Source organism: Bifidobacterium scaligerum, from assembly GCF_002802865.1.
Lineage (GTDB): Bacteria > Actinomycetota > Actinomycetes > Actinomycetales > Bifidobacteriaceae > Bifidobacterium > Bifidobacterium scaligerum.
Genome location: NZ_PGLQ01000001.1, coordinates 1 through 57,671 on the forward strand (window position 1 = coordinate 1; position 57,671 = coordinate 57,671).

A 57,671-nucleotide genomic window follows, 5' to 3' on the forward strand; every position below is an offset into this window, starting at 1 on the left:
CTCGATAGGGTGTGGGAGAGTAGCACGCCGCCGCATTATTCTTGTGAGGGGGAGCCTGTACAGGCTCCCCCTCTTTTCATATTCCGCACGCTCCTATGCGCGGGTCTTGGCCCGGCAGAGGGGACGGACACTGCCAAAGACCTACCGACTCCATGTAGAGAAAACCAATGAACCGTTCATCCAATTAATTGCAACTGATTGATAGCAGGCCAATTAATTGGATGAACGGTTCTAGCTTATTGTGCAAGCCTTATCAGAAATCGAAGTTGTCCGGGTCGGCACCATTGCGCTTGCCGGTGTTCAGCGCGGTGACCGCAGCCATATCCTCAGGCGTCAAGTTGAAGTCGAACACATCAAAGTTCTGCTTGATACGTTCGGCGTGCATGGACTTCGGCAGCACGACGATGCCGCGCTGGACATGCCAACGAATCACCACCTGAGCGGCGGACTTGCCGTATTTCGCGCCGATCTCAGCAAGCACCGGCTCGCCCAACAGGTTGCCGCCGGTGCCACCCAGCGGACTCCATGCCTCAGTATGAATGCCCTTGCCGGCAAGGAAATCAATCAGCTCCTGATTGGTGAACTGCGGGGAGGACTCAATCTGATCGACCGCAGGCACCACATCGCTGTTCTTCAGCAGCTCCTCAATATGGTGCTGCTGGAAGTTGCTCACACCAATCGCCTTGGCGCGGCCGGACTGGTAAATCTCCTGCAGATCATCCCAAGCCTGCTGCCAACCGTCCGTCGGCCAATGAATCAGATACAGATCCACATAATCCAGCCCCAAACGATCCAAGCTTTCCTGGAATGCATCCAAGCCACGGTGAGCGCGAATGTCATCATTCCAAAGCTTGGTAGTCAGGAAGAAATCTTCACGCGGCACGCCGGCACGGCGAATGCCTTCGCCTACGGAAGCCTCGTTGCGGTAGATCATCGCCGTATCGATGTGACGGTAGCCGTTCTCCAGTGCCGTCTGCACTGCATTGATGGTGGTTTCGCCATCAGGAGTCTGGAATACACCCAAACCAACCTGAGGAATCACCGTGCCATTGTTGAGGGTAATCGTCGATTGAATCGCCATAATGCCTCGCTTAACTCAATGTCAATACGTTCCTGAGCTATTCTACGAAGCAGAACAGCTGAACAAAGCAACATCAGCAGATAGCTGATGAAATGGTTGTGACGCGTCATTGTCTCATTGCCAGTGCGACTACTCCTCAGTCCGCTTTGCTCGGACAGCTCCCCTGACAGGGGGGAGCCGAGGAGATGTGACGTTTACGTGGCACAGTGATGCGGGCATACAGGAAGAGGTTGGCTTATGCGATATGTTGCAGCATTTGATTCGGGAACCACAGCACTGAAAGGTGCGCTGGTGGCTGAAGACGGACAGATCGTTGCCAGTGCCAGCAGTGATTTGACACTGATTATCAATCGTGATTTCCGCGAGCAGGATCCACATGAATGGTGGCAGGCATTCTGCAAGGTATCCCAAGCGATGCTGGCGCAAGCACAGGAATATGATCCCGGGTTCAGTGCCATGCAGATTGCCGGCATCATCTTCAGCGGACAGATGCAGGATGTCATCGCGTTGGATGCCAAGTTCCAGCCGGTATGTAATGCGATCCTATATTCAGATGGTCGTGCTGATGCTGAAGCCGAGCAGCTCGGCAATGCGTATCAAGGTGGTGCGGCACGATTCTTGGAGACCGTGGGCAATCGGCTGGAAGGATGCCTGCCATTGCCGAAGCTCATGTGGTTGCGCGATCATGAGCCTGACCTGTTCGCACGTGTGCACCATGTGCTGATCAGTTCGAAGGATTATCTCATCGCACAGCTGACCGGTACGTGCATTGGTGATGTGGCGGCATGCTCAACAGCCGGCGCCATGAACATTCGCGAAGGGCAATGGAATACGGAACTGTGTGAAGCCGCAGGCATCGATATCGCGGTACTGCCTGAGCTGCATAAGCCACAGGACCGCATCGGCGCTGTGACTGCAGCGGCTGCGGCACTTACTGGATTTGCCACCGGCACTGCGGTATATGTCGGCATTGGCGACGCCGGTGCCACCACATTTGCCAGCGGTGTTGCCCAGCCCGGACAATACAACATCAATATCGGCACATCCGGTTGGATTGCCACCGTATCGCCCGATCCGTTCGCCAATAAGCCTGGCGCTGCGAACCTGAAGTTCGGCGTGGCATCAGGATTCGTGAACGCGGTGCCGTTCCTCAATGCCGGTGACGTACACAAATGGGTGACCGGCGTATTCGCCGGCGGCGATTATGCCGAGGCACATCAGTTGATTGCCTCGTCGACGCCCGGCGCCAACGGCGTGCTCTGCCTGCCGTACTTGGTGGGGGAGCGGTTCCCGGTGATGAACGCGACAATTCGCGGTGCCTACGTTGGCATCACGCCGGACACCACGCAAGCGGATATGGCACGAGCGGCACTGGAAGGCGTGGCGTTCTCGATTCGGCAAGGCATGGAAAGCTTTGCCGCCGCGCCGGTCTCCATATCCCTGATCGGCGGCGGCGCTCGCGAAAGCGCATGGTGTCAAATCCTTGCCGACGTGCTGGCCCATCCCATCGACGTATATGCCAACGCCGATATTCTGCCGGCAGTGGCGCTCGCTTCGCTGGTATTCAGGCATCCCGATTTGGTCGAGAATATCGCCGAAACCACAACCTACGTGCCAAGCCCAGCAGCCGTACGTGCATACGACGAATGTTATGTGAGGTTCCTCAAGCTATATCCGACTTTGCGGAATATGCGTTAACGACAAATATGGGCAGTATTAATGAGCATGGTGCATAAACGTATTATCGTCACAGGATTGGTTCAAGGCGTCGGTTTCCGGTATTTCGCGGTAATGCAGGCTCGCAAACTCGGCGTTGCCGGATGGGTGTGTAATCGTCGAGACGGTTCCGTCGAGGCTGATGTGCAGGGAAGCCGTGAATCCGTGGAAGACTTTGTGTTGGCAATGCGGCAAGGGCCTCGGTGGGCTGAAGTGGAACAGGTAAAGATAACCGATATGGCAGTAGATAATGGTATGCCAAGTAGTTTTTCTGTTCATGCTGACTGACGAAACAGCGTGATATCTCACGATACGGGTGAAAGTGAGCGTTTCAAGGCGCTTCGTGGCTTTACGTTGCTACGATGAGGCGTTATGAGCGAGAACATCATGCGAATTATCGACCTTCGTGGTCAAAAACTGTCCCGCGCCGAACTGCTGGCCGCGATGCCGCGTGCCGCAATGGGCACTTCCGAAGCCACTGATCTGGTGCGTCCGATTCTTGAGGATGTCAAGGAGCGCGGTGCCGCCGCCCTGCGTGACTTCGAGGAGAAATTCGATCACGTGCGCCCTGAGCACCTGCGTGTGCCGGCTGAAGCCATTGCCGATGCGCTGACCACGCTCGACCCCGAAGTTCGCGCCGCCATCGAGGAATCCGTGCGTCGCGCCCGTGCCGTGGCCGCCAATCAGGTGCCGAAGGACTTCCACACGGATCTGGCTCCCGGCGCTCGCGTTGCCGAACGTTGGATTCCGATTCAGCGTGTTGGCCTGTACGTGCCCGGTGGCAAAGCTGTCTACCCGTCTTCCGTGATCATGAACGCCGTGCCGGCGCAGGCTGCCGGCGTCGAATCCCTGGCCATCGCTACCCCGCCTGCCCGCGATAATGACAAGGGTCTGCCGAATAAGACCATCCTCGCCACCTGCGCCATCCTCGGCGTTGACGAGGTGTACGCGGTCGGCGGTGCACAGGCCATCGCCATGTTCGCTTACGGTGCCAAGGGCAGCGAACCGCAGGACGGCGACGTGTTGTGCGATCCGGTTGACAAGATCACCGGCCCGGGCAATATTTTCGTCGCCACCGCAAAATCCTTGGTCTCCGCATTCGTGGGCATTGATGCCGTGGCCGGCCCCACCGAAATCGGCATCATCGCAGACAAGACCGCGAATCCGAGCCTGCTTGCCGCCGATCTGATCGGTCAGGCCGAGCATGACGAGCTCGCCGGTTCCGTGCTCTTCACCGATTCCCCTGAGCTCGCTGAGAAGGTTCAGGAGAACCTCAACTACCGTGTGCCGAAGACCGAGCATGCCGAGCGCGTACACACGTCCTTGTCCGGCACCCAGTCCGCCATCGTGCTGACCGATGGTCTTGATCAGTCCATCGATGCCGCCAACGCGTATGCCGCCGAACACTTGGAAATCCAGACCGAAGACGCGGATGCTGTAGTCAAGCGCATCAAGAACGCGGGTGCCATCTTCCGCGGCCCCTATTCTCCAGTGCCGCTGGGCGATTACATGTCCGGCTCCAACCATGTGCTGCCCACCGGCGGCACTGCTCGTTTCGCTGCAGGCCTCGGTGTGCACACGTTCATGAAACCGGTCGAAGTTATCGAATACGACGAAGAAGGCCTGAAGGCTCTTGCCGCACGTATCAACGCCTTCGCCGTTTCGGAGGATCTGCCCGCTCATGGCGAGTGTGTGCTGAGTCGTTTCGTGAAGGATCCGTACGACAAGGCCACTCTGCGCGAGCAGGAGATTGAAGCCGGCCTGCGCTGAACCGACTTGAGACAGTTATATCTTGGCTCCTCTTACTGGAACACCGTCATCAGGCAAGCAATGAGATTGTGATGATGATGCACCACAAGAGGAGTCAGGAATATGAAAGGTAATGGGAAGAGCAATGACTGAAGCAACGAACGCGATTCCGGCAAATCTGCCGCTGCGCAACGATCTGATCGGCGAGGAACCCTACGGCGCGCCGCAGCTCGACGTACCGGTGTGCCTGAACGTCAACGAGAATCCGTATGCGCCAGATCCGGCGGTATGTGAGACCATCGCCAAGCGTGTGCTGGAGATTGCGCCGACGCTCAACCGTTACCCCGACCGTGAGCATATCGCCTTGCGACAGGCATTCAGCGACTATTTGGCCCGCGAATCCGGCACCCGTCTGGATGTGGATGAGCTGTGGGGTGCCAATGGTTCCAACGAGATTATGCTTCAGCTGTTCCAGGCATTCGGCGGCCCGGGCCGTACCGCCTTGGGTGCCGACCCCACCTATTCCATGTATCCGGAATATGCGCGCGACACATTCACCGGTTGGAAATTGGCGCATCGCAACGCTGACTTCACGCTGAACGTGGACAAGACCATCGAGGCCATTCACGAGGTCAAGCCCTCCATGGTGCTGCTCACCAGTCCGAACAATCCGACTGGTACCCCGTTGCCGATGGAAGACATTGAACGTATTCTTGCCGCTTGCGAAACTGCGGAAGTGGCTGGAGCGCCCGAAGGCGTACATCCGATTCTGGTAATCGATGAAGCGTATGTCGAGTTCCGCAAGCCCGGTACGCCAAGCGCGGTTTCCCTGATCAAGGACCATCCGAATCTTGCTGTCAGTCGAACCATGAGCAAAGCGTTCGCTTTTGCCGGCGCGCGCGTAGGCTACCTGGCTGCGTCCAAAGGCATCATCGACTGCGTGCGTATCGTGCGTATGCCGTATCACCTGTCCGCCGTAACCCAAGCCGCTGCTTTGGCTGCTTTTGAACATACCGACGAACAGCTGAGCCGCGTGGAACACTTGCGTGAAACACGCGAAGCCACGGCCGAATGGCTCAAGGCACAAACGTATAAAGGACAGTCGCTCGAAGTGGCCGAATCCGGATCAAATTTCCTGCTGTTCGGTGGTCACTTCGACGATCGCGACGCTATCTTCGACGAACTGCTCAAACGTGGCGTGCTCATCCGTGTGGTGGGGCCCGATGGCTGGCTACGCGTCTGCATGGGCACCGACGAGGAGATGGAACAGTTCCGCAACGCGCTTGCTGAAACGTTGCGTATCGTCGAGGCCAAGTGACTCAAGCCTGCTCGGGTCCAGGCGGAAAGCCATGGCACCCAAGTTGCAGGAGACCAACGGCCTGATGGACTGCGGCAGGCGTTTGATGGGTGGGTTCTTCAGCATGCATTGTCCGCTGCCTTTCCGCTGCCGCTACATATCGAATGATCTTTACAAGAAGGAGGGATGACATGGCGCGCACCGCACATATCGTCCGTGAAACCAGCGAATCGCATATTGATCTCGAACTGAATCTCGACGGTACCGGGCAGACCGACATCGACACCTCGGTGCCGTTCTATAACCATATGATGACCGCGCTCGGTAAGCATTCGCTGATTGATCTGAAGATCCACGCTCATGGCGACACCGATATCGACGTGCATCACACCGTGGAAGACACGGCCATCGTATTCGGCGAGGCACTCAAGCAGGCTTTGGGAGACAAGCGCGGCATTCGTCGCTTTGCCGATGCCACCGTGCCTTTGGATGAAGCGCTCGCCAAGGCTGTGGTGGACATCTCCGGCCGCCCCTACTGCGTGTGCAGCGGCGAGCCGGAAGGTTATGAATACTGCATGATGGGCGGTCATTTCACTGGCTCATTGGTGCGTCATGTCATGGAGTCCATTGCGTTCCATGCCGGTATCTGTCTGCACATGCAGGTGCTTGCCGGCCGTGACCCGCATCATATCGCCGAAGCTGAATTCAAAGCCTTGGCGCGCGCATTGCGTTTCGCCATTGAGCCCGATCCCCGTATTGAGGGACTGATTCCCAGCACCAAGGGGGCTTTGTGATGTCCGCAAACGACGATGATATCAACAGCAGTGGTGTCGGCAGCGGCTCTGATTCGGAATTCAATGCAGACGATGAGTCGCATTTCTCCGACGAGGAGCTGGAGGCGGCTTTGGCTGGTTTCGAGCAGGAATTCGCTGATCAGTCGGCATCAGAACAACCGTCGACACAAGCCGATTCCCAAACTGGGGATGCCGCATCTGATACGACCGATGCTAGCGCGGATGACCTCGATGCCGCGTCAGTGGCAGACGCTGTCAACGAGGCCATGGCCGATGTGGTGGACCCCTCGGATGGTTTTGAAAACGAGTTGGCCGGATTGCTCGGCAACCGGGCAAAAACCGCATTGCTGGTTACACGTGTAGCTTCCGCAGATCTGCTGGCCGCGTTCTGCCAGCTGTCGGATATCGCCGCATCCTGCATCGGTTCCAATCAGGGGGCCGTCGCGGTGTTGAAGAATCTTGATGGTGACGGCCCTGAGGCCGCAGCCAAGGATTTGACCACTGTCGTTTCCGGTATGGCGGTTATTTTGGCAGTCAATCGTGCCGACAAACTTGAAGTGACCATGTATGTGCAGGGTGAAGCTGGGCAAAGCTTTGCGCCGCCGGTGCTGTTTACCTCCACTCCTCGGTTCGTGGAGGATCTGATGTTGGGCATAGTGACATTGCCTCAGCTGAGGACCCAAGGATTCGAAGTAGTGGATTCCGCAAGCCTGAGTCATGATCAAGCTATGCAGATTCTGGCTGACCATACCAAACGTGGTCGTGGCGGACGGGGCAGCCGTATCGAGTAGTGCTGCATCGATTCCGTAAGCTTTGCAGACTCTATGGATGGTAAGAATTCTACGGATCTTGCATATTCACGCTGACCAATCAATCGGATAATTATTCTGCTGCGTTGTCGAACATACGTTGACGATTACAGCAGACTACGAACACGAAGAGAAAGGCACCAAGACAATGACCACGGCTGTTGTCTTCGATTACGGTTTCGGCAACGTGCGTTCCATGGTGCGTGCGCTATCCAACTTGGGAGTGGACACCACACTCACCTCTGACTACCGTCAGGCACTTGAAGCCGACGGACTGGTGGTGCCCGGAGTCGGCGCGTTCGCGGCCTGCATGGATGGCCTGAAACAAGTGGATGGAGATCGGGTGATCTACGATCGCATCCGTGCCGGCCGACCGGTACTCGGTGTGTGCGTGGGTGAACAGATCATGTTCGAACATGGTCATGAACATGGTGCCGATGCCGAAGGCGTAGGCCTGATCGGTGGCTCAGTCGATTTGCTGGATGCCGATGTGGTGCCGCATATGGGCTGGGATACCGTTGACGCGGCCCCCGGCTCCGTTCTGCTCAAGGGCGTGGAACAGGAGCGATTCTACTTCGTGCACTCATATGCCGCGATGGCAGTGAGTGCCGCGGATACCGCTCGATTCGAGATCGATTTCGCAGACGCGACGGAGCATGTGAGCTGGTGCGAATATGGACGTTCGCGTTTTGTCGCCGCCTATGAGCATGGGCCGTTGTCCGCCACGCAGTTCCATCCGGAAAAATCCGGAGATGCCGGCGCTCAACTGCTGAAGAATTGGATCGCTACGTTCTGATCGATCCAGCTGCTGTGTTTGCCGAAAACCGTGCGGTGGCGCTTGAGTCAATGCAGCGGTGATATGTGATTGTTCGTGATTGTTACAGAAGTACAGAAAGGTTGTTCTCATGTCTTTGACGCTGCTCCCCGCCGTTGACGTTCGCGATGGCAAGGCCGTGCGCCTTCGTCAGGGCGAATCTGGCTCCGAAACCGATTACGGTTCACCGTTCGAGGCGGCTCGTACGTGGGTTGAGGCCGGTGCCGAGTGGATTCATCTGGTTGATCTGGACGCTGCTTTCGGTACAGGCAACAACCGTGACCAGCTGCGTGAGATCGTGCATGAACTGGGTGACAAGGTCAACATCGAACTGTCCGGTGGCGTGCGTGACGATGATTCGCTGGAAGCTGCTCTGGAGGCGGGTGCCGCTCGCGTGAACATCGGCACGGCCGCATTGGAGAATCCGGATTGGACCGCGTCGGTGATCAAGAAGTATGGTGATCGCGTGGCTGTCGGCCTCGATGTGCGTGGACATACGTTGGCCGCACGCGGCTGGACCCGTGAAGGCGGAGATCTGTTCGAAACCATGAAGTTCCTTGACTCCGTGGGCTGCTCGCGCTATGTGGTGACCGACGTGGCCAAGGACGGCATGATGTCCGGTCCGAACATCGAACTGCTGCGCGAAGTGGCTGAACGTACCGACGCCAAGGTGACGGCATCCGGCGGCATCTCAAAGCTTGATGATCTTCAAGCCATTAAGACACTGGCCGATTTGGGCGTGGACGCAGCGATTCTCGGTAAATCCTTGTACGCTCGTGCCTTCACGCTGCAGGAAGCACTGGAAGTGGCGAAGTAAAACTACAGTGCCGATACATTCCCTCAATTTGTCGGCGTTTGAAGCCTCCTGAAGTTATTGGCGCGGTAAATTCTCGAAATGGTCCCTATGTTCGAGAATTTACCGCGTTGAACGGCCGTTAGCGCAATAAATTCTCGCGCAGTGGGCTGTTTCCGAGAATAAGTTGCGCTGAGCAACCGTCAGTGCGGTAAATTCTCGAAAGGACCTTTTCCTCTCGGGAAACCATGTGTCAGGACTCCCAACTACCACTATTTGGCGCACGGCAGCTCGCCGGATTTGATGAGCTTCTTGAATACTGCGTAATCCTCGTCATTCTGCTCGGCGTAGCTCACCGCAAACGAGGCGATGGCTTGGTCGAACTCATCGGTGCCGCCCATGTAATTGGCGATGGCGATGGAATCGCCGGTGCGGGCATGCGCATGAGCCAGCGACCAAGCGCACATGCGCGACAAATCACTTAACCCCGAAGCGTTGAGATTGTCGATGTTGATCGATCCCTTGCCGTTCCACAGCTGACGCACGTAATAATCGCGTTTACGGCCATCCTCGGCGATGAAGCTCGACCATCCGAGCAGTACATCGGCGGTATTCTGAATCAGTTTTTGCCCCTGCACCACACGCTCGCCATGTGTGGCGTAACGGGAAGCACCGCAGTAATGTTCAAGCACGGAATATGTGGCTTCCTTCATCTGCAACATCATCGGATCGTTGATATCGCGGGCGATCCATACCGACGTCCATGCGCGCTGACCAACCGAGCCGACGCCCACCACCTTGCGGGCGGAGTCCTGATACCGCAGATGGTCGAACACCATTCGGCGGTCGTCGTACAGGGAATGCTTATAGCTTTCGAGCAGAGTGCTGATACGTGCCTGCAGCGCCTCGGGATCGGCATACTCCTGCAGCTCGTTGATCGGCACCAACTCCGGAGGATTGGACTTGAACCGTAGCTTGCCGCCCTCATACCGGCATAGCTTGGCGGCCGCCGCATCGTTATCCTTCAGCAATGCCTTCATCGCGGCTTCTCGCAATACGGGGCTGCGTTTGGAACCACTGGTTTCGAACCGATCCAATGTTTCCTCAACATCCAGATGCTCATACCAGGCATCCAGATAGTCCATTTCGGAGAACCATTTCATGCGCTCGCGGTATGTGCGTACGCATTGCAACACCGCGGCACGGCGATCTTTGGTCTTCAACTTATTGGCCCGCCCGCAAATCTCCACGGAAACAGCCAAGCGTTTCAAATCCCATTCCCACGGTCCGATGGCGGTTTCGTCGAAATCATTGATGTCGAACACCAGACGGGCGGAAGGAGAACGGAAGATGCCGAAGTTGCCGATATGCGCATCGCCCACGCACTGCACAGGAATGCCGGTAACCGGCGTGGAAGCCAGATCGTTGGTCATGATAAGCACCGTGCCGCGGTAGAACGTGAACGGGCTTACGCTCATGCGCTTATAGCGCAATGGAACCAATTCCGGTACACGAATTGCGGACTGTTCCTCCAGCAAGCTGATGGCTTCACGCCGGCCTTCGCGCACCTGCCAGATGGCATGTGATTCCAGCGGTGCCGAGTTACGCGCCGCAATGCCGGCTCGCGAACGGTCGCGAGGATTAACAGCCTGCTTCCAGCTGGTCACATCAATGGGTGGGTTTGCGGACGGGGCCAGATGATCTTCGCTCATAATCTATAACTGTAACGCCGAACAGTTGTGATAAGACACTGGAGCCTCTGATGCCGAGAATTCGGTGTACAGTACACGCCTTGATACGGCAACAGAAGACGCTTGCATGAAAGGTTGAGCGAAAGAGAGCACAGGACAAGCGTGAGATGTTAACGCTGAACGTAACACGACTATGGAACCATAGGCAGTTATGGATAAACAGCAGGAGTTTGCGCTGCGCACGGTCGAAGAACGCGACGTGCGCTTCATTCGTCTTTGGTTCACGGATGTGTTGGGAACATTGAAGTCCGTGGCCATCGCGCCAGCTGAACTGGAGGCCGCATTCGAAGAGGGGCTTGGTTTCGACGGTTCCGCCATCGAAGGCATGACCAGAATCTCCGAAGACGATATGATCGTTCAGCCCGATCCCTCCACGTTCCAGATTTTGCCTTGGCGTGGCGGTCCGCAAGGTACCGCGCGCATGTTCTGCGATATTCTGACCCCGGACGGCGAGCCTTCGCTCGGCGATCCTCGTCACGTGCTGAAGCGTGCGCTCGCCAAAGCCAAGGAAAAGGGGTTCACGTTCTACGTGCACCCGGAAATCGAGTTCTATCTGTTCGAAAGTCAGGACGACTGGTCCAAGGCTCCCACGCCGATTGATGAGGGCGGCTACTTCGATCATGTGCCGCGCAGCCCAGGCATGGATTTCCGTCGTGCCACCGTGAACATGCTCGAACAGATGGGCATCTCGGTGGAGTACTCGCACCATGAGGCGGGCCCCGGCCAGAACGAGATCGATCTGCGGTATGCAGACGCGCTCACCACGGCCGACAACATCATGACTTTCCGTACGGTGGTCAAGGAGATCTCGCTGGAGCGCGGCATCCATGCCAGCTTCATGCCCAAGCCTTTGGCCGACGCTCCCGGCTCCGGCATGCACACGCATCTGAGCTTGTTCGAGGGGGATTCCAATGCCTTCTATGAGGCCGGTCAGGAATTCAACATGTCCCTGACGGCCCGTCAGTTTGCGGCCGGCATCCTCTACCATGCTGCGGAAATCTGCGCCGTCACCGATCAGTACGTCAACTCGTACAAGCGTCTGTGGGGCGGCAACGAGGCACCGAGCTACATTTGCTGGGGCCATAACAATCGTTCCGCTTTGCTGCGCATCCCGCAGTACAAGCCGGGCAAGGGCAACTCCGCGCGCATGGAGTTCCGTGCGCTCGATCCGGTGGCCAACCCGTATCTGGCGTACTCGGTGCTGCTGGCCGCCGGCCTTGATGGCATCGACAAGCAGATGCAGCTGGGCGAGCCCACCAGCGATGATGTCTGGGAGCTCACCGACGGCGAACGTCAAGCCATGGGCATCCAGCCGTTGCCGCGTTCGCTGGACGAGGCGTTGAAGGTTATGGAGAAGTCCGATTTCGTGGCGGAAGTACTCGGTGAGCATGCCTTTGGCTACTTCCTGGACAACAAGCATCAGGAGTGGGAGGAATACAACCAGCAGGTCACGCCGTTTGAGTTGAAGAAGTATCTGCCTAGGTTGTGACCGGCCTGCCCTTTGGCCAAACCGATATTTGGTCAAACCGATACCATGCGATGTGAAGTGGCTCTCCTCGGATACTGAGGAGAGCCACTTCACATATAGGCCGCGGACCCATGCTGCGGACTCGTTTTCATCTACGGGAGGGGCTGTTGGAGGGGGCGGGGCTATCAGCGTGTCTCCGGCGCAGCGTTTGTAGACGTTGGCGCATACCATGCAACTCGGTAAACACGAGCACTGAAGGAGCCTCTACCATGGCCAATACGCAGACGCCCGCATCCGAGGCACCGCATGGCGACGTGCGCGAGGATCGATTCTTCACACTGCCGGTCAACATTTTGATCTTCGCTAGCTTCATGCTCGGCATGAGTGAGTTTGTGGTTGTCGGCATTTTGCCGGATATTGCGGCGGGACTTCAGGTTTCCGAGGTGACGGTCGGCAATCTAGTGGCCATTTTCGCATTCGTATACGCGCCGTGTACGCCGCTCGGATCGGCATTAAGCGCTCGATTCCCTCGGTTCGTTACCTATCTGACACTGATGAGCGTATTCCTTCTCGGCAATGTGCTGTGCGCGTTCGCTCCGAACTATCCGGTGTTGCTGATCGCCCGACTGATCATCGCATCCGTTTCCGGCACGTTGGTGGCCATCGCCATGACATTCGCACCGGATGTGACGCATGAGCGCTACCGCACCAAATTCATCGCATGGGTGTTCTCGGGATTCTCCATCGCCTCCGTAGTGGGCGTGCCGATCGGCACGGCCGTGGCCAATGCGTTCGGGTGGCGCTGGACCTTCCATATCATCAATCTGCTGACCGTGGTGTTGCTGATCGCGATGTTCACCGTCCTGCCGCGCAACAGCCATATCGTACAGGTGGGATTCCTTTCCCAGTTCCGCTTGTTCTTCGATCGACGTATTCATCTGGGCGTGCTGGCCGTAGTGTTCGGTGCCGCGGCCAGCTACGTGTTCTATACGTATCTGACGCCGATTATGCGCGACGAAGTACATCTGCCCGAGCAGTATGTCAGCCTTGGCCTGGTGATCTATGGCGTGGCTTGTCTGTGCAGTAACCTGACCGCCGGAAGACTCGCCGAGCATGGCAGGGGAGTGGAGCCATTGTTCCACTTGCGCTGGGTGTATCTGATCCATGCGGTATTGCTGTGCTCGCTGGCGCTGGTCCATTGGATTCCACTGTATGGCGCGGCCCTGCTGGTGGTTCTGGGTCTGCTGATGTACCACTTCAACGCTTCGTCTCAGGTGCTGTACATGGATGTGGCCGCACAGTCCCACCCTGGTTCGATGAATCTCGCCTCGTCACTCAATTCAATGTCCTTCAACATCGGCATCGCCGTCGGTTCGGCTGTGGGCGGTCTGGCGAACGACCATCTGGGATTGACTTGGCTGGGGCCGGTGGGCGCTGTATTCGCGTTGCTGGGTATGGTCGTCACCATGGCGATGCGTCCTTATGTGGGGCATCATCTGGAACGTTGACGCGAGTCGTGCAGGTGAGTCAACGCATATGCCGGTAAAGTAGCGGGCATAAACAGCGTTGTTATGCAGGTGAAAGGCGTTCCCCATGGTCAATATATCGGATGTGGCCCGGGCAGCGGGAGTTTCGAAGGCGACCGTATCGTACGTATTGTCGAACGACCCGAGAATCACCGAACAGACGGCGAATAAGGTTCGCAAAGCGGTCAAGGAACTGGGGTATACGGTCAATCATGCGGCACGTGCGTTGTCCGCGAACGAAACCAAAACGTTCGGCATTGTCTCTCCGGCCTACCACAGCAATTATCTTTCGGGGCTGTTCGGTCTGCATGTGTATTTGATGTCGGAATGCGCGGCACAATATGGTTACGATACGTTGTTCATCGGCAACGATGATGGTGCCGAGGCGATGCTCAAGGCATGGAATTCCCGCAAGGTGGATGGATTCATTCTGATGGATGTGCGCGATGACGATCCTCGTATGCGCATCGCCGCGAAAATGAACATGCCGACCGTGGTGTTCGGCTCTCCAAAGGATTCTTTTGGCCTTGATGTCGTTGATTCCGATTTCGTCAAAGAATCGGAAAATATCATCGATTTTCTGGAGTCGGAAAACCATGCCGAAATCACGTTGGTGCTGTGGTCGAAGCAGATTTTCAAACGTCGCCTGGGCTTTGCGTTGCGCTTTTATGATTCGATAATGGCCATAGCCGATCGTCACGGGCTTGTCGTGCATGCAGTCAGCCCGGATGATGACAACGCCGATCCGACGCAGATCATCGAACAGGCTCTGGATGCATACCCGCAATCCACGGCGATGGTGATTTACAACGAGCCCGCCACCATAGTCGGCCCACGTACATTCGCGCAATTGGATATCAGAGTGCCCGATGATTTACGCGTGGTCACCGTGTTCCCCAAGCAGCTGGTCACTACGATGAAAATACCGTTTGCCGCGGTGCAGACCGACGTCGGGCAGCTGGCGAAGGCATCGATGCAACTGCTGATGTCACGGGTCGCCAATCGCGACGCGCCGAAGGCTGAGGTGTTGTTTGATTTTCCTCTAGTGATTGAGCCATAACGGGTTTAGCGCTAACAGTCGCCGGCGGCAATGGTTAATTCGTTACACTAATTTGCGTTTGGATGATTCGTGGTGTATATTTAGTAACTGTTGAACCGGTTAAACGAAATCAGGACAAGCGTTCGAGCTCTATGCGATTGTTCTGGAAATATTGTTGCACGCAGTGTTGCGTGGCGATGAAAGGAATCAAGAGATGACCAATTCAACTTCCCGTCGTGCCCTTGCTTTCGTGGTCGCGGCCGCCGCCGTGATGAGCTTGGCCGCCTGCGGCGGTTCCTCGTCTGCCAAGGATGACAAAACCATCGAATTCTGGGATCCGTACCCGCAGAAGACGGCCGACAGCTCCTGGCAAGCCTTCGTGGAGAAGTGTGCTCCCGACGGATACACCGTCAAGCGTGTCGGCTACGCGCAGTCCGATCTGCTGAACAACCTCACCACTGCCGTGAAGGCGAACAACGCCCCTGAAATCGCGCTCATCGATAACCCGAAGATGCCGACTGCCGTCGATGCCGGTCTGGTCACGGATATCAAGGCCGCCGGCGTGGACGTTTCCGGATACGACGAAAACATCGAAGGCCCGGGCATCGTGGACGGCGTGCAGTACGGCGTCTCCTATGGTTCCAATGCCCTCGGCCTGTACTACAACCCGACCGTGTTGCAGAAGGCGGGTGTGGACCCGGCCTCCATTACCGATTGGGATTCCCTCAACGCCGCAATCGAGAAGGTCGTGAACGCCGGATTCAAGGGCATCACCTTCGCCGGCATCTCCGGCGAGGAAGGTACCTTCCAGTTCCTGCCCTGGTTCTGGGGTGCGGGCGGCAAGCTGGCGGACGCTTCCGGTTCCACCGCCGAGCAGGATGCACTTGATCTGGTCTCCGGCTGGGTGCAGAAGGGCTGGGCTCCGAAGTCCGTGGCTACCGACAACCAGTCCGCTGCATGGGATCTCTTCCTCACCGGCGAGTACGGCTTCTCCGAGAACGGCTCTTGGCAGGCTGAATCCGCAGCCCAGGAAGGCTACGAGATGATCCCGATTCCCGGCAAGGATGGCGGCGTCGCCCCGGTGCCGACCGGTGGTGAGTTCATCACCATCCCCACCCAGAAGAACATGAGCGACGAGAAGCTGGCCGCAACGGTCAAGGTCATCGAATGCCTCGTGGACGGCGACAACCTCAAGTCCCTGAACGACGAAATGGTCTACTTGGCCGCCAAGAGCGATGTGCGCGCCGAGCAGGTCAAGGAGAACGAGGTGTGGAAGCCGTGGGTCAAGATCGTGGAAAGCGCCTCTGGCCGCACCACTGACGTTGGCCTCAAGTACGAGGACATCTCCGCTCAGCTCTCCGAGGATCTGCAGGCCGCTCTGAACAAGGCCTGATCCTCAAAGGCCGGAGCAATCCGGCCGGTCCACCATCTTTCTCTCTTCCTTTCTCCTTCCTCCTCCGGGTGCCCGGCTCCGAGCCGCTTCCTCTAGCCGGTGCCGGGCACCTTCCTTGTTCACGTCACTGACGACGTTCTCTTGTTCGGATTCTTTTCCGTTTTTCGATTTTTGTTTCACGATAGGCGGCATAATGTCAACCACACAAACGCATGCGCCCAAGCCGGCCAAGCGCATCAAACCAACCACTTGGGCGGCCATCGGATTCGCCGCTCCGCTCATCATCTACATGCTGGTGTTCTATGTCTCCCCGTTGGTCCAGAACATCTCGATGAGCTTGCACCGTTACACCCGTCGTACCTTCGTCACCGGAGAAGCTCCTTGGACCGGACTTGACGTCTACAAAGAGGTCGTGTCCACCCCTGAATTCTGGACCACGCTGCGCCAGACCCTGATCTTCGTGGTGCTTTCCATCGTGTTCCAATACTCGATCGGTTTGGCTTTGGCCGTATTCTTCAACCAGAACTTCAAACTGTCCGCCGGTTTGCGCGGTGCGTTCCTCGTGCCGTGGCTGTTGCCGCCGATGATCTCTGGCACCATCTGGCAGTGGATGATGGACGCGGACAGTGGTCTGGTCAACAACCTGCTCGGTGTATTCGGATTGGATCCGGTCTGGTGGCTGCAGGCCGACAAATCCCTATGGGCCGTGATCATCGCCAACATCTGGCTGGGCATTCCGTTCAATCTCGTGATCCTCTACTCCGGTTTGCAGAACATCAACGGCGATCTGTACGAGGCGGCTTCGTTGGATGGCTGCAACGCATGGCAGCGTTTCTGGAAGATCACCTTCCCGCTGCTCAAGCCGGTTACGATGATCACCCTCCTGCTCGGCTTCGTCTACACGCTACGCACCGTGGACATCATCTGGATCATGACCAAGGGCACCGGCACCTCCCGCACGCTGGCCACCTGGGCCTATGAGATGGCCTTCGGCAAGGGCACTTCCGCAACCATCAAGTATTCCGAAGCCTCCGTGGTCGGCACGATCCTGATTCTGGTGGCGCTCGCCTTCGCCCTGATCTATCTGTGGGCGCAGGGCAAAGAGGAAGAGAGGTAATCGACATGCAGCATCGTTCAACTTGGTGGAAAACCGCAATCGGCATCGTGCTGACGCTGATCATGCTCTTCCCTGTCTACTGGATGATCAATATCTCCTTCACCCAGCGTCGCTCCATCCGCTCCGGCGACCTTGTCCCGATGGACTTCACGCTGGACAACTACACCGCCGCGTTCAACTCGCAGCTGCCATACCTCGGTACGTCACTGATCATCGCGCTCGGCTGTGTGATCGTGACCCTGCTTATCGCCCTTCCTTCCTCGTATGCACTGGCCATCCTGCATATCAAGGGGCGTAAGACCCTCAACTTCCTGCTGATCGTAGCCCAGATGATTCCCGCCGTGGTCATGGCGCTCGGCTTCTACCAGATCTTCAGCGATCTGAATCTGCTGGACACCCTGCCCGGCCTGATCGTCGCCGACTCCACCATCGCGGTGCCGTTCGCGGTGATGCTGCTGACAGGATTCATGACCGGCATGCCGCGCTCGCTGATCGAAGCCGCGCAGATCGACGGCGCATCCCAGTGGACCGTATTCACTCGAATTGTGATTCCGCTGAGCCGCAACACCATCGTCACCACTTCGCTGTTCAGTTTCCTGTGGGCATGGAGCGACTTCATGTTTGCTTCCACACTTGATTCCGGCGGCGGCAAGATGCGCCCGATCACGATGGGTATCTACGACTTCATCGGATCGCAGAATCAGGAATGGGGCCCGATGATGGCCACGGCCGTGCTGGCTTCGGTGCCTACCGCACTGCTGCTCATCGTGGCTCAGAAATATGTGGCTGCCGGTGTGACCGCCGGTGCCATCAAGGATTGATAACATGGGATGCGAGCTGAATTTGAGGCTCGCATCCATATAGACAAACACGACAACGTCATCATATCGATAACGTCAAAGGAGACTTACATGACACTGCTTACCTTCCACACCGACGGCCATGCCCTGACTTGGACCGGCGACGGCGAATACCTGCGCATCGAACCGTGGGGCGACGATTCGATCCGTGTTCGCTCGGCGCAAATGCACGAGGTGGAGAATCCCGAATGGGCGCTGCTGGATAACCCGAAGCAGGATCCCGATGCCGTATCGGTGCATATCGATGAGGAACATTCCACCGCCGAGCTGCGCAATGGCGGTATCGTGGTCAAGGCTGAGGCCTCTTACGATGTTTACGGTGGTGCGGGCTATGAGGAACCTCGTTGCGAGCTGAGCTTCTTCAAGGCGGATGGCACGCCGCTGTTCCGCGAATCGGCGCGCGGTGGTTCGCTGGACTTGCATGCCCGCCGGTTCAAGCCGATTATCGGCGGCGATCACGCCGTGACGGTGTCGTTCGAGGCACCGACAGATGAGCGACTGTACGGTATGGGTGAATACCAGCAGAACGTTATGGATCTGAAGGGATGCACGCTGGAACTCGCCCATCGCAATTCCCAGGCATCCGTGCCGTTTGTCGTCTCTTCAGCTGGCTACGGCTTCCTGTGGAACAATCCGGCTGTCGGCTCGGTGACCTTCGGCAAGAACCGCACCGAATGGAAGGCTGACGCCACCAGACAGATCGACTACTGGATCACCGTGGGCTCTACGCCGGCCGTGATCATGGAACACTATGCGGACGCCACCGGTCATGCGCCTGTGATGCCCGAATGGGGCTTGGGCTTCTGGCAGTGCAAGCTGCGCTACTGGAATCAGGAGCAGCTGCTTGAAGTGGCACGCGGCTTCAAGAAGCGCAACATTCCGCTGGACCTCATCGTCATTGACTTCTTCCACTGGCCGTACATGGGCGACTTCCGCTTCGAGAAGGAATTCTGGCCCGATCCGAAGGCCATGTGCGACGAACTGCACGAGATGGGCGTCAAGGTCATGGCCTCCGTGTGGCCGCAGGTCGCCATTGCTTCGGAGAACTACGCCGAGATGAAGGCGAACAATCTGCTGGTACGCGCCGACCGAGGACAGGACATCGGCATGATGTTCGAAGGCCCCAGCCAGTTCTTCGATGCCACCAACCCGGCAGCCCGCGACTATGTGTGGAACAAGTGCCGAGCCAACTACGCTGACCTGGGCATTGACGCATTCTGGCTGGACGAGGCTGAACCTGAATACGGCACCTACGATTTCGAGAATTATCGTTACTATGCCGGCCCCAACCAGCAGGTGGCGAATGTCTATCCTCGTGAATACAACCGCGGCTTCTATGAAGGGCAGGCGGCATACGGACGTACGGACGAGATCGTCAACCTGACCCGTTGCGCCTGGGCCGGTTCCCAGCGCTACGGCGCTCTGGTCTGGAGCGGCGACGTCGGCTCCACTTTCGCCGATTTGAAGGCGCAGATCACCTGCGGCATCCACATGGGCATGGCCGGCATCCCGTGGTTCACCACCGATATGGGCGGCTTCCACGACGGCGACATCAACAGCGATTCGTTCAAGGAACTGCTGGCCCGCTGGTGCCAGTTCTCCTGCTTCTCCCCGGTGATGCGCAACCACGGCGATCGCTCGGCACTCCAGCCGGACGGCACGATGAAGGAGACCATCACGAACGCCGCCGGTGAGCATCGTTCTCCCTCCGGCGCGGACAACGAGCCGTGGAGCTATGGTGAGGACATCGAACGCATCATGGTCAAGTTCATCAACGTGCGTGAACGTCTGCGTGACTACATGCGTGAGCTGTTCGCCGAAGCCCACGAGAGCGGGCATCCTCTGATTCGTGGCCTGTTCTTCGAATTCCCGAACGATGCCGCCGCCGCGGATATCGCCGACGAATACATGCTCGGAGCGGATCTGCTGGTCGCTCCCGTGGTCGAGGAAGGCGCACGCTCCCGCGAAGTGTACCTGCCCGGCGACGGCGAGACAAGCTGGACTGACCTGCGTGACGGCGCCGTGTACGCCGCCGGCCAGACGATCACGGCGAATGCGCCGCTCGACTCGGTGCCGGTGTTCGCACGCAACGGCCATGATCATGGACTTGCAGGAGCACTGTAAACCACCTTCAGATCGCTGTGTCCAACGCACGATCTGACCGATAACACCTGACCGTACCGGTTCGTCCCTGCCGGTACGGTCTTGTCATATGTGGCGCAGTGTGATGTATTGGCACGCTGACGCGTGTTCAACTGCTCGACGAGCGAGCTGTACCGAACCAGCTGGTGTAGATCAGCGAGAAATTGCGGTTGCCGTAGCTGGAACAGGAATCACCCTCGCCGTTGCCGGCGGCCAGCGCCGCAGTATTCGGCTGGTAGGGCGTATAGATGTACAGCAATGCGGTGGCTTTGTTCTCGATGTACACCTCGGTGCCGCCGCAAGCCGCATTCGGATGATACTGCACGTAATTCAACGTCTTTGCTTGGTATCCGTACTGGCTTTCGTGGGCCACATAATATTGATACCGTTGCGCGGCTCCGTACACTTGGCGGAAGAAGCCGGCGTATTTCGGATCACAGTTGGCGCTATCCGGACAGCTTAGCCCCATCGCCGCCTGATATTGAAAATCGGTGACGTTGGTGGCTGTGACCAGATGCTGCTCCTTCTGCATTACGGTGAGCAACACCTTGGGACTGATCCCGCATGCTCTGGCCGATTTGACGATGATGGCCGCCGCCCTCTCACCCTTCTTGCCCTCATAGGCATTGCAGTATGCATCGGCCGGCTGATCAGTGGTGTCAAAGGTTTTTGATTTCAGGCAACTCGCGTCAGTGCATGCCGCCCCCTGTTCGTCAAGGAACGATTGCACTTCCGATTCGCTCATCGCGTTGCCGTTGAAGAACTGGCCGTCGGAGATGATGTTGCCCGGGTTGAAACCATAGTCCTGCGCAAGCTGCAACTGGCGAGCCTCGGCCGCCTGTACCGAATGCCGCCATTCGACAAACCATATGGTTCCCGTTACCAGCGCCACAGTGCAGACCAGTGCCACCACTGTAATCAGCACGATTTTGATGCGTTGCCATAATGATGCACGACGCCACCGTTTTGCCAACGACTGATGACGTGTGGCTGTACGTGAGGATTGACGTGATTTTCTCCGCTGTGTTTTCTGCGGTGTTTTACGTGGTGCCTTCCGTTGCGTTTTCCGCTGTTTCGTCTGTGCCATGGAGAGATTGCTTATGTTGTGTATCAGCGGAAACCCTATGCCAGAACCTTTTTGATGCGGTTTAAGGATGCCGGCCCCTTGGTGCCGAGTTCCTGCGCCCACAGACTCACGTAAAACTCCTCAAGCATCCATCGGCCTTGTTCGGCCTGCTGCATCAGCGCTTCATGCTTGGGGCCGGCAGGTTCGGCCTTGGCGTGTGCCATGGCCTTATCCACCAGCTGTTTCGCTTCATCGGCCTGCCAAGCCCACTTGACGTCACGGTTCTTGTCGGTTTTCGCCTTGTTCAGTCGGCTCAAATCAGCCTTGAGGTATCGGCTGATCGAGGTAAGCGCATCCGGGGGAGTGCGGCCCACGAATCCGGGGTAGACCAGTGTGGCGATGTGATCGCGAATCGACTGGAGTACGGAAAGCATCGGCAGATCAGCTTTGCCGGACGTGGCTTTGTCTACTTCGGCATACGACTTGAGGATGGCGATAACGTCACGGGCCACCTTATAAACGGTGTCCTCATACACTTCCTGTACATCAAGTACGGCGTTCGCCAAGGCTTCGTCATTCGCAAGGGTGTCCACTCTCGGCAGCAGACGTTTGACGGCGGCCAGCTGCAGGTCTTCGACCAAGTCGGCAGTGGACTTGTACGGTGCCGAGGCCAACATCAGCGCCTCGGCACCCAACCAACGCGAAGAGACACGTTCGGATGGCAGACGCAACGCATCCAGTGCGCCACGCCACAACATGACGGCACGTGACTCGGTAGTGGCACCAGCCTTATGCAGCAGGTTGGCCCGCTGCACCAGTTTGCCTTGTTCGCCGGCTTGTTCGGCCTGCTTCTTGACCATCTGACGTGCGGAAGCCTCCGCTTGCTCGGCGAATGTACGCTGTAGGGCCTTCAGATCCTTGGATGTACCCAATACCTTGACCGGGCCACGTGCACGCCTACGACCTCGCTGGTTGCGATTGGGCGGCAGTTGCTGCTCCACCGCAAACGTGACCCTGAGATAGGGGGAGAGCCGTTCGACCAGTTCCGGTCCCAACACCTCAGGATGAATCTGCGCGCCCACGGTGGCGATGGCCGCCCGTGTGAACACATGCGCCAGATCAGGCCAGAGCGCGGTATCTGCGCCCTCCTGCTCAACTGGCGGCAGATTCGGCTTCTGCTGAGAGCCGGAACCGGGAAGATCGGGATACTGTTCGTCAATCCAGTTGCGAATCTTCTTGGCGGCATCCGGGGCCGGCACGAATTGCACACGCAACTGTTTGGGCAACGCTTTGATCATCGACAGAATCAGCTCATCCAGCAGACCCGGCACATTCCAGGTAAACTGTTCCGGGCTGATACGTGAAAGGGCTTTCAACGGCACATGCACCGTGACGCCGTCGGCCGGATCGGCCGGATCGTAGACGTAGCTCAATCGCAGATCGATAGGCTGACCGTCCGATCCGAGCGTATGCCAGTGATCGGGATAGTCATCCAAGCTTACCGACTCGCTGGACGCCAGGCGCTCCACTTTGGCGGGGTCGAAGGTGAGCAGATCCGGATGTTCGTCATGCTCGTGCTTCCACCATTTGGCCAGATCGGCGACGGACGTCACATCTGCGGGGATGATCGCGTTATAGAAGTCGAACAGATCCTCGTCAGATACGGTGTCAGCCAGCTGACGTGTGCGGCTGGCGTCATCAGCGGCATCTTCGAGAATATCGCGGTTGCCGTTGACAAACTCGTCGTAACTGAACCGCTGCTGGATATCGCCGTCTACCAGACCCTGACGAATCAGGAAATCACGCGCCTCAGGTGGATTGATGCGTCCCCATTGCACCGCGCGATCCTGCACGATCGGCAAACCATACAGCAGTACGCGGGCCGTGGCCACCGCAGAGCCACGGGAAGCGGACCAATGAGGCTCCGCATACGTGGTGCGCGTCAACTGGCCGGCCAAAGGCTCGGCCCACGCCGGATCAATGGCTGCCGAATAACGGGCCCACAGTCGCGAAGTCTCCACCAATTCCGTGCTCATCACCCAAGCGGGTGTCTTCTTGGCCACTGCCGAGGCCGGGAACAGTGCGAAACGAGTGCCTCGGGCACCCTGATACTCGTTTTTCGACTGTTTCTGCGCGCGTTTCATCGCGCGAGCGCGAGCAGCCCCGGTAAGACCGGCGAAATCGGAGGCTTTCGGTTCGCGAATCACCTGCATGCCCATCATCGACAGCAGGCCGGCAAGCATTGATTTGTGGATACCGTCCGCATCCCACGAACAGCATAACGAATGAGCGGCCTGTTGATTCAACGGAAGCTGACGGATCTGCAAACCGGGGCGGGAGGACGGCAACGGCTCTCCGACCTTGAACTTCAGCTCATGGCACATCTGCGTCAGCTGAGAGACCAGATCCTTCCACTGACGCATACGCAGCCAACTGAAATATTCGGTCTTGCAGATACGGCGCAATGCGTTGTTGCTGGGATTGCCGTCCGCTTGGAACACTCGATCCCAGATGTTCAGAGCCGTGAGAAAATCACTGGTCTCATCCGCGTATCGGTTATGGATGCGGTCCGCGTCCTCGCGCTTGTCATCCGGACGCTCCCGCGGATCCTGAAGGCTCAAGAAGGAGACGATGACCAGCACGGCGGCCAACGTATTCGGCGAACCGATGCGGGCCGCTTCGATAACCATGCGACCGAGACGCACATCGATGGGAATGCGCGCCAGCTGGCGACCGATATGCGTTAGCGTCACCTCGCCATGCTTGCGTCCGATGGCCTTGAGTTCGGTGAGCTCATTGAAACCATCCGATACGGCTTTCATATCCGGCGGATCGATGAAGCCGAAACTGGTGACGTCCTCGGCGGTGCGAGCCACACCCACCGAAAGCATATGCAGCACCACCGCGCCCAGCGAGGTACGCAGAATCTCCGGTTCGGTGAAGCGCGGACGGGTCTCGTAATCCTCGCGCGAATACAAGCGGATCGCAATACCGTCCGCCACACGGCCGCATCGGCCGCTTCGCTGATCGGCGCTGGCCTGACTGATCGGTTCGATAGGAAGCCGCTGCACCTTGGCGGTCTTCGAATATCGGGAGATACGGGCGGTACCCGGATCGACCACGTAGCGGATGCCGGGCACGGTCAGCGAGGTTTCAGCCACGTTCGTGGCGATGACGATGCGCTGATGCGTATGAGGCTCAAACACCTTGTGCTGGTCGGACGCCGAAAGTCTGGCGAACAACGGCATGATCTCGATGGCATCCGGGCGGCGCATATCCTCCACGCGCGGACCGTAATGGTGTCGCAATGCCGCCTCGAATTCGTGGATGTCGCGCTCGCCGGAAGCGAAGACCAGAATGTCACGGGCTCCACGTTCGTGCGAGGAATGAATCACCAGTTCGGCGCATGCACGAGCCACGGCGGTGGGCATATCCGTAATGCCGTCTTCGGCATATCCGGCGTTGCTGCGTCCATTGCCTGAATGCGGGCGGTCTTCGGACTGCGCGACCGCGGACGCCAACTCATCGTAATCGGCGTCACCGGGGCGCGCTCCCACAGCGAAGCCGGGCACCTCGCGCATCAGCGCCGGAGCGGTCCCCAGCGGCTCATACACCACCTGCACCGGGAATGTGCGGCCGGAGACCTCGATAACTGGCACCTTCTCGTGCAGCGCATGCTCGAAATGTTCTTGGAATTTCACCGAGTCGATGGTCGCGGAGGTAATTACCAGTTTCAGATCGCGTCTGCGGGGCAGCAGCGCGGTGAGATATCCGAGCAGGAAGTCGATGTTCAGGCTGCGCTCGTGCGCCTCATCGATGATGATCGTATCGTATTGGCTCAGATTCGGATCGCGTTGAATCTGAGCCAGAAGAATACCGTCGGTAACTACGCGCAGACGAGTGTTGGGGGAGCTCTCGTCGGTGAATCGCACCTGATAGCCCACTTCTGCGCCGAGCGGCACGTCCATTTCAGCGGCGATGCGTTCGGCCACGGTACGCGCGGCGATGCGACGCGGCTGGGTATGCACGATCTGCCGGCCGTGCGTACCACGCCCCAGCTCCAACAGGATCTTCGGCAACTGGGTGGTCTTACCGGAACCGGTCTGGCCGGAAACAATAACGACTTGGGAATGCCGGACCGCGTTCGCTATCTCATCGCGTGCGGCGGAAACCGGAAGTTCAACGGGATACTCATATTTCATGACGGACTTCAATAATACGGAAGCCCTTGGAGCTGGCGTATTTGCTTACCGCGAATCCATCGCCCAGCGCCTCGTCCAGCCAGGGAATCAGCGAATCAGAGCCCAGATTCCTCTGCACCACCAAATAGGCGGCACCCTCATTGTTGAGACGTGGCAGCCAAGTCATCAGCAAAGTGTGCAGCGCCTCCTTGCCGATGCGAATCGGTGGGTTCGACCAGATGACATCGAACGTCGTGTCGGCAGGCACGGCGGCGGCAAACGACGGCTGCTGCGCTGCGGGCAGACAGGCACCCGTTTCATCGGTCTGCGAGACATGGATATTCGGACAGTTGTTGGACTGTGCGTTGCCATGCGTCAGCTCCAAGGCTCGTTCGTTGACATCCACCGCCCATACGTTCGCTTCGGGACTCTCCGCAGCCAAGGTCAAGGCAATCGGACCCCAGCCACAGCCCAAATCGAGAAAATCGCCGGCCAGCGGCGGCTCCGGCGCATGCTTGAGCAATACGGAAGTGCCCAAATCCAGTCGTGAACCGGAGAAGACGCCGTTGGACACCTGAACCTGCGCGTCACGGCCACGCAGCGAAACGTGCAGCGTACGCCTGACGTCCTTGGACGAAGGATCCGCGGAGAAATACTGCTCTGCCATCATCAACTCCATTTCCGCGGGGCGTTTCCGCACTCGCCGCAACCGTTTCGTTACTGTTCTGTGTATTGGTTCCGTGTACTGGTTCCGTGTATTAGTTCTGTGTATTGCGCCCATATCGGGCATGTCACCTCATTTGATGATAATAAGAAGCCATACAAGAATCGGGAACCATTGATTTGAAGAGGCGTCTTTGACTGACAACAACCAGTACACCGACATCGACCACGGCAGCTCCGGCATTACCGCTCAGGGAGTGCTTTCCTCACAGTCGGATGTGTTGCTTGACGATAATCAACGTCCTTCGGGATGGCATGAAGACACCAATCAGGAGTGGGAAGAACGCGAGGCTCGCAACGAGCTCAAGCATGTGGCCGGGCTCGGCGAACTCGAAGATGTCACCGAAGTCGAATACCGCAAGGTTCGTCTGGAACGTGTGGTGCTTGTCGGCGTGTGGTCTTCGCGCGAGACCACACAGGCCAAGGCGGAGGAGTCATTGAGGGAGCTTGCCGCGCTCGCCGAAACCGCTGGCGCGGTGGTGTGCGACGGGCTGTTGCAGCATCGTCTGCGCCCGGACGCCGCCACGTATGTCGGTTCCGGAAAAGCGCGGGAGATCGCGGATATCGTGGCGAGGGAAGAGGCCGATACCATCATCGTGGACGATGATCTGCCACCTTCGCAACGTCGAGCGTTGGAAGACACGGCCAAAGTCAAAGTGGTCGATCGTACGGCTGTGATTCTGGATATTTTCGCCCAACACGCCACCTCTCGTGAAGGTAAGGCACAGGTGGAGCTCGCCCAGCTCGAATACATGCTGCCTCGACTGCGCGGATGGGGTGGTTCCCTGTCCCGTCAGGCCGGTGGTCGAGCGGCCGGTGCCGATGCGGGCATTGGCTCACGTGGACCTGGCGAGACGAAAATCGAGATGGACCGCCGCGTGATTCGCACGCGCATTGCCCGTCTGAAGCGGCAGATTCGCGAGATGGCACCCGCACGTGAGGTCAAACGTGGGTCCAGACGACGTTTCGGATTGCCTACAGTGGCTGTGGTGGGGTACACGAACGCCGGCAAATCGTCGTTGACCAATCGGCTGACCGGCTCGGCCGAATTGGTGGAGAATGCGCTGTTCGCCACGCTGGATACGGCGGTCAGGCGGGCAAAAACCCGTGACGGACGTGCCTATGCCTATGTGGATACGGTGGGTTTCGTGCGCCGGCTGCCCACTCAGCTAGTCGAGGCGTTCAAGTCAACACTGGAGGAAGTGGCCGAGGCGGACATCATCGTGCATGTGGTGGATGGCTCGCATCCGGATCCGTTCTCGCAGATCGAAGCGGTGAACGATGTATTGGCTGACATCGAAGGGACTGCATCCATACCGCGCGTGCTGGCGTTCAACAAGGCGGATCAGATCGATGATGCGACTCGTGAACGATTGGCGGCTCTGGAACCGCAGGCTCATATCGTCTCCGCATTCAGTGGAGAGGGGCTCGACTCGTTGCGTGCTGCGGTGGAGGATCTGCTGCCGGTGCCTCATGTACATGTGGATGCGCTGCTGCCCTACACTGCGGGCTCGTTGTTGTCTCAGGTGCGTGAATACGGCTTGGTGGAACGGGTGGAATATCGCGATGACGGTGTCAAGCTGGAGGCGAATGTGGATTCGCATCTGGCGGCGCGTGTGATCGATCAGGCCATCGGCTGAGCGGGTGACGAATATCACAGTGTGAATCGAGTTTGCCCACGTTGGACGCGAAAATTCCGTGAGCGCTAACAGCCGTTGGGAAATATATGGTTTTGTGATGCTTGTACGGCGGTTCGCTGTGTGGAACGTCGCACTGGGCTTATACAGTAAAGTCGTAAGTGATTAGGCCTGCCCAAAGTCGCAGACCGCCTTTGAAGAGAGGTTAACCTATCATGGCGGAAACTACCGTTAAGCCCACGAAGCTTGCTGTTATTGGTGCCGGTGCTGTTGGCTCCACCCTTGCTTTCGCTGCTGCACAGCGCGGCGTTGCCCGTGAGATCGTGCTTGAGGATATCGCCAAGGAGCGTGTGGAGGCCGAGGTGCTCGACATGCAGCACGGCTCCAGCTTCTACCCGACCGTGTCCATCGACGGCTCCGATGATCCGGAGATCTGCCGTGACGCCGACATGGTCGTCATCACCGCAGGTCCGCGCCAGAAGCCGGGCCAGTCTCGTCTGGAGCTCGTCGGTGCCACCATCAAGATTCTTCAGGCCATTATGCCGAATCTTGTCAAGGTCGCCCCGAATGCCATCTACATGCTGATCACCAACCCGGTGGATATTGCCACCCATGTTGCCCAGAAGATCTCCGGACTGCCCGAGAACCAGATCTTCGGTTCCGGCACCAACCTGGATTCCGCTCGTCTGCGCTTCCTGATCGCTCAGCAGACCGGTGTCAACGTCAAGAACGTGCACGCCTACATTGCTGGTGAGCATGGTGACTCCGAAGTCCCGCTGTGGGCTTCCGCCACCATCGGTGGCGTCCCGATGTGCGACTGGACCCCGCTGCCGGGTCACGAGCCGCTCGATGCCGTCAAGCGTGAAGAGATCCATCAGGAAGTCAAGAACGCTGCCTACAAGATCATCAACGGTAAGGGCGCTACCAACTACGCCATCGGCATGTCCGGCGTGGACATCATCGAGGCCGTGCTGCGCGACACCAACCGCATCCTGCCGGTGAGCTCCATGCTCAAGGACTTCCACGGCATTTCCGACATCTGCATGTCTGTGCCGACCCTGCTCAACCGTTCCGGCGTCAACACCGCCATCAACACCCCGGTTTCCGATAAGGAGCTCGCTGCTCTGAAGCGCTCTGCGGAGACGCTGAAGGAAACCGCCGCTCAGTTCGGCTTCTGATCAATAATCGCTCTGCGGAGCGGCTTCGTCGTTGCGGCAGGCTTGGCGTTTGGCGTACTTTTGTACGTCTGCGTCTGCCGCAACTAGAGACCGCACGCGTGGAACGATTGGTTATAACGATGAAATCGCTATGTGCATTGCGCATATAGCGATTTTTTATATGCCGAGCTGCTCGTTCGTGGTATTGCGCTTGTACGCTTTGCGGCCGGATGACTGCTTACGTCGATTGACTATGTCTTGATGCATTGATTGATATGAGTAGGCGCTTCGCGGATTTGATGTCCGAGCAGCGCCTACTCATACTGTCCTGATACTGTTTTCCGGTTATTCGTGAAGATTGCCAGCTGAGGGCGTGGTATAGCCTTCCGGTTCGAGCTGGAATGTGGTGTGGGGGACTGAAACCGGGAAATGCTCGCGCAGGCAGTCTTGCAGTTGGGTGAGGATCTGCGCCGCCTGATCCATGGTGAGCCCTCGTTCCACTACGACATGTGCCATGAGAATCGGCATGCCGGTGGATACCGTACTGGCATGTAAATCATGAACAGCCACCACATGCGGCACACTTTCCAGATGCGTGCGCACTGCATCCAAATCCAACCCTTCAGGAGTTTCCTCCAACAACACCTTCACTGCGTTCGACAACAGTTTGATGGCTCGTGGAATCATCAGCAGCGCAATGATTCCACCGGCAACGGCATCGAAACCGCTCCATCCAGTAGATAGCATCACGAGAGCGGATGTCACTACCGCTACAGAGCCAAGCGCATCATTCATGACCTCTAGGAATGCGGCCTTCATGTTCATATTGTCTTCGCGTTGTGAAGCGAGGATGAATATGGAGATAATATTCGCCGTCAGACCGAGCAATCCCACGAAGAGCAACAGATGTATGTCTTCGATACCGTCCGGTGTGCCGCCGAACAATCGCATGCCCGCTTCCACCAAGGCGTATATTCCGACGATCAGAAGCACTAGCGCGCCTGCAGCTGCTGTCAGGACCTCAAGACGGGCCCAACCCCATGTTCTCGTATTACTCGGCTTGCGTTGCATCAGAATAGCGGTGACGGTCGAAGCTATCAGCACCGACATGTCGGTGAGCATATGTCCTGCATCTACCAGCAGCGCCAAGGAGCCGGTCAATATTGACGCTACAACTTCAATAAGGAACACGGAGCTGGTCACGCATAGTGTAGCGATGAGGCGGCGTCTGTGTGCCTTCGTCCCCTCGGCTGTAGAGGGTGATATCCGTGTGTGGGAATGATCGTGAGTCATAGAATCCTTTCATGCCGCGAATGCATTGATCGGCAGTGAAATCGCTTCTCAATACCATTCCCGTTATGGTTCATATACAACAAGACCCCGGTGTTTGGCCGGGGTTCTGCTATGCTGTGCGACACTGTAGCACACAGCGCTGGGCTTGTTGCTCTGACGATTGTTGTGGCGTTTCTGCCGGTACTACAGATGAAGTCCGTAAACACTTGTCTCCGAATTACAGTTTGCGTAGCACCGTCACGACTCTGCCCATAATGGTGGCATGGGTGCCATCGATGGGAGAGTATGCAGGATTGTGCGGCATAAGCCAAATATGGCCATTTTCCTTGCGGAATGTTTTGACGGTTGCCTCGTCGTCAAGCAACGCGGCAACGATATCTCCATTGACTGCGGTGTTCTGCTCTCTGACCACAACGAAATCACCATCGCAGATGGCGGCATCCACCATCGAATCGCCGTGAACCTCCAACATGAATAAGGTTCCTCCGCTGCCGGTGAGGCGCTCAGGTAGCCGCATGACATCTTCTACGTGTTGCTCAGCCGTAATGGGAATGCCAGCGGCGATGCGACCTACCAGTGGAACATCGCGGGAGTCGTCAATCGGTTCGGTGGGGAATTGGAATATTTGTGCGGTGGCATTCGGGCGAGAGGATTTGTTCTCGCCGTCCAAGGGGGAGTTTGCATCGCTGGCAATGACTTCGATGGCGCGGCCTTTGTTGGCATTCACGCGAATGAAGCCCTTTTCTTCCAGTGTTTTGAGCTGATGTTTGACCGAGGAGGGGCTTTTGAGACCGGCCGCTTCACCGATTTCCCTGAACGAGGGGGCGAAACCCTGTTCGTCAATGTGCTTGCGTATGGCATCCAGCACTCGGTGCTGACGGTCGGTCAATGCTGACTCGTCTGGCTTGCTCTGTTCGGGGAAGGCCAAGGTGTTCACGTCCGGGCTCCTTTCGGTAATAGCACTAGCATAACGGAATTATTCGTAATATCAAACATCTGTTCGAGTGTCGGTTTGACAGTGTCGAACATCTGTGCCATGATAAGAACACTTGTTCGATAGAACACATGTTCGAGAGGTGATGGCGATGACGTTTTCTCATGCGTTAATGGTGCGTGGCGGCAGGCGCGAAGTGGGTCTGTCAAATCGTGTGATGCGTGGCGTGGCTGGTCGAAGCAGATCAAAGCATGCCGGTGTGTGTATTGTGATGTTGCTCGTAGCGCTTTATGGTATGGGGTTGGGAATGATGCTCGGGCAGCAACAGGATGATCATGCTGGTGCTGCTCAGGTGACCAGTCATATTGTGCAACCGGGGGAGACGTTGTGGGGGTACGCCACACGTATTACTCCTGCCGGGCAGGATGTATCTGAGACAGTGGACGAATTAATAGCGTTGAACGATTTGGATTCCGGGAATCTGCGAGTCGGCCAGCACATTGTTGTGCCGGTTGAACGGTGATGGACTGCGTTGCGATGAACCGATGGGCCGTGTGGTGACGGTCCGTGTGGTGATGGAGTGCTAATGGACTGTATGGCTGACGCGGTGAGGGTTGGCGAGGTGATGATTCTCATATGCGGTGTCTTATCAGGCAGCTTATAAGACAATGGACGGCGAGGCGATGACGCGGCAACGTGGTGTTCGATATAGCGAAACCCCGAAGGAACATGGGTTTTCCCACCATGCACGTTATTCTTGTGGCATGCATTGTCCTTTTTGCCAGAACCCAGATACCAAAGTCATCGACACCCGCATCAGTGATGACGGCCATTCCATCCGTCGTCGCCGTGTCTGTCCGAAATGCAATAAGCGGTTCACTACGGTGGAGACCAGTATGCTGCTGGTCACCAAGCGGTCGGGGGGCGTAGAACCGTTTAGCCGGGACAAGGTGATCACTGGCGTACGGAAGGCATGTCAGGGGCGGCCCGTCAAAGAAGACGCGTTGAAAATGCTCGGGCAGAAGGTCGAGGAGGATTTGCGCTCTCGTGGATTGGCGGAGGTTACATCCGACGAGGTGGGTAAAGCCATATTGAAGCCTTTGAAGGATTTGGATGTTGTGGCGTATCTGCGTTTTGCCAGCGTATATCAGAATTTTTCCAATTTGGAGGATTTCCAGAACGCCATCGATCAGTTGCGCGACTAGTGTAATGTGGCGACTGCTGATGTGTCGATCTACGGCGTGATGAATTAATGCGTGACGCCACAATGAGTGTTGTGACTGTAGCGTCGTGAGTGTTGCATTGCGGCTGCGTGGATGGCCCTGTGCGACGACTGCTCTGTGCGACGACTGCCCTGTGCGATGGCGTCCTTGCACCGATCCGCGCGCAGGATCTTCTGATACGGCTCATTGCCGCACGGGCTCAACTTGAGACTGGTAGTAGTAATGGCTTATGCGCTGCTTACCCCCATTGCTGGGGCCGGTAGCGCATAAGCCATTTTATCGATATATGGTGCAGTGGTCAGCTGATCACGCGCATGCGAATCGTGCCTTCGATATTGCGCAGCGCCTCTAGAGTGTCGGCGCTCGGCTTGGTGGACACGTCGGTGACCACATAGCCAAGCTCACCTTCCGTGGCCAATGACTGGAAGGAGATATTGATATTCTCCTCACCCAGCACATGGTTGACGCGAGCCAGCACGCCGGGCAGATTATCATGCAGATGCGCAATACGGCAGACGCCCTTGCATGCTCCCAAGTTGATTTGCGGCATGTTGACGGACAATGAAGTCGATCCCTTGAACCAATAATCTTCAAGGCGCTGCGAGACGAAGTGACCGATGGATTCCTGCGCTTCCAGCGTAGATCCGCCGATATGTGGCGTCAGAATCATGTTGTCTTCATTCGCCAGAGCGGTCTCAAACGGGTCTCCGCTCTTCTTCGGCTCCACGGGGAATACATCAACGGCGGCACCGGCAAGATGACCGGAATCAAGATGCTGTTTGAGTGCGCCTAAATCGGCCACGAAGCCACGAGACAAATTGATGAAGATGGCATCCTGCTTCATATGGGCGAACTGGTCTTCACCGAAGAATCCGGTATTCGACTTACGGCCATCAACATGCAAGGTCACGGCGTCGGACTGCTCCAGCAGCTCGTTCAGCGTAGCGCAACGGTGGGCGTTGCCAAGGGCCAGCTTCTCTTCGATGTCGTAGAACACCACACGCATACCCAGCGCTTCAGCCAGTACGGACAGCTGAGAGCCGATGTTACCGTAGCCGATGATGCCCAACGTCTTGCCTCGTACCTCATGGGAGCCGGAAGCGGACTTGTCCCACACACCATGCTTGATGTAGTGGGTATGGGCGGGGATGCGGCGCATCAGGCAGATGATATCGCAGATGACCAGTTCCACCACGGATCGTGTGTTGGAATAAGGAGCGTTGAACACGGCGATGCCGTGTTTGCCGGCATACGTGAGATCGACTTGGTTGGTGCCGATGCAGAAGCATCCGACCGCACTCAGCTTCGGACGAGCTTCCAATACGCGCGCGGTAACATTGGTCTTAGAACGCACGCCGACCAGATCCACGCCGTCGAGGGCGTCAATGAGTTCGTCCTCGTTGAGCGCGCCCTTCATCGTTTCGACTTCGAATCCATGATCGCGCAGTGATTTCGCCGCATCGGGATGGATGTTCTCCAATAACAGTGCTTTGGGCATAATTCCCTACCTTAGATATTCAATGATGTTTCGTCGTCTTTTGTCCGAACTATAACCAGACGCTGGGTCGGACGGGTCATGGCTACATACAGATCGGCAGCCGCCACAAGACGGCTCGGTGCGCTGTCTTCGATCAGGCCGGGCTCGACCACCACCACGGCATCGAACTCCAGTCCCTTTACGGTTTCGGTACCGCAGACACTGATCTGTTCGTCCCATGCGGGCTGCTCGGTCAATCTCTGGAACTCGTCTTCGTCAACTGCTGCGGCCAACTGCTCGCGAACGGCGTCGCGCACTGGCTTGATCAACTCATTCGGACAGATCACGGCGATACGGCCTGTGCCATCCGAGGATACGAACTCCTTGGCCAGCTGTACAGCCTGAACGGCGGTTTCGTGCAGCAGTGCATCTCGGTCGGCGACTACACGCCGGGATACGGAGTCTTCGATAGTGCGGACGGCGTTCACCGTGGAGATGTACAGTCCTTCGGACTGCGCGAACCGGGATGCCAGATCCGACACTTCTTTCGGGTTGCGGTAATTGATGGTCAGTTCATTGAGATCCCAGTGGCCCTCCCCGAAGAGACGGTTCATGGTCCTGCTCCAACGACGAGTGCCTGCAAGCGCCGAGGTCTGTGCGACGTCACCCACAATGGTGAACGATCGTGACGGGCAGCGACGCATCAGCATGCGCCAGTCCATCGCGGTCAGCTCCTGGGCTTCATCCACCACGATATGACCATATGTCCATTCTCGGTCGGCCGCTGCTTTCTGCGCGGTGATTTCAGAGACGTCCCCATTCATCTGGTCCAGCAGCATCTGTCCGGAGACAATGCCCTGGCCGAGACCGGTGGCTGCCAACGTGTCTTTGGCGTATTGTTCCTCGGCGGCACGTCGCGCATCGGCGGCCGCCTGCTTGGCGACGGTCTTGGGATCAGGGCCAAGCAGATCCATAGCCTCATCGAGCAGCGGAATATCGGAGCGGGTCATGGGGGAGCCCTTCGGGCGAGCCAGTGCTGCGATATCCTCATCGCTCATCCATCCGGCCAGTGTTTTGAGCCGTTCCGGACGGGCGAACAGTTGGTCAATAAGCCAGGGTGCGGTCATCGGCAGCCAGCACAGGTTCAGGGTCTTGCGTATCTGTTCGTTCATGCGCAACAGCGACAGGGTGCGGTTCATCTCCGCCTGATCCGGCGTGTAGTCAAGCTGCTCGGCGTATCGGGTGCACATGCTGGCAAGCATGGAGCGTACGAAGGTCTCGCGAGCTTTGTTATGGGGCTGACGAGTACGTTTGGCGTCGGCTTGCGCCTGCTCGATGTCCGCGGCCAGCATCGGCACCGGAATACCGCTGATGGTTACGGTGGGCAGCGACTGCGGCACCCGGATGCGTGAAGCGATGGCGTTGGCGACCACATGTGTCATGCGGCGATCGCCTTTGATCTTTGCGGCCTGTGCGGTATCGGTACCTTCGGCGGTGATACCGGGAATCAGATCCGCGATGGTACGGGACACCACTCCGGTTTCGCCCAGAGATGGCAGCACCTGATCGATGTAATGCAGGAAGGTGGAACTTGGTCCCACCACCAGCACGCCGGAGTGCTCAAGCTTGCGTCTATGCGTGTACAGCAGATAGGCGGCGCGATGCAGCGCCACAGCGGTCTTGCCAGTACCGGGGCCGCCTTGCACCACCACGGCGCGATTCATATCGGATCGGATGATGCGGTCCTGCTCGGCCTGAATCGTGGCCACGATATCGGTCATTTTGCCGGTGCGGCGGGAACTCAAGGAGGCGAGTAATGCGCCTTCGCCGGTCAAGGTGCCGGATTCGGAGGCTTTGCCAACCTGTTCGGAGTGCACGTCAAGCACTTCATCTTCGACGCCCACTACTTCCCTGAAGCTCAGCGTGATATGCCGGCGCATTACAATGTCGCCGTGATTGGACGGCGTGGCTTCATAGAAGGGGCGTGCCGCTTCGGCTCGCCAATCGGTGAGCACCGGTTCATGATCGGTGCTGGACAACCCAATTCGTCCTATATAACGTCGGGTGCCGTTCATGGTGTCCAAACGGCCGAACACCAAACGATCCTCCACACTGCGTAGTTGCGTAAGTCTGTCCTCATACATAGTGGCAAAGGAATCGCGTTCTGTACGCTGTGTGGGCGATCCATGGGATCCTGCAGCCCGGACGGTGTTCAGGCGCTGCCACATTTCGGCGCGCAAATCGTCCAAACGTCCATAGGCGCGATCGACGGCCTGTTGCTCCTCATGGAGCTGTGAGGCATAACTCGACATGCTGTTCTCTTCGTTTCCGTTTCTTGGAGGTTGCTGACTCAAGGCATTCAAATTTACCGCACGCTCCCTACGTTGAGGGCGGTGACCGAGATTCCTCATAGTGAATTCGTGATGAATATCTGGCTGTCGTGATGGTTTTCACCTTGTGCGGGCCTTGATTCAACAGGTTGGGGAAGCGCTCAACATGCCTGAAATAAGCCGATTTCGTCAAAAAGAGTGCGCAAATCGTGTATGTGTGGGGAAAAATGGGGAATTGTGGGGTAAAGTGGTGAGCCAGTCGGTCGAAGTGTATTTTCAAGCATCCAAACGAGGGGAGGTGGAGCCATGGCACAGGAGCATGATGCCCTTGACATTGATGCCGGCACCGGTGCCGGCGCACAAGGCTCCTCCTCTGCTTCCGTATCCGACCTGATGGCCGGCCTGAACCTGCTGCTGGGCACGTATACACCGAAGATCGACGCGAAAGGTCGAATGGCGCTTCCCGCCAAATTTCGCGCGCAGCTTGGGCAGGGGCTGGTGATGGCCCGAGGTCAGGAGCGGTGCGTGTATCTGCTGCCGTTTGACGAATTCCGCAGAATCGCCGCGCAGATCCAACGAGTTTCTGTGGGTAACAAGGCCGCCCGTGAGTATTTGCGTGTATTTCTTTCCGGTGCCGTCGATCAGCAGCCGGACAAACAAGGCAGGGTGCTGGTGCCGCAAATGTTGCGCGACTACGCCAATCTCGGGTCGGACGTAGTGGTAATTGGCGTGGGTACGCGCGCCGAATTGTGGAACAAGGACGCATGGGAATCCTATCTGGCCGAAAAGGAAGAAGGATATTCCGATATTGCCGATGATGTATTGCCGGAGGTGGAGTTCTGATGGTGGATGTGACGACGATTCATCAGCCGGTGCTGCTCAACGATTGCGTGAATCTGATGGTGCCCGCGTTGCGCAGGGAAGGCGCGATAGCGGTGGATTGCACCTTGGGGCTTGCCGGCCATTCCACGGCCTTCCTCAAAGCCGCTCCCTCGGCCACACTGATCGGCATTGATCGAGACAGTGAGGCTTTGGCGTTGGCGACTCAACGAATGGAACAGGAAGGTCTGGCGGACCGGTTCATACCGGTGCATGCCGCCTTCGACCAGCTTGACCAGGTGCTTGCCGAGCGCGGCATCGAACGAGTGGATGCCGTATTTATGGATCTTGGATTGTCCAGTCTGCAGATCGATGAAGCCGATCGCGGCTTCTCCTATTCCCATAATGCCCCACTCGATATGCGTATGGACGTCAGCCAGAGTTTGACCGCCGAGCAGATTCTTGCCACCTATGACGCCGCGGATTTGGCGCGTATCTTCACCCAGTACGGTGAAGAGCGCTTCTCGCGCCAGATCGCGCGCGAAATCGTCACCCGTCGTTCGCGCATGCCGCTGACCACCACAGGGCAGCTCAATCAGCTCGTCGACGAAGTGGTGCCACAGGCCCATCGTCCGGCCGGCAATCCCGCCAAGCGGGTGTTTCAGGCGCTTCGCATCGAAGTCAACGGCGAGTTGGACAAACTTGCATCCACGCTGCCGCAGGCCGCGAACCGCCTCAATGTGGGTGGACGTTTGGTGGTCGAGTCCTACCATTCGTTGGAAGACAAAACCGTCAAATCATTCATGGCGCAGGGTTTACGCGTGGATGCGCCCGCCGGTATGCCGGTCATTCCGCCGGATGCGCAGCCGTTCTTCAAAGAACTCACCCGCGGTGCCATCAAGGCGGATGACGAAGAGATCGCGTTCAACCCGCGGTCGGCCTCCGTCCGCTTGCGGGCCGTGGAAGTGAGCCGCCCGATCCCCGAACGGTGGAGAAGCCGCTTCGCCTATGATGCGCAGCACCCCAACGAAAACGCACGGCGTTCGGGACGAAACCGAGCGCATGGCAGCCATACTGGCGGTCAGATGAACATCAAGAACCATACGAGGAGGGGCTGAAAGCCCATGGCAATGGCACGAAGCATTCGGTCAAATGCGGCTCCGGCACACAATCGGCCCCAATCAAAAGCATCCACTACCTCCTCTCGTCCGGAACTGCGAGTCATTTCCAATCCGCGCCCTGAACCCAGCGGCAACGTGGTGACCCGGGTTCTGGAATGGACCCGCACACGTACTGCTCCGCTGGTGCACGTCATTATCGCCGTGGCGTTTCTTATGGCCACGCTGATCGGCGCGCTGATGTTGCGTACCCAGATGGTGCAGAACTCGTTCGAAGCGGCACAGATCGAGGCGAATATCAGCCGACTCACCCAGGACGTCGAGGACGATCAGGCCAAGCTGGATCAGCTGGTCGCTTCCCTCCCCGACAAGGCCAGCGATATGGGCATGGTTCCCCAGCAGGGATCCGTGTCCATCGATTTGAATGGATACCAATCCAGCAAAGGCGGAACCCAGTGAAGACCTTGCAGCGTATCGTGCAGTTCGCGAAGGTGAAGACCTTCGCCTGCAAATGCATCGCCATTGGCGCGGCGCTGGCCGTGGTGGCCACGGCATGCTTGATTCAGCTGGCTTCCACGCAGCTTATCGGCGGCAGACAGACCGCTCAGGCCGCTACGGCCAGCCGTACGTTGACCGTGACACTCAGCGCGAAGCGCGGGCGTATTCTGGACACCAATGGAACGGTGCTCGCCCAGAGCGTCGAACGGTACACGATAGTGGGCAATCCGGAGGCCGCTCAGGAATTCAAACCGATCACCTGCAATGACGACACCCGTGACTACTGCCACGAGATTGATGGCAAGCCGGTAGGTACCACCGGCGCGGCCGCAGTAGGACGTCTGCTTGCCAGTGTGCTTGACATGAATGCCATGGAACTTGGGGCGGCCCTGTCGGGTACCGGCCAATACGTGATTCTCAAGAAGGACGTCACGCCGCAAGTCAAGCGTAGCATCGAGGCCTTGCATCTGGGTGGCATCATATGGGGCGAGCTGAGCAGTGAACGACTGTATTCGGACGGTGATCTGATGGGGGCGTTGCTCGGCGGTGTCAATGATGAAGGCACCGGAGTAGCCGGTATCGAACAAATCGAAAACGATGCCCTCACCGGCACCGACGGCCATGAGACCTATCAGCGTGGCAACGGTGGCGAGGAGATTCCCGGCACCATGACCGAATCGGTGGCCGCCAAAAACGGCGATGACGTGAATCTGACCATCGATCGAGACGTTCAGTGGTATGTCAAAAAGACACTGAAGGAAGCCAAATCCAAATTTGGTGCCGCTTGGGCCATCGCTGTGGTGCAGGATGTCCAGACCGGTGAGATTATGGCTCTGGCCGACAGCGATGAGGTGACCGCCGGTACCGATGAGGCGAAGATGGGTACGTCCCGTGCGGTGTCCGAAACGTTCGAACCCGGCTCGGTGGGCAAGGTGATCTCCATGTCCGGCTATTTGCAGACGGGTCTGCACAAGATGACCGACCAGTTCACAGTGCCGGACCATATGACCGTGGAGGGGCAGACCTATCAGGATTCGTCCGACCATGGCACCCAGCGCTGGACGCTTGCCGGCATATTGCAGAACTCCTCGAACATCGGCATGATCATGGCCGCCTCGAACTTCACCGACGAACAGCGTTATGAGTATCTGACCAAGTTCGGCATCGGCCAGTCCACCGGGCTCAACCTGCCTGGCGAATCAGCAGGCTGGCTGACCTCGGCTTCCGCGTGGGATCTGCGCACACGCAACACTGTGCTGTTCGGTCAGGGATATACGGTCAACATCATGCAGCTGAATAACGTGGTGGCCACGATAGCCAACAAAGGGGTCAAGGAGCAACAGTCCATCATCAAATCGACTACGGATGCCAACGGCACGACCACGCAGACCAAAAAGGGCGAATCTACGCGCATCATCGACGAGCAGGTGGCTTCGGATATGATGAATGCCATGGAATCGGTGGCGGAAAGCTACAGCAAATTCGTACACGTCGATGGTTATCGTATGGCGGCCAAATCCGGTACCGCAGAAGTGCAGGGTTCCGACGGCAAATTGTCGTCCATCATCTCCGATTACTCCGTGGTGATTCCGGCGGACAATCCGCGCTATGCGGTCACCGTGGTGATGAAGGATCCTGACGGTACCTATGGTGGCCTGACCGCCGGCCCTGTGTCCGCACAGATTTGTGAGTTCCTTATGCAGAAGTATGAGGTGCCTGTATCCAGTGCCCGTAAAAATGCTATTCCAGTCACGTGGTGAAGTCCGAGGCGGAAAGGTGAAGTCATGAGCGTAGTGAGCGAATCCATCGCCCAACGGGTGACCTTGGGCCTATTGGTTGAACAATATGGTTTTGAACTGGACCCGCCGTTCGCTTCGAACGTTACGGTGACTTCGTTGAGCGATGCCATGGATACGGTGTTTCCCGGTTCGTTGTTCGTCTGCCGGAAAACCACTGATCTGGCCTACGCCGAGCGGGCAGGGGCGTATGCGGCGTTGATGCCCCGTTCGATGAAAGGACAGGTGCACGCCGATATTCCGGTGCTGTACGGTGACTGCGATGATCGTGTTCTGGGCCAGCTCGCGTCAGGTCTTGCCGGAAACCCCTCCAACACCATGGCGGTGTTCGCGGTGACCGGGGTGGATGACGACACTATTGAGGCCGATGTATCGCAGCTTGCCGAATTCCTGCACATGCTAGGCAATCCGGTGGCGGTAATCTCCGCAGCCGGTTCCACCTCCATGACTCACACGATGGCCTTGAACTACCCATTGGGCATTCTTGACGTCGAACGCACGTTGTCGGTATGCGCCGAGGACGGTGTGGCCGCGGTGATCGTGGCGTTGAACGACAGGACTCTGGCCAAGCACGCGCTGGCGTCGGTGAATGTGGATGTATTGGGTGCTCAGCATGCGCAATTGATGGAGGATGTCGATGCGCTCAAAGAACGGTACTCATTCGTCGCCGATCAGAAATTGACCATGACCACTACGACGTTCGAATCCGACGAGATCGCAGCGGAATCCCCGGCCATGAACGATCGCGGACGGCTTGGACATCTGTCTTTGGCCGTGGCCATGGTACTGGCGGCCGGAGTGAGGAAGAACAATATACGAAGCGCTTTGCGCGTTGCCAGCAATCTGAAGTAACGATCTGAGCCAAGGAGAGTATCCCGGTCGGGTGCCGAGACCGGCAAGGAAGAACGTCATAACAGTCGGCGGCACCATTGGCGAGCGGCATGCTCACCGTCAGACGGAGCAGCCGACAGCGCGGTGAGACGGCAGGAACGTAAGAACAACGCAGGGAAGGAATGAGGAACATGGTTCCCATGAATGTGGAGGAGATCGCCGAGGCGGTCAACGGACGGTTGGTCGCAGGACCGGCGTCGGAGCGCTTGGCCACCAGCGCGGTGAGCGACTCCCGGCAGGCTGGCGAAGGATCGGTATTCGTGGCCATCAAGGGCGAGCGCGTGGATGGCCATGATTTCGTGCCCGCCGTAGCCGCGCAAGGTGCGGTGGCGGCCATTGTGGATCATGAGGTTGCCGATGCCGCCTTGTCTCAGATCGTGGTGGAGGACACCGTCGAGGCGCTGGGTGAACTGGCTAAGCACAATATTGAACGCAGACGCGCGTTGGATACGGATTTCGACATCATCGGTCTGACCGGCTCGGTGGGCAAAACCACTACCAAGGATCTGCTCGCCGCACTGCTTGCACATGTAGGCCCCACGGTTGCGCCGGTCGGTTCGTTCAACAACGAGATCGGTTTGCCTCTGACCGCATTGAAGGTAGATGAGCGCACCCGGTTCTTCGTGGCGGAGATGGGCGCCAGTCACCTTGGTGAAATCGCTCGGCTGACGCGTATCGCCCCGCCTGATACGGCCATTGTGCTTAAGGTGGGTGTGGCTCATCTTGGTGAATTCGGCTCCCGGGAGCGTATCGCCCAAGCGAAAAGCGAGATCGTCAAGGGCCTGTTGCCCGGTGGCACTGCAGTGCTGAACGCCGATGATGAACATGTGGTGCCGATGGCTTCTTTGGCTGTCGGGCCGGTGCTATGGTTCGGCCTTGACCGTACGCGCGACGGTGAAGTGAGCGCGGAGAACATCACCTCCGACCATGCCGATCATGCGCAATTCACCTTGCAGAACGCTCAGGGCGACACGGTGCAGGTGCATCTGGGCATACCGGGACGTCACAATGTGATGAATGCGTTGGCCGCCGCCACAGTGGCGATGCGTTATAGCATGACCATGAATGAAGTGGCTGATGTGCTGGCCGCACAGCACGTGATCAGCCCGCATCGTATGGCATTGTCTACGGTGAAGCGTCAGGATGCCTCGTTCACCTTGATTGATGATTCCTTCAACGCCAATCCCGATTCGATGAAGGCCGGTCTTGACGGTCTCAAGGCATGGACCAGTGCCGACGGCGGCACTCCGTTCCGAGTGGCGTTGCTGGGCGCCATGCTGGAGTTGGGGCCCGATGAGAGTGCGTTGCATGCGTCCGTGGGCTCGTATGCCGCGGGACTAGGACTGGACGCCATCATCGCTGTGGGGTCCGACCATGATGCTCATCTGGATGCCATGGCCGAGGCTTTGGCCCAAGGTGCACAGCAGGATACCGGTGATGCATCCGATGCATCTCACACCACTGTCGAATGCGTTCATGGCATTGATCAGGCTGAGCGTCTGGTGCTGGCTATGGCCGATGAACATCCGGATACCGTGGTGTTGCTCAAAGGATCCCATGCCTCAGGCCTGAGCGCCCTTGCCGAACGTTGGACAAGCAACTGATGCAGCTGGCATAGTCTGTACGAAGAACGAACGAGAAAGAGAAGCCGCACGTGATTGCTCTGATCATTGGAATGTTGGTGTCGTTGATCGTCACCTTGGTCGGCACGCCGATGCTGATACGTTTGGTGCACCGGCTGCATTACGGACAGTACATCCGTCAGGATGGCCCTAAGTCTCATCTGGTCAAGCGTGGAACACCTACGCTGGGTGGGGTAGTCATCAATTTCGCGATCCTTTTGGGATGGGCCTCATCTGCGCTGTACCGGTACCTTCATTCGGGCGATGTGCCCTCATGGTCCGCGATACTGGTGCTGTTCGCCATGATGTCCATGGGCGTGCTGGGCTTCATCGATGATTTCGCCAAGGTGCGCAAGAAGCAGAACGAAGGATTGTCTGTGGCCGGCAAATTCATCGGCCAGTTCATCTTCGCCACCGTATATGCCGTATTGGCGCTGCTGATTCCCACCAAAACGGGATTCCCTAGCGCGCAGGCGGGTATCAGTTTCATTGAAAAGCCGTTCTTCAGCTTCGATTTTGCCGGACGTGCCGTGTCGATCGTGCTGTTCGTGATCTGGGTGAACTTCCTGATGGCCGCGTGGACGAATGCGGTGAACCTGACCGACGGATTGGACGGACTGGCCGCCGGGTCGTCCATGATCGCCTTCACTGGTTTTGGCGTCATCGCATTCTGGGAAAGCTATCACATTAAAGGCGGAAGCCATGGCGGTTACTCGTACGCTGTTTCGGATCCGTTGGATCTGACCGTTATCGCGATCTGCGCGGCCGTGGCCTGCTTTGGTTTCCTGTGGTACAACTCGAATCCTGCTTCCATCTTCATGGGAGACACCGGCTCGTTGGCGCTTGGCGGATTGTTCGCCGCACTGTCGATCGCCACGCATACGGAGTTCCTTGCCGTGATTCTGGGCGGCCTGTACGTCATGGAGGCAATGAGCGATGTCATTCAGGTGGGATACTTCAAGATGACCCACAAACGTGTGTTCAAGATGGCGCCTATCCATCATCACTTCGAGCTGAAGGGATGGACGGAAACCAAGGTGGTGGTACGTTTCTGGATGATCGAACTCATCTTCGTGCTGCTTGCCCTGACCATTTTCTATGGCGATTGGGTGACCCGGTCTGGTCTGCTATTCAGCTGACGGCATCAGGAACCGATATGGATCGAGGGCATCGGAACACAGAGCGAATCTACGAGGTCGAATACATGGGGCTTGCCGCGGTTCTACCGCGTGAAAACTCCAATTGCAAGGAGGAACAATGCAGGTAGCAGGTACAACAGTGGTCATCGCCGGATTGGGGGTATCCGGCACGTCGTTGGCCCAGGTGTTGCGTGAGCGCGGCGCCCATGTGATCGGCGTCGATGAACGCAAACCGGAAGCGGATCTGAAGAGCTTTGATGAGGTGGACTGGCAGAACGTCGACTATGTGATGGCCTCGCCGGTGTTCAACCCCCGCACGCCGTTCATCGTGGAGGCCCAGCGACGTGGCATCCCGGTGATGAGCGAGGTGGAGTTCGCATGGCGCCTGCGTGTGGATAATGTTCGCACCGGCAAGCCGGCCCCTTGGATCGGCATCACTGGCACCAACGGCAAGACCTCCACCACGGAGATGACTTCGGCCATGCTGACCGCCTGCGGATTGGATGCGCCGACGGCTGGCAATATCGCCTCTGGAGACATGTCGATGAGTCTGTCCCGTTGCGCCACGAATCCGGAACATGATGTGCTCTGCGTCGAGTTGAGCTCCTTCCAGCTGCATTTCACCGATTCTCTGGAATTGGAATGCGCCGCGATCACCAATATCGCCGACGATCATCTGGATTGGCATGGTGGACGTGAACGCTACGCCGCCGACAAGGCAAAAGTGTTCCACCGCGCCCGTAAAGTCGTCGTCTACAATGCGCAGGATGCTCAGGTCACTGCACTGGCTCTGGCGGCCGAAACGGCTGAAGGATGCCGCAAAGTAGGCTTTACTCTGGAGCCGCCCGAAGCCGGACAGATCGGCATCGCTGACGGGTGGATTGTGGACAAAAGCGGCGTGGCCGGCGGGTCAGCCGAGTCGCCACGTCGCCTCGCTCCCATCCGCGAGTTCACGCATCTGGCGGAACCGGACGGTTCTCTGTATCCTCATCTGGTGGCGGACGCACTAACCGCCTTGGCTCTGGTGCTGGGCCATGGTGCGGATCTTGATACCGCGCTTGCCGCGTTACGTGAATTCAAGCCCGGCGGCCATCGCATCCAGACCGTGGCTGAAGCGAAACTTGCTGACGGCACCGTTCGCTTTGTGGATGATTCCAAAGCCACGAACGCGCATGCCGCGCACGCATCGCTGTCCAGCTTCCCCGCCAAGTCCGTGATCTGGATTGCCGGAGGACTCGCCAAAGGCAGCCGATTCGAGGATCTGGTCAAGAATCAGGCGCATACCATCAAGGCTGCCGTAATCATCGGCCGTGATCAGGCGCCGATGATCGAGGCTTTCGCCAGCCAAGCACCGGAAATTCCGACTACCGTGATCGACCCGACAGACAACGCGACGGTGATGGATCGTGCGGTCGAGGCCGCCGGCAACTATGCGGCCGGTGGAGACGTGGTGCTGATGGCCCCGGCCTGTGCCTCAATGGACCAGTTCGTCTCCTATGCGGATCGCGGCAACCGATTTGCCAAGGCCGCCAAGACGTGGAGCGAGGTGCATGGTCTTCACTGAGTCCTCCACGCGCAAAATACGCAGAACACCGGAAGAACCGGCCCTGACCATTACCGATTACACCGGGTGGCGGAGCCTGCTCAACCCATTGTGGTGCTATCACGGCTTCCGTATGGCAGTGGTGGGACTGACCTGCTTCGGCCTGATCATGGTGTTCTCCAGCTCCACCGTCACCATGACGGCGCAAGGAAGGTCGCCATTCGTACAGCTCATCAGCCAAGGAGGGTTCTGCCTGATAGGTCTGCTGGCGGGATTCTTCGTGATGATCATGCCGGTGAAATTCTGGAAGCATGCCGGTGCCATGTTCGTGATTGCCTCTCTGATCGTGCAGGCTCTGACCTTCACGCCGCTGGGCATTGATGTATACGGCAACAAGGGTTGGCTGAATCTGGGCTTCACTACGGTGCAGCCAGCGGAATTCATGAAATTCGCCATGTGCGTTTGGTTGCCTTCGGCGTTGCGCGTATGCGCTCTGAGATACCGGCGTGAGGGGATGAAAGCCTACCGTGCTCCGATCCTGATCTATGCAGCCGGTTTGGGCCTTGTCGTCGGGGGCAAGGATCTGGGCACCGCCATGATTTTGGGATTCATCGGCGTAGTGGCTTTTCTGGTGGCTGGATTCCCTGGCAAGTGGATGGCCGCCGGCGTTGTGGCACTTGTGGTTATGGTGGCCGTGCTGGCGATTTCCAGTCCTAACCGTATGAGGCGCATTCTGGCCACGTACGGTGATTGCACAGCCGCCGATGCGCAAACGGTTTGCTACCAGTCCACACATGCGAAATACGCCATCGCCTCCGGTGGTTTCCTTGGCGTGGGTATTGGCAACTCGCGTGAGAAGTGGAACTATCTGCCAGCCGCGCATAACGACTTCATCTTCGCCATCATTGGCGAGGAGACCGGATTCGTCGGTTGTGCCGTTGTGCTGTTGTTCTTCATGATTCTTGGATGGTGCATGATCGTCATCGCTCTGCAGGTCAACGACCGCTATGTGGCCATGGTACTCATGTGCGTCACCATCTGGATCGTCGGTCAGGCCATGGTGAACATCGGCGTGGTCGTAGGAGTGTTTCCGGTGCTCGGTGTACCGATGCCATTTGTCTCGGCCGGCGGTTCGTCGATGATCATGTGTCTGATGGCCGCAGGACTGGTTGTGGGGCTTATGCGCTCGCAGCCGCAGATCCGGCAGGCCAGGCAAAGCGCGTAGAGTACACTCGATAACCATGAGTCAGGGCAATATGCATATCGTTCTCGCCGGCGGAGGCACCGCCGGACACGTCAATCCGCTGCTTGCGGTCGCCGGCGCGATTCACGAGCTGGAGCCTTCCGCCCAAGTGACCGTTGTAGGAACGGCGGTGGGGCTGGAGAAAGATCTCGTACCCGCCGCCGGGCTGGAACTGGACACCATCGACAAGGTTCCCTTCCCGCGCAGGCCGAATCTGTACATGTTGAAGTTCCCGATGAAATGGCGCCGGGAAACCGCCAAGGTGCGTTCGATTCTCCAACGTCGCAAGGCGGATGTGGTGGCCGGCTTCGGCGGGTACGCGTCGGCACCGGTGTATGCCACCGCACATCGTATGGGCATACCCATCGTCATTCACGAACAGAATGCCCGCGCCGGCATGGCCAACAAGCTGGGTGCCCGTTGGGCTGATTTCATCGGTACCGTCTATGAGCATACCGGTTTGAAGCCACGGCAGGGAGCAGTGGTACAGCGCGTAGGTTTGCCGCTGCGCCCTGCTATCGCGGCATTGGCGAAACAGTTCGAGCAAGATCGTGCAGCTGTACGTCGTCAGGCTGCCGAAGCGTTGGGTGTGGACCCGGACCGTCCGTTGGTACTGGTCACTGGCGGCTCGCTCGGTGCGCAAAGCCTCAATCGTGCCATTGCATCCGCAGCCGGAGATCTGCTGGCCCATGCCCAGATCATTCATCTGACCGGTCGCGGCAAAATCGACGAGGTGCGGACTCTGGTTTCCAAGTCGGCGGGGGAGCGGGTGCTTACCGGTATCGGCGCTGAAACCGCGGGACAAGGAGACTACCATACCGCCGAATATCTGGAACGCATCGACTTGGCTTTCGCCTGTGCCGATCTGGTGATTTGCCGTGCGGGTGCCGGTTCCGTCTCCGAATTGGCTGCACTGGGTTTGCCGGCCATCTATGTGCCTCTTCCCATTGGCAACGGTGAACAGCGTTTCAATGCCGAACCGGTGGTCAACGCAGGTGGCGGCCTCATGGTGGCCGACAAGGATATGACGTCCGATTGGGTGCGCGCCCATGTGCCCGATCTGCTGGCCGATGCCGATCGTTTGGCCGAATACGGTCGCAAAGCATGGCAGTACGGCATTCGTGATGCCGCGCAGATCATGGCACGTCAGGTGCTGAGTCTCGCGAAGGCAAGCGCGTCAAATCGCTGACCGCTGGTACAAGGTTTGCATGCCGGCCATAATAGATGCCGGGAATTCATGAAGGAGCGTCAATTGTCTCAGGAACAATCCATTGTGCTTGATCCTACTCACGCCGGGTTTGATGCCGATGCGCGACCGTCTGATTTGGGGGCGACGCATTTTATCGGCATCGGTGGTGCCGGTATGAGTGTTCTTGCGGAAATGCTGCATGCGCAAGGCGTGCCAGTGGACGGATCCGACCGTGAGCGCAGTGCCAAAACCGATCGTCTGCAGTCGTTGGGTATCACTGTGGAGTTCGGCCAGCAGGCGGATCATGTGGCGAATGCGCAAACCGTGGTCTACTCCAGTGCCATCAAACCGGATAATCCGGAAATCGTGGCGGCTCATGAGGACGGTAAGCGCATCGTGCACCGCAGCGACATCCTCGCTCTGCTGATGAATGGCAAACAGGCGGTTACCGTGGCCGGGGCCCATGGCAAAACCACCACCAGCTCTATGCTGGCGCATATTCTCGTTCATGTCGGTGCCGATCCCAGCTACGCCATCGGCGGTTCCATCCAGGGGCCGGATGGCACGACACTTGATGGCGGCCACGCCGGTCGGGGTTCGGTGCTGGTGGCCGAAGCCGATGAATCGGATGGCAGCTTTGCCAAATATCATCCGACTATCGCGATCATCACCAATTGCGAGGCTGACCATCTGGATCATTATGGCGATGAGGCGCATTACCGCGCCGCTTTCGTGCAGCACGCCGGTCATGCCACGGGTCATGTGATCATCTGCGCAGACGACCCGGATGCTCTCGCTGTGCTGCAGTCATTGCCGGAAGAGGTCAAGTCACATACCGTGGCCTACGGCACCACGCCTCAGGCCGGGTTGCCGGATCTCGGCGGCGCGGCGTATGTGTCGATCAGCTCCGAAAGCGAGAGCGCCGGCAGCGGTGCCGAACATATGGTGCTGCACCTGCCGGAAGCGGTGACCGGTGGGGATCCGGTTGATCAGCATGTGACGTTGAAGGTGCCGGGCATCCATAACGCGCGCAATGCGGCGGCCGCAATTACGGCTGCGGTGCTGCTTGGCGTGGCCCCTGCCGAGGCTGCGTCCGCGGCAGGCACATTCCTCGGAGCTGCGCGTCGTTTCCAGATACGCGGTACGGTCAAGCAGGTTACGGTGGTGGATGATTATGCACATCATCCCACCGAAATCGCGGCCTTGCTCGATGCCGCACGACGTCGATATCCGGAGCACATCATTCGCGTGATCTTCCAACCGCACCTGTTCTCCCGTACCAAATTCTTCGCGAGCCAGTTCGCCGAAGCCTTGTCCAAGGCGGATGACGTCATCGTCACGGGCATTTTCCCGGCGCGCGAGAAGCAGGAGGACTTCCCGGATGTGACTGCCTCCACCATTGTGGACGCGGCCAGCCAGCTCGGCGATGCCAGAACGTCTTCATGGATTCAGGCGGTTGATGACATGCGTCTGGCCGCCAAGATGATGGCCATGCGCGCTCACCACGGTGACGTGATCATCACCGTGGGTGCCGGCGACATCACGCAGATGGATGACGTGTTGCTTGCGGCTCTTGAGGCGCATAGGGAGCGTTGCGAGTAATGGCCTCCCGTACGGTCAGATCGGTCTCCTCACACACGACGGGCAATCACCACGCATCGGACGAGCCACGTCGATTGCCGCAGACGGGCGAAGCGCATCAGTCGCGTGGGGTGCGACGGCCATATGGCGTGGTTCGCTCATCCCAGAAAACTCGTAAGCCGCATCGTGGACGTACCATCGAATCGTATACGGGATCCAAGGCCAGCGGCGCTCGCTTGGCCCGCAGTCGCAAGCCTCGCACCGTGACCTCGGACACCAGCGATGTGCAAGCGGAACTCGTGCCTGATGTCACCGTGGCCAATGGGCCCGCCGGGGCGTTCGTAGACGCCAGACGATTGCCGAGCGAAGACTACGTGACCGAGACGCTGCGACAGACCACCGGCATGCTCGGAGTCGCTTCGCGCCCGAAAGTGGTGAACTTCGCCGAACGTGCCAAAGAACATAGGCGTGCGAGCACGCGGGTGATCGCATTGCGGACGTTGATTGCCGGCGCGGTCGTCGCGGCATTGGTGGCGTTGTTCTGGTTGTTGTTCTTCTCTTCGGCATTCCGTCTGGAGGCGAATCGCATCGAAGTCTCTGGTGCCAACGAATGGGTGAGCGCCAGCACAATTCATAAGATCGCGGACCAACAGTCCGGCAAATCATTGTTTATGGTTTCCACCAACGATGTTGCCGAACAGCTCAAAGACATTCCCGGTGTCTCACAGGCCAAAGTGACCAAGCATTTCCCCAAGGCGATGAGTGTCGAGGTCACCGCGCAACGACCTGCCGCCATGCTCAAAAGCGGCGATACGCTGGTCGCGGTGGATGCTGATGCGCGTGTGCTCAACTCCGTAACCGCCAAGGACATCAGCGGCATACCGGTCATCGAAACCAAGGATGCCCAGGCAAGCCTGAAGAACCGTTCGATCAAGGAGGCGCTGGCCATTCTGGGTGCGTTGCCGGAATCGATGCGACAGTCCATTACCAAGGTCACCGCAGAAACGCAGGATTCAGTGACCACCGTACTGGATGATGGCGCACGGGTGATCGTCTGGGGTGACTCCTCACAGCTTAAGTTGAAAATGGCTGTGGTCGATAAGATCATCAACGATCCGAAAGTCATCGGCAACAAGCAGCAGGTGGATGTTTCCGCGCCGTTGAAGCCGATTATCAAATGATGATTGCTGTTTTGCACGGACCGTTGCGTTCGCCCGTATCCTGGCGTCGCCTTCGCGTTCGTCGGGAGCGTATAGGTTGCGGATTTGAGGGGAGAGGTGTAGTCTGAAAAGTCCGGTCTGAAGGCCGGAGCTTGATAATTCAAGATTGGGGGCGATCGGTTTCGACGGTGACCTGTTCGCTGCAGGGAAGCGTGCCGAGAACGTCGGGTCCACTCGTGGATGACCCCGACAAAAGAATAAGTGCTAAATCTAACCGCACTGAGTTCGCTCTCGCTGCCTGAGCTTCGCGCCAGGATTAACCAGTGAGCAGCCGCTCCGTTCACTCCTCCTCGTCTTTGGGAGGATGCTGAGCGTCGTTAAGAAGACTTGCTGATACAGCTGAGCCTCAGGGCTGTGTCGGGACTTTAACTGCGGATATGCTCGCCATCAGTTGTCTGCGACATCGATGGGGGCAGAAAAACCGCCGCACGGCCAGCAGACTACGCACGTAGAAGACTGTGGGCTCGGTCATCGGACCGGGGTTCAATTCCCCGCGCCTCCACTATCTCCGCAATCGCGGAAACAAGCCGCAAGGCCTTACAAAAGTAAGGCTGAGCGGCTTTTTGTTTTCACCCAATCTCGCTGCCTTTCACCAGTTTCAGAAAAATGTGAGCAAAGTGTGGTCAAAAGAACGATATGAAAGACTTGTTATTCGCCGCCTCGCGTACCATTGCCGAACATCTTGTTAAGAATCGACTCCAACCGGTTGCGCGCCTCATTGGAGAAGCGTCGAGAGGCCATCGGCTTTGGTTCGAAGGCGGCGCACGCAGTGGCTCTTGTGGAGGGAGCCTTCCTGGTCATGTCCGCGTTCACCACAAGCCTGCCGTCATGGCTGGCCATCGCGTTCGGCATCGCGGCGGCGCTTGTGACCTTGTATTCTCTTGTCGGGCTTATCATTACATGGAGAAAAGGCTTTAACGCCGAGAAACTGTATCAGGAGTTGAAAGACATGGACAGGACGGAGAAGCATAGCAGCATCATCGCGATTCGCGACGGCAACCGTTATCTCCTCTACCATGACCGTCAGTGGGGGTGCGATTTCTTCCCGAACCATGCCACCGCCGACAATGAGACCGAGAACATTCGACTGCTCGAGGATTATCTTTCAACCGGATTCGAGATCCCGAAGGATGACTTCACCCTCAGACGCGTCACCGATGAGACGCATGAGAAGTACTCTACCGAGCATCAGGAGAATCGCGTCTACGATTACACCCTGTACCGGGCGGATATCAAGACCATGCCTGAAGCGTGGAAGAGCGATCATTTCCATGTGGATTCCAAAGACTGCCGTTGGATGACCACCGATGAGATGCTTTCGGATGAGACCATTCGCAGAATCAACCATGATGTGGTTTCGATGGTTAGGGATCACGATTGACCGCACCTCAGAGCAGAACGCGCTGATGGAATTGTGGGGCACGCACTGATCGAACGCATGTTGAGGATGAACCATAATCAGATGTCGACGAACTTGACGTGACCGTCCAGATCATTCGGGACGCATCCTCGCTGTAATCGGTGCCGTGCTGTCCATCTTGGCGATCGCTGTCACCTTTGCGTATCAAACATATCTATCCAAATCGCTCGACGAGCTTTCCAAAGGGAACCTCAACCAGTCCGTTGAAACCGTGGAAATGACCGCCACTGCAACCGGTAAGGGGACCGTCACATGGAATGCAGGTGGAGGTATCAGCTCCGAAGATTTCCAAGGCACGTGGTCGAAGACATTCACCGGAGAGGACGCCAAGAAGTGGATGAGCCTCACGGTCAGCGGAGATGTCATGGGAGACGACTCGCAGGAAGTGACGTGCACCATCAAGGTCGATGGCAAAGAATATCAGACCCATAAGGGCACGGGGCAGTCCGCGTTCGCCTCGTGCGACACCTATTCGGTGGAGAACGGGCAATAAAAATCAGCCTCGCTGATGCTACCAACGTGAACGGAGCGGAATTAGGGGAATGCCGCCAACGTCAACACTCCATCTGGCTAGGCAAGGAATCCAGCACGCGAAATCACAAAGAAAGATGCTGCATCTTCCCGTCCCGCCAGTGGGATAGTGGAGCCGTACCCATTATGGTGTACATCGTGAAATGCACAACCAGTCACGGTGAACCCGCTATCGGGCGCGCTGCCGACAACCAGTCGCCGCTCAGACTGGCAAACACGGGTTCAAACACAAGATTGACAAGGTGAAGTGGGCGGCGAAACGGGTGGTTGTGGCGAAGCAGAACCGTTGCAAGGCCGACTAAATCGACAGTCCGGAACACGCGCGGGGGAAAGCGGCTTGACATTGCTGGTGAGAGCGTCCAAACTTAAGGTACTAAAGCGCTTTAGTTCCGAAAGGGAGGCGCGGGCCGAAACGCCATGTAACAGGGGCGGCGGCACGATGAGGTGACCGCGAATCGCGGCGACACACAAGGGGAAAGGCCAGAATGTTTCTCAAACCAGAGCAACAGCTCGAACGATGCAAGCGCGTGCTGCGTCAACGAGTCAACCCGCATATCCATCCGGTAATTGAACATCTGAAGGTGGAGGCCTTCGATATTCCCGGCGAACCGATGCCGTCCGGCGAGTTCTTCGACAAGGTCGGTCGCGGGGAAATCACCTTCCATCCGTTCACGCTCGGCAACGAATGGGGCACCACATGGGGTACGGTCTGGTTCCGTCTGTCCGGTGTTGTGCCGGCCGGTTATCCTCAGGGTCGCCCGTTGGAGCTGATGATTGACCTCGGTTGGTATCCGCACTCCTGCGGTGGCCACATCGAAGGACTCGTCTACCGTGAGGACGGTACCGCCATCAAGGCCGTGCACCCGCTCAACCATTGGGTGCCGTTCATGGACGCCGATGGCAATGCCCAGGTGCCGATTGCCGAGGATGGCAGCTTCACCGTATATCTGGAAGCCGCGTGCAATCCGCTGCTGCTCGGTGTGCCGCCGTTCATCGTGACCGAGCTCGGTGAGAAGGCCACGGGCAAGCCGGATGAGCCCTATGTGTTCAAGTCTGCGGACCTGACTGAATTTGACCAGCGCTTCGAGAACTATTCCGTGGACCTTGATGTGGTTTCGCAGCTCATGGAGGCGGCCGACAAGCAGTCGCCCCGCTACTGGCAGCTCGCCAAGGCGCTGCAGCGCTCGATCAATGTTTTCGACGAGCAGCGTCTTGACTCCGTGGTCGCGGCGCGCGAACAGCTTGCCGGTGTGCTTGCCAAACCGGCGAATGCCTCCGCAATGAACGTCAGTGCGATCGGACATGCGCATATCGATTCCGCATGGCTATGGCCGGTGCGTGAGACCCGCCGCAAGGTGGCCCGTACCGTGTCTAACGCTCTGGCGTTGATGGACGCGGATCCCGACTTCAAGTACGCGATGAGCTCCGCCCAGCAGTATGCATGGCTGGAGGAGGATCATCCCGATATCTTCGCCCGTATGAAGCAGCGCATCGCCGAAGGTCGGTTCATCCCGGTCGGCGGCATGTGGGTGGAGTCCGACGGCATGCTGCCCACCGGCGAATCGTTGATTCGTCAGATCAGCTATGGTCGTCGCTACTTCAAGGAGCATCTCGGTGTGGAGCCGAAGGGCATCTGGCTTCCCGACAGCTTCGGCTACACGGGCGCATGGCCGCAGATCGCTCGCCGTGCCGGCTACGAATGGTTCCTCACCCAGAAGATCTCCTGGAACGACACCACCAAGTTCCCGTACCACTCGTTCATGTGGGAAGGCATCGACGGCTCGCGCATCTTCACGCATTTCCCGCCTTCGGACACGTACGCGGCATGGTGCAAGGTTCAGGAACTCGACTACGCCGAGAAGAACTTCCAAAACAAGGATCTTGCTGACCGCTCGATTCTGCTCTTCGGTTTCGGCGATGGCGGCGGCGGCCCCACGCGCGACATGATGGAGCACCTGCACCGCTATGAGAACCTTGAAGGCGTTTCCCGTGTGAACATCGAGACCCCCAACGAGTTCTTCGACAAGGCGCACCGGCAGATCGAAGAGAACGCCGGACCTGAAATGCCGGTATATAAGGGTGAGCTGTATCTGGAACTGCATCGCGGTACATTGACCTCCCAGCAGGATATGAAGCGTGGATGCCGCACGGAGGAATCGCTGCTGCGCACGGTTGAGTATCTGGGTGCTGCCGCCTCGATTGCCGATCCGAACTTCGTTTATCCGAGCGAGGAGATGGACCGCATCTGGAAGACGCTGCTGCTGAACCAGTTCCACGATATTCTTCCCGGATCGGGTATCGCTTGGGTGCATCGCGAAGCGCGTGAGGATTACCGCCGTGATATTCAGCGGCTGCAGGAGATCGCCGAACAGATTTGTGCAGTGCTGCGTGCCTCGCATCCTGATCGCGACCTGTTGCCGTCCGCGCGCATCAGCCAATATCGCGCGGACGGTGGTTCGTGGCAGGTCCGTTCGATTTGCTCACAAGGGGAGACGTTGCCGGCGCGGGTTGAAAATCTCGATGACGGGCGCATTCGTATCTCCAACGGGGCGCTTTCGACGGTTATCGAATCGGATGGTGGCATTTCCTCGCTGATCGATGAGTCTCGTGGACGTGAGCTGGTTCCTGCGGGCACTCGTCTGGGCCGATACGAATTGATGAAGGATGAACCTGCTGTCTGGGACGCTTGGGAGATTGAGCGCGAATCCCTGCTGATGGCCGAAGGTCTGGACGGCGAAATCGTCGAGGCATCTATCGACGAACGAGGTTCTGCTGTAGTCGTTACGCGTACCATTGTGGGGCAGACGGTAATCAATACGACGATTACACTGCGTCCCGGTGCCAAGCAGCTTGATTTCCATACGAGCGTCGATTGGCGGGCTAAGGAACGTTTCCTCAAGGTCGATGTGCCGTTGACTGTTACCGCTGATCGTGCGGTATACGACTGCCAGTACGGTCTGGTCGAACGCCCGATCGTCAAGAACAGCGCCTCCGATGAAGCCAAGTTCGAAAGCAGTACGAACCGGTTCGCGATTCTGCGTGAAGCCGGATATGCGGCTGCGGTGGTGAACGGATCGATATACGGTTCCGATGCACTGCAGCTTCCTGTGGATGCTGCGCGGGGCTTGGGCGGCGGTACGATGTTCCGTTTGTCTCTGGTTTCCGCACCCACTTTCCCCGATCCGCGTACCGATGCGGGTCAGCATGACTACGACTGGTCAGTCGTGGCCGACGCCACGGTGGAACGCGCTGTGGACGCCGCGTGTGAGCTCAATGCTCCAGTGCTCCATGACGTGCCTGCTGTCGAACCGTTGGTCGGTCTCGATGTAACGGATGGCACGGCTGTGATCGACTGGGTGAAGCTGGCGGACGATGGCTCCGGCGACCTCGTTGTCCGCGTCTATGAAGCTGCAGGTGGCCGCGCTGAGGCCAGTGTGCATGTGTGCGACGCGTTGCGCAACGCCACGATTCGCGAAACGAACGTGCTGGAAGGCGATGCTATCGCCGCAGATCTGCCTGTGGCCCTTGTCTCGGACGGTATTGACAGTGAGCAGCCCGCCGAAGGCGCTCGCCTGCACCTCGGTCCGTTCCAGCTCGCCACGTTGCGTATTCGCCGTTAAGTGAAAACCATTGGTTAAATCTGAACGCTGGCGTTCTTATTGTTGCAGATGAGAACGCCAGCGTTTTCGTTGTCTTTCTGGCTTATTTGCAGACGACACGCCGTACGAGTAAAGGCGACATTCAGGATTTTGTGCTTCCTGAGTTCCGTGCTATTCTTTAACTAAACCGATTTAGTAAACGATTCTTTGAGATGCGTCTACTAAATCGCTTTAGCTCGACGGAGCAAGTCGAAGGAGAGTTATTGAGTTTGGCGTTTTCAGCCGAATCTGTCGAGTGAAATACACAGTTTCTGTCCGATGATGGGCGGGAGTTAAACAAGAGAAAGGAATGAGCCATGAGGTTCTCCGCGAAAGGTGTGGTTGCCGTTGGTGGTGCCGTTGCCATGGTGATGTCCATGGCTGCATGCGGTGGCAGCAACAACAATGCCAGCTCGTCCGATGGCAAGCTGAGCGGCGAGATCACTTTCCAGACTTGGAATCTGAAGAACGACAAGTACACCCCGTACTTTGAAGATCTGATTGCCGCGTATGAGAAGGATAACCCCGGCACGAAGATTAAGTGGGTTGACCAGCCGTCTGAAGGCTACGAGGACAAGCTGTCCGCCGATGCCGCTGCAGGCTCGCTGCCTGATGTCATCGACATGGGCCCGAACGCTGCATATATCCTCGCCAAGGCTGGCACGCTGCTGAACATCGCCCAGGAAGATCCTTCTGCCAAGGATCTATACCTTGACAACGCTTGGAAGGGCGCCACCTTCAAGGGTGAAGGCCTTGAAGAGGGTACTTACGGCTTCCCGTGGTACCTCAACACCGGCCCGACGTTCTACAACAAGGCCGCCGTTGAGGCATGTGGCGCTGATGCCAGCAACCTGCCGACCACATATGATGACTTCTTCAAGCTCGCTGATCAGATCGGCAAGACCTGTGGCGAGAAGGGGATCTCTATGCTCGCCAAGCTGCCCAACAGCGAGAACTATGGCGAATACGGCGTCGAAATGATGAACAAGGATCGCACCTCCTATACGTTCAACAGCGACAAGGCACAGAGCTTCATTGAGAACTACAAGAAGA

General features: G+C 57.8%; 44 protein-coding genes and 1 other RNA gene (1 of these 45 running past the window's edge). 36 read left to right on the plus strand and 9 right to left on the minus strand.

Going from position 1 to position 57,671, the window contains the following annotated elements:
* Positions 1–253: 253 nt before the first annotated feature.
* Entirely contained in the window at positions 254–1,081 is an 828-nt protein-coding gene (locus tag CUU80_RS00005) for an aldo/keto reductase (RefSeq protein ID WP_100495325.1), read from the minus strand.
* Positions 1,082–1,318: 237 nt separating this feature from the next.
* On the opposite strand from CUU80_RS00005, the gene CUU80_RS00010 reads away from it, so the two are divergent.
* From CUU80_RS00010 to priA, 8 genes are all read left to right on the plus strand, one after another.
* Positions 1,319–2,779 carry a xylulokinase gene (locus CUU80_RS00010; RefSeq protein ID WP_100495326.1) on the plus strand — a complete coding sequence of 487 codons (1,461 nt, stop codon included), beginning with the start codon at positions 1,319–1,321 and terminating at the stop codon, positions 2,777–2,779.
* 21 nt (positions 2,780–2,800) lie between these two features.
* Positions 2,801–3,085: an acylphosphatase gene (locus CUU80_RS00015; RefSeq protein ID WP_100495327.1), complete on the plus strand. Its 285-nt coding sequence runs from the start codon at positions 2,801–2,803 to the stop codon at positions 3,083–3,085.
* A gap of 84 nt (positions 3,086–3,169) precedes the next feature.
* Positions 3,170–4,567 (plus strand): histidinol dehydrogenase, encoded by a 1,398-nt coding sequence (hisD, locus tag CUU80_RS00020; RefSeq protein ID WP_165775760.1) that lies wholly within the window; start codon positions 3,170–3,172, stop codon positions 4,565–4,567.
* Between the two features lie 124 nt (positions 4,568–4,691).
* Positions 4,692–5,864, plus strand: a complete 1,173-nt coding sequence (locus tag CUU80_RS00025; protein WP_100495328.1) for a histidinol-phosphate transaminase — start codon at positions 4,692–4,694, stop codon at positions 5,862–5,864.
* A gap of 170 nt (positions 5,865–6,034) precedes the next feature.
* Entirely contained in the window at positions 6,035–6,637 is a 603-nt protein-coding gene (gene hisB, locus CUU80_RS00030) for an imidazoleglycerol-phosphate dehydratase HisB (protein ID WP_100495329.1), read from the plus strand.
* Positions 6,637–7,428, plus strand: a complete 792-nt coding sequence (locus tag CUU80_RS00035) for a hypothetical protein (RefSeq protein ID WP_100495330.1) — start codon at positions 6,637–6,639, stop codon at positions 7,426–7,428. The genes hisB and CUU80_RS00035 overlap by 1 nt, the downstream gene beginning before the upstream one ends.
* A 166-nt stretch (positions 7,429–7,594) precedes the next feature.
* A complete protein-coding gene (gene hisH, locus CUU80_RS00040; protein WP_100495331.1) occupies positions 7,595–8,242 on the plus strand; it encodes an imidazole glycerol phosphate synthase subunit HisH in 648 nt (215 codons plus the stop codon).
* Positions 8,243–8,351: 109 nt separating this feature from the next.
* Entirely contained in the window at positions 8,352–9,077 is a 726-nt protein-coding gene (gene priA / locus CUU80_RS00045) for a bifunctional 1-(5-phosphoribosyl)-5-((5-phosphoribosylamino)methylideneamino)imidazole-4-carboxamide isomerase/phosphoribosylanthranilate isomerase PriA (RefSeq protein ID WP_100495332.1), read from the plus strand.
* A gap of 248 nt (positions 9,078–9,325) precedes the next feature.
* Here priA and CUU80_RS00050 read toward each other — a convergent pair whose 3' ends face one another.
* Positions 9,326–10,765 (minus strand): DUF2252 domain-containing protein, encoded by a 1,440-nt coding sequence (locus tag CUU80_RS00050; RefSeq protein WP_100495333.1) that lies wholly within the window; start codon positions 10,763–10,765, stop codon positions 9,326–9,328.
* 190 nt (positions 10,766–10,955) lie between these two features.
* On the opposite strand from CUU80_RS00050, the gene glnA reads away from it, so the two are divergent.
* From glnA to CUU80_RS00085, 7 genes are all read left to right on the plus strand, one after another.
* Positions 10,956–12,293, plus strand: a complete 1,338-nt coding sequence (gene glnA, locus CUU80_RS00055; RefSeq protein ID WP_100495334.1) for a type I glutamate--ammonia ligase — start codon at positions 10,956–10,958, stop codon at positions 12,291–12,293.
* Between the two features lie 248 nt (positions 12,294–12,541).
* Positions 12,542–13,780 carry an MFS transporter gene (locus tag CUU80_RS00060; RefSeq protein WP_100495335.1) on the plus strand — a complete coding sequence of 413 codons (1,239 nt, stop codon included), beginning with the start codon at positions 12,542–12,544 and terminating at the stop codon, positions 13,778–13,780.
* A gap of 85 nt (positions 13,781–13,865) precedes the next feature.
* Positions 13,866–14,858: a LacI family DNA-binding transcriptional regulator gene (locus tag CUU80_RS00065; protein ID WP_100495336.1), complete on the plus strand. Its 993-nt coding sequence runs from the start codon at positions 13,866–13,868 to the stop codon at positions 14,856–14,858.
* Positions 14,859–15,051: 193 nt separating this feature from the next.
* Positions 15,052–16,230, plus strand: coding sequence for an ABC transporter substrate-binding protein (locus CUU80_RS00070; protein WP_100495337.1), 1,179 nt, complete (start codon positions 15,052–15,054; stop codon positions 16,228–16,230).
* A 193-nt stretch (positions 16,231–16,423) separates the two neighbouring features.
* Positions 16,424–17,347 carry a carbohydrate ABC transporter permease gene (locus CUU80_RS00075; RefSeq protein WP_100495338.1) on the plus strand — a complete coding sequence of 308 codons (924 nt, stop codon included), beginning with the start codon at positions 16,424–16,426 and terminating at the stop codon, positions 17,345–17,347.
* Between the two features lie 5 nt (positions 17,348–17,352).
* Positions 17,353–18,168 carry a carbohydrate ABC transporter permease gene (locus CUU80_RS00080; protein WP_100495339.1) on the plus strand — a complete coding sequence of 272 codons (816 nt, stop codon included), beginning with the start codon at positions 17,353–17,355 and terminating at the stop codon, positions 18,166–18,168.
* A gap of 90 nt (positions 18,169–18,258) precedes the next feature.
* Positions 18,259–20,331 (plus strand): glycoside hydrolase family 31 protein, encoded by a 2,073-nt coding sequence (locus CUU80_RS00085; protein WP_100495340.1) that lies wholly within the window; start codon positions 18,259–18,261, stop codon positions 20,329–20,331.
* Between the two features lie 127 nt (positions 20,332–20,458).
* Here CUU80_RS00085 and CUU80_RS00090 read toward each other — a convergent pair whose 3' ends face one another.
* The 3 genes from CUU80_RS00090 to CUU80_RS00100 are packed head-to-tail and all read right to left on the minus strand — an operon-like array spanning position 20,459 to position 26,263.
* Positions 20,459–21,436 (minus strand): LasA N-terminal domain-containing protein, encoded by a 978-nt coding sequence (locus CUU80_RS00090; protein ID WP_243388568.1) that lies wholly within the window; start codon positions 21,434–21,436, stop codon positions 20,459–20,461.
* Between the two features lie 35 nt (positions 21,437–21,471).
* Positions 21,472–25,617, minus strand: a complete 4,146-nt coding sequence (gene hrpA / locus CUU80_RS00095) for an ATP-dependent RNA helicase HrpA (protein ID WP_100495342.1) — start codon at positions 25,615–25,617, stop codon at positions 21,472–21,474.
* A complete protein-coding gene (locus CUU80_RS00100; RefSeq protein ID WP_100495343.1) occupies positions 25,607–26,263 on the minus strand; it encodes a class I SAM-dependent methyltransferase in 657 nt (218 codons plus the stop codon). The genes hrpA and CUU80_RS00100 overlap by 11 nt, the downstream gene beginning before the upstream one ends.
* Positions 26,264–26,453: 190 nt before the next feature.
* Here CUU80_RS00100 and hflX point away from each other — a divergent pair, with 190 nt between their 5' ends.
* Entirely contained in the window at positions 26,454–27,959 is a 1,506-nt protein-coding gene (hflX, locus tag CUU80_RS00105; RefSeq protein WP_100495344.1) for a GTPase HflX, read from the plus strand.
* A 212-nt stretch (positions 27,960–28,171) separates the two neighbouring features.
* Positions 28,172–29,134 carry an L-lactate dehydrogenase gene (locus CUU80_RS00110; RefSeq protein ID WP_100495345.1) on the plus strand — a complete coding sequence of 321 codons (963 nt, stop codon included), beginning with the start codon at positions 28,172–28,174 and terminating at the stop codon, positions 29,132–29,134.
* A 324-nt stretch (positions 29,135–29,458) separates the two neighbouring features.
* Here CUU80_RS00110 and CUU80_RS00115 read toward each other — a convergent pair whose 3' ends face one another.
* Together CUU80_RS00115 and lexA are read right to left on the minus strand one after the other, a co-directional pair.
* Positions 29,459–30,406 carry a cation diffusion facilitator family transporter gene (locus tag CUU80_RS00115; RefSeq protein WP_100495346.1) on the minus strand — a complete coding sequence of 316 codons (948 nt, stop codon included), beginning with the start codon at positions 30,404–30,406 and terminating at the stop codon, positions 29,459–29,461.
* 217 nt (positions 30,407–30,623) lie between these two features.
* Positions 30,624–31,343: a transcriptional repressor LexA gene (lexA, locus tag CUU80_RS00120; RefSeq protein WP_100495347.1), complete on the minus strand. Its 720-nt coding sequence runs from the start codon at positions 31,341–31,343 to the stop codon at positions 30,624–30,626.
* Positions 31,344–31,491: 148 nt separating this feature from the next.
* Between lexA and CUU80_RS00125 the strand changes: the two genes are divergently transcribed.
* On the plus strand, positions 31,492–31,863 hold the full coding sequence (locus CUU80_RS00125; RefSeq protein ID WP_243388569.1) for a LysM peptidoglycan-binding domain-containing protein: 372 nt from the start codon (positions 31,492–31,494) through the stop codon (positions 31,861–31,863).
* A gap of 241 nt (positions 31,864–32,104) precedes the next feature.
* Positions 32,105–32,545, plus strand: coding sequence for a transcriptional regulator NrdR (gene nrdR, locus CUU80_RS00130; protein ID WP_100495910.1), 441 nt, complete (start codon positions 32,105–32,107; stop codon positions 32,543–32,545).
* 316 nt (positions 32,546–32,861) lie between these two features.
* Here nrdR and serA read toward each other — a convergent pair whose 3' ends face one another.
* Both serA and CUU80_RS00140 read right to left on the minus strand, forming a co-directional pair.
* The gene (serA, locus tag CUU80_RS00135) at positions 32,862–34,061 is read right to left on the minus strand and encodes a phosphoglycerate dehydrogenase (RefSeq protein WP_100495348.1); all 1,200 of its coding nucleotides are present in this window, start codon (positions 34,059–34,061) and stop codon (positions 32,862–32,864) included.
* Positions 34,062–34,072: 11 nt separating this feature from the next.
* Entirely contained in the window at positions 34,073–36,352 is a 2,280-nt protein-coding gene (locus CUU80_RS00140; protein WP_100495349.1) for a HelD family protein, read from the minus strand.
* Positions 36,353–36,763: 411 nt separating this feature from the next.
* On the opposite strand from CUU80_RS00140, the gene mraZ reads away from it, so the two are divergent.
* The 17 genes from mraZ to CUU80_RS00225 all read left to right on the plus strand — a co-directional run.
* Positions 36,764–37,213 carry a division/cell wall cluster transcriptional repressor MraZ gene (gene mraZ, locus CUU80_RS00145; protein ID WP_243388609.1) on the plus strand — a complete coding sequence of 150 codons (450 nt, stop codon included), beginning with the start codon at positions 36,764–36,766 and terminating at the stop codon, positions 37,211–37,213.
* Positions 37,213–38,307, plus strand: a complete 1,095-nt coding sequence (gene rsmH, locus CUU80_RS00150) for a 16S rRNA (cytosine(1402)-N(4))-methyltransferase RsmH (protein ID WP_100495351.1) — start codon at positions 37,213–37,215, stop codon at positions 38,305–38,307. Before mraZ ends, rsmH begins: the two co-directional genes overlap by 1 nt.
* A 6-nt stretch (positions 38,308–38,313) precedes the next feature.
* On the plus strand, positions 38,314–38,766 hold the full coding sequence (ftsL, locus tag CUU80_RS10700) for a cell division protein FtsL (RefSeq protein ID WP_165775761.1): 453 nt from the start codon (positions 38,314–38,316) through the stop codon (positions 38,764–38,766).
* The gene (locus CUU80_RS00160) at positions 38,763–40,565 is read left to right on the plus strand and encodes a peptidoglycan D,D-transpeptidase FtsI family protein (protein ID WP_100495352.1); all 1,803 of its coding nucleotides are present in this window, start codon (positions 38,763–38,765) and stop codon (positions 40,563–40,565) included. The genes ftsL and CUU80_RS00160 overlap by 4 nt, the downstream gene beginning before the upstream one ends.
* Before the next feature lie 24 nt (positions 40,566–40,589).
* Positions 40,590–41,453 (plus strand): hypothetical protein, encoded by an 864-nt coding sequence (locus tag CUU80_RS00165; protein WP_100495353.1) that lies wholly within the window; start codon positions 40,590–40,592, stop codon positions 41,451–41,453.
* A 170-nt stretch (positions 41,454–41,623) separates the two neighbouring features.
* Positions 41,624–43,096 carry a UDP-N-acetylmuramoyl-tripeptide--D-alanyl-D-alanine ligase gene (locus tag CUU80_RS00170; RefSeq protein ID WP_100495354.1) on the plus strand — a complete coding sequence of 491 codons (1,473 nt, stop codon included), beginning with the start codon at positions 41,624–41,626 and terminating at the stop codon, positions 43,094–43,096.
* A 50-nt stretch (positions 43,097–43,146) separates the two neighbouring features.
* A complete protein-coding gene (mraY, locus tag CUU80_RS00175) occupies positions 43,147–44,253 on the plus strand; it encodes a phospho-N-acetylmuramoyl-pentapeptide-transferase (RefSeq protein ID WP_100495355.1) in 1,107 nt (368 codons plus the stop codon).
* 118 nt (positions 44,254–44,371) lie between these two features.
* Positions 44,372–45,817 (plus strand): UDP-N-acetylmuramoyl-L-alanine--D-glutamate ligase, encoded by a 1,446-nt coding sequence (gene murD, locus CUU80_RS00180; protein WP_100495356.1) that lies wholly within the window; start codon positions 44,372–44,374, stop codon positions 45,815–45,817.
* Entirely contained in the window at positions 45,804–47,021 is a 1,218-nt protein-coding gene (gene ftsW / locus CUU80_RS00185) for a putative lipid II flippase FtsW (protein WP_100495357.1), read from the plus strand. Before murD ends, ftsW begins: the two co-directional genes overlap by 14 nt.
* Before the next feature lie 16 nt (positions 47,022–47,037).
* A complete protein-coding gene (locus CUU80_RS00190) occupies positions 47,038–48,228 on the plus strand; it encodes a UDP-N-acetylglucosamine--N-acetylmuramyl-(pentapeptide) pyrophosphoryl-undecaprenol N-acetylglucosamine transferase (RefSeq protein ID WP_100495358.1) in 1,191 nt (396 codons plus the stop codon).
* 63 nt (positions 48,229–48,291) lie between these two features.
* Entirely contained in the window at positions 48,292–49,830 is a 1,539-nt protein-coding gene (gene murC / locus CUU80_RS00195; RefSeq protein ID WP_100495359.1) for a UDP-N-acetylmuramate--L-alanine ligase, read from the plus strand.
* A 74-nt stretch (positions 49,831–49,904) separates the two neighbouring features.
* Positions 49,905–50,990 (plus strand): cell division protein FtsQ/DivIB, encoded by a 1,086-nt coding sequence (locus CUU80_RS00200; protein ID WP_439329963.1) that lies wholly within the window; start codon positions 49,905–49,907, stop codon positions 50,988–50,990.
* Between the two features lie 147 nt (positions 50,991–51,137).
* Positions 51,138–51,534, plus strand: a transfer-messenger RNA (tmRNA) gene (gene ssrA, locus CUU80_RS00205).
* Positions 51,535–51,798: 264 nt separating this feature from the next.
* Positions 51,799–52,410 carry a hypothetical protein gene (locus CUU80_RS00210; protein ID WP_243388571.1) on the plus strand — a complete coding sequence of 204 codons (612 nt, stop codon included), beginning with the start codon at positions 51,799–51,801 and terminating at the stop codon, positions 52,408–52,410.
* 157 nt (positions 52,411–52,567) lie between these two features.
* The gene (locus tag CUU80_RS00215; RefSeq protein ID WP_133119374.1) at positions 52,568–52,942 is read left to right on the plus strand and encodes a hypothetical protein; all 375 of its coding nucleotides are present in this window, start codon (positions 52,568–52,570) and stop codon (positions 52,940–52,942) included.
* A gap of 523 nt (positions 52,943–53,465) precedes the next feature.
* Positions 53,466–56,600: an alpha-mannosidase gene (locus CUU80_RS00220; RefSeq protein WP_100495362.1), complete on the plus strand. Its 3,135-nt coding sequence runs from the start codon at positions 53,466–53,468 to the stop codon at positions 56,598–56,600.
* Between the two features lie 335 nt (positions 56,601–56,935).
* Positions 56,936–57,671 carry the 5' portion of an ABC transporter substrate-binding protein gene (locus tag CUU80_RS00225; protein WP_100495363.1) on the plus strand. Its footprint extends 563 nt past the window's final position, so 736 of the gene's 1,299 nt are visible here — the first part of the coding sequence; it begins with the start codon at positions 56,936–56,938; its stop codon lies off the right edge, out of view.

What these genes read in the sequence shown, in the direction of transcription:
- CUU80_RS00005 (WP_100495325.1), bottom strand. Translation starts at nt 1,081, where the DNA reads ATGGCGATTCAATCGACGATTACCCTCAACAATGGCACGGTGATTCCT.
- CUU80_RS00010 (WP_100495326.1), top strand. Translation starts at nt 1,319, where the DNA reads ATGCGATATGTTGCAGCATTTGATTCGGGAACCACAGCACTGAAAGGT.
- CUU80_RS00015 (WP_100495327.1), top strand. Translation starts at nt 2,801, where the DNA reads ATGAGCATGGTGCATAAACGTATTATCGTCACAGGATTGGTTCAAGGC.
- hisD (WP_165775760.1), top strand. Translation starts at nt 3,170, where the DNA reads ATGAGCGAGAACATCATGCGAATTATCGACCTTCGTGGTCAAAAACTG.
- CUU80_RS00025 (WP_100495328.1), top strand. Translation starts at nt 4,692, where the DNA reads ATGACTGAAGCAACGAACGCGATTCCGGCAAATCTGCCGCTGCGCAAC.
- hisB (WP_100495329.1), top strand. Translation starts at nt 6,035, where the DNA reads ATGGCGCGCACCGCACATATCGTCCGTGAAACCAGCGAATCGCATATT.
- CUU80_RS00035 (WP_100495330.1), top strand. Translation starts at nt 6,637, where the DNA reads ATGTCCGCAAACGACGATGATATCAACAGCAGTGGTGTCGGCAGCGGC.
- hisH (WP_100495331.1), top strand. Translation starts at nt 7,595, where the DNA reads ATGACCACGGCTGTTGTCTTCGATTACGGTTTCGGCAACGTGCGTTCC.
- priA (WP_100495332.1), top strand. Translation starts at nt 8,352, where the DNA reads ATGTCTTTGACGCTGCTCCCCGCCGTTGACGTTCGCGATGGCAAGGCC.
- CUU80_RS00050 (WP_100495333.1), bottom strand. Translation starts at nt 10,765, where the DNA reads ATGAGCGAAGATCATCTGGCCCCGTCCGCAAACCCACCCATTGATGTG.
- glnA (WP_100495334.1), top strand. Translation starts at nt 10,956, where the DNA reads ATGGATAAACAGCAGGAGTTTGCGCTGCGCACGGTCGAAGAACGCGAC.
- CUU80_RS00060 (WP_100495335.1), top strand. Translation starts at nt 12,542, where the DNA reads ATGGCCAATACGCAGACGCCCGCATCCGAGGCACCGCATGGCGACGTG.
- CUU80_RS00065 (WP_100495336.1), top strand. Translation starts at nt 13,866, where the DNA reads ATGGTCAATATATCGGATGTGGCCCGGGCAGCGGGAGTTTCGAAGGCG.
- CUU80_RS00070 (WP_100495337.1), top strand. Translation starts at nt 15,052, where the DNA reads ATGACCAATTCAACTTCCCGTCGTGCCCTTGCTTTCGTGGTCGCGGCC.
- CUU80_RS00075 (WP_100495338.1), top strand. Translation starts at nt 16,424, where the DNA reads ATGTCAACCACACAAACGCATGCGCCCAAGCCGGCCAAGCGCATCAAA.
- CUU80_RS00080 (WP_100495339.1), top strand. Translation starts at nt 17,353, where the DNA reads ATGCAGCATCGTTCAACTTGGTGGAAAACCGCAATCGGCATCGTGCTG.
- CUU80_RS00085 (WP_100495340.1), top strand. Translation starts at nt 18,259, where the DNA reads ATGACACTGCTTACCTTCCACACCGACGGCCATGCCCTGACTTGGACC.
- CUU80_RS00090 (WP_243388568.1), bottom strand. Translation starts at nt 21,436, where the DNA reads ATGGCACAGACGAAACAGCGGAAAACGCAACGGAAGGCACCACGTAAA.
- hrpA (WP_100495342.1), bottom strand. Translation starts at nt 25,617, where the DNA reads ATGAAATATGAGTATCCCGTTGAACTTCCGGTTTCCGCCGCACGCGAT.
- CUU80_RS00100 (WP_100495343.1), bottom strand. Translation starts at nt 26,263, where the DNA reads ATGGCAGAGCAGTATTTCTCCGCGGATCCTTCGTCCAAGGACGTCAGG.
- CUU80_RS00110 (WP_100495345.1), top strand. Translation starts at nt 28,172, where the DNA reads ATGGCGGAAACTACCGTTAAGCCCACGAAGCTTGCTGTTATTGGTGCC.
- CUU80_RS00115 (WP_100495346.1), bottom strand. Translation starts at nt 30,406, where the DNA reads ATGACTCACGATCATTCCCACACACGGATATCACCCTCTACAGCCGAG.
- CUU80_RS00125 (WP_243388569.1), top strand. Translation starts at nt 31,492, where the DNA reads ATGACGTTTTCTCATGCGTTAATGGTGCGTGGCGGCAGGCGCGAAGTG.
- nrdR (WP_100495910.1), top strand. Translation starts at nt 32,105, where the DNA reads ATGCATTGTCCTTTTTGCCAGAACCCAGATACCAAAGTCATCGACACC.
- serA (WP_100495348.1), bottom strand. Translation starts at nt 34,061, where the DNA reads ATGCCCAAAGCACTGTTATTGGAGAACATCCATCCCGATGCGGCGAAA.
- CUU80_RS00140 (WP_100495349.1), bottom strand. Translation starts at nt 36,352, where the DNA reads ATGTCGAGTTATGCCTCACAGCTCCATGAGGAGCAACAGGCCGTCGAT.
- mraZ (WP_243388609.1), top strand. Translation starts at nt 36,764, where the DNA reads ATGGCCGGCCTGAACCTGCTGCTGGGCACGTATACACCGAAGATCGAC.
- rsmH (WP_100495351.1), top strand. Translation starts at nt 37,213, where the DNA reads ATGGTGGATGTGACGACGATTCATCAGCCGGTGCTGCTCAACGATTGC.
- ftsL (WP_165775761.1), top strand. Translation starts at nt 38,314, where the DNA reads ATGGCAATGGCACGAAGCATTCGGTCAAATGCGGCTCCGGCACACAAT.
- CUU80_RS00165 (WP_100495353.1), top strand. Translation starts at nt 40,590, where the DNA reads ATGAGCGTAGTGAGCGAATCCATCGCCCAACGGGTGACCTTGGGCCTA.
- CUU80_RS00170 (WP_100495354.1), top strand. Translation starts at nt 41,624, where the DNA reads ATGGTTCCCATGAATGTGGAGGAGATCGCCGAGGCGGTCAACGGACGG.
- murD (WP_100495356.1), top strand. Translation starts at nt 44,372, where the DNA reads ATGCAGGTAGCAGGTACAACAGTGGTCATCGCCGGATTGGGGGTATCC.
- ftsW (WP_100495357.1), top strand. Translation starts at nt 45,804, where the DNA reads ATGGTCTTCACTGAGTCCTCCACGCGCAAAATACGCAGAACACCGGAA.
- CUU80_RS00190 (WP_100495358.1), top strand. Translation starts at nt 47,038, where the DNA reads ATGAGTCAGGGCAATATGCATATCGTTCTCGCCGGCGGAGGCACCGCC.
- CUU80_RS00220 (WP_100495362.1), top strand. Translation starts at nt 53,466, where the DNA reads ATGTTTCTCAAACCAGAGCAACAGCTCGAACGATGCAAGCGCGTGCTG.